Origin of the sequence: Actibacterium mucosum KCTC 23349 (genome assembly GCF_000647975.1) — a bacterium.
Classification (GTDB): domain Bacteria; phylum Pseudomonadota; class Alphaproteobacteria; order Rhodobacterales; family Rhodobacteraceae; genus Actibacterium; species Actibacterium mucosum.
In genome coordinates this window covers 1-57,671 of the sequence record NZ_JFKE01000002.1, presented here as the reverse complement: position 1 = coordinate 57,671, position 57,671 = coordinate 1, and the positions used below count along the sequence as shown (strand labels likewise).

The 57,671-nt window shown below is 57.7% G+C and carries 48 protein-coding genes (1 of these 48 running past the window's edge); 20 read left to right on the top strand and 28 right to left on the bottom strand.

Annotation, left to right across the window (positions count from 1 at the left end; translation table 11 throughout):
* The 18 genes from ACMU_RS03560 to ACMU_RS03475 all read right to left on the bottom strand — a co-directional run.
* On the bottom strand, positions 1 to 101 hold the 5' end (the start) of the coding sequence (locus ACMU_RS03560) for an OsmC family protein (RefSeq protein ID WP_035256288.1). It extends 397 nt beyond the left edge of the window; only the first 101 of its 498 coding nucleotides appear in the window; the start codon lies at positions 99 to 101; its stop codon lies off the left edge, out of view.
* Positions 101 to 1,033 carry a BKACE family enzyme gene (locus tag ACMU_RS03555; RefSeq protein WP_035256287.1) on the bottom strand — a complete coding sequence of 311 codons (933 nt, stop codon included), beginning with the start codon at positions 1,031 to 1,033 and terminating at the stop codon, positions 101 to 103. Before ACMU_RS03555 ends, ACMU_RS03560 begins: the two co-directional genes overlap by 1 nt.
* A 4-nt stretch (positions 1,034 to 1,037) precedes the next feature.
* Positions 1,038 to 1,814, bottom strand: coding sequence for a cyclase family protein (locus tag ACMU_RS03550; RefSeq protein ID WP_035256285.1), 777 nt, complete (start codon positions 1,812 to 1,814; stop codon positions 1,038 to 1,040).
* A gap of 11 nt (positions 1,815 to 1,825) precedes the next feature.
* Positions 1,826 to 3,136 (bottom strand): TRAP transporter large permease, encoded by a 1,311-nt coding sequence (locus tag ACMU_RS03545; protein ID WP_035256284.1) that lies wholly within the window; start codon positions 3,134 to 3,136, stop codon positions 1,826 to 1,828.
* Complete coding sequence (locus ACMU_RS03540; protein ID WP_035257375.1) at positions 3,133 to 3,630, bottom strand: TRAP transporter small permease subunit; 498 nt, start codon at positions 3,628 to 3,630, stop codon at positions 3,133 to 3,135. The genes ACMU_RS03545 and ACMU_RS03540 overlap by 4 nt, the downstream gene beginning before the upstream one ends.
* A gap of 26 nt (positions 3,631 to 3,656) precedes the next feature.
* The gene (locus tag ACMU_RS03535; protein ID WP_035256283.1) at positions 3,657 to 4,715 is read right to left on the bottom strand and encodes a C4-dicarboxylate TRAP transporter substrate-binding protein; all 1,059 of its coding nucleotides are present in this window, start codon (positions 4,713 to 4,715) and stop codon (positions 3,657 to 3,659) included.
* Between the two features lie 19 nt (positions 4,716 to 4,734).
* Positions 4,735 to 5,268, bottom strand: a complete 534-nt coding sequence (locus ACMU_RS19960; RefSeq protein WP_407636990.1) for a TetR family transcriptional regulator — start codon at positions 5,266 to 5,268, stop codon at positions 4,735 to 4,737.
* A gap of 187 nt (positions 5,269 to 5,455) precedes the next feature.
* The gene (locus ACMU_RS03525; protein WP_035256282.1) at positions 5,456 to 7,081 is read right to left on the bottom strand and encodes a GMC family oxidoreductase; all 1,626 of its coding nucleotides are present in this window, start codon (positions 7,079 to 7,081) and stop codon (positions 5,456 to 5,458) included.
* A 14-nt stretch (positions 7,082 to 7,095) separates the two neighbouring features.
* Positions 7,096 to 8,106 carry a zinc-binding alcohol dehydrogenase family protein gene (locus ACMU_RS03520; RefSeq protein WP_035256281.1) on the bottom strand — a complete coding sequence of 337 codons (1,011 nt, stop codon included), beginning with the start codon at positions 8,104 to 8,106 and terminating at the stop codon, positions 7,096 to 7,098.
* Between the two features lie 9 nt (positions 8,107 to 8,115).
* Positions 8,116 to 9,615, bottom strand: coding sequence for an FGGY-family carbohydrate kinase (locus tag ACMU_RS03515; RefSeq protein WP_035256279.1), 1,500 nt, complete (start codon positions 9,613 to 9,615; stop codon positions 8,116 to 8,118).
* The gene (locus ACMU_RS03510) at positions 9,608 to 10,450 is read right to left on the bottom strand and encodes a class I fructose-bisphosphate aldolase (RefSeq protein ID WP_035256278.1); all 843 of its coding nucleotides are present in this window, start codon (positions 10,448 to 10,450) and stop codon (positions 9,608 to 9,610) included. The genes ACMU_RS03515 and ACMU_RS03510 overlap by 8 nt, the downstream gene beginning before the upstream one ends.
* Complete coding sequence (locus ACMU_RS03505; RefSeq protein WP_035256277.1) at positions 10,441 to 12,150, bottom strand: glycerol-3-phosphate dehydrogenase/oxidase; 1,710 nt, start codon at positions 12,148 to 12,150, stop codon at positions 10,441 to 10,443. Before ACMU_RS03505 ends, ACMU_RS03510 begins: the two co-directional genes overlap by 10 nt.
* Before the next feature lie 63 nt (positions 12,151 to 12,213).
* Positions 12,214 to 13,209, bottom strand: coding sequence for an aldo/keto reductase (locus ACMU_RS03500; RefSeq protein WP_035256276.1), 996 nt, complete (start codon positions 13,207 to 13,209; stop codon positions 12,214 to 12,216).
* Positions 13,199 to 14,176, bottom strand: a complete 978-nt coding sequence (locus ACMU_RS03495; protein WP_236626186.1) for a sugar-binding transcriptional regulator — start codon at positions 14,174 to 14,176, stop codon at positions 13,199 to 13,201. The genes ACMU_RS03500 and ACMU_RS03495 overlap by 11 nt, the downstream gene beginning before the upstream one ends.
* 6 nt (positions 14,177 to 14,182) lie before the next feature.
* A complete protein-coding gene (locus tag ACMU_RS03490; RefSeq protein ID WP_035257370.1) occupies positions 14,183 to 15,181 on the bottom strand; it encodes an ABC transporter permease in 999 nt (332 codons plus the stop codon).
* Between the two features lie 13 nt (positions 15,182 to 15,194).
* Entirely contained in the window at positions 15,195 to 16,706 is a 1,512-nt protein-coding gene (locus tag ACMU_RS03485) for a sugar ABC transporter ATP-binding protein (protein ID WP_152544500.1), read from the bottom strand.
* 62 nt (positions 16,707 to 16,768) lie between these two features.
* Entirely contained in the window at positions 16,769 to 17,785 is a 1,017-nt protein-coding gene (locus ACMU_RS03480) for a substrate-binding domain-containing protein (RefSeq protein ID WP_051587894.1), read from the bottom strand.
* Between the two features lie 315 nt (positions 17,786 to 18,100).
* Positions 18,101 to 18,454 (bottom strand): ArsR/SmtB family transcription factor, encoded by a 354-nt coding sequence (locus tag ACMU_RS03475; protein ID WP_236626185.1) that lies wholly within the window; start codon positions 18,452 to 18,454, stop codon positions 18,101 to 18,103.
* Positions 18,455 to 18,581: 127 nt separating this feature from the next.
* On the opposite strand from ACMU_RS03475, the gene ACMU_RS03470 reads away from it, so the two are divergent.
* The 4 genes from ACMU_RS03470 to ACMU_RS03455 are packed head-to-tail and all read left to right on the top strand — an operon-like array spanning position 18,582 to position 22,069.
* Complete coding sequence (locus ACMU_RS03470) at positions 18,582 to 19,445, top strand: MBL fold metallo-hydrolase (RefSeq protein ID WP_035256272.1); 864 nt, start codon at positions 18,582 to 18,584, stop codon at positions 19,443 to 19,445.
* Positions 19,446 to 19,452: 7 nt separating this feature from the next.
* Complete coding sequence (locus tag ACMU_RS03465; protein WP_035257362.1) at positions 19,453 to 19,881, top strand: YeeE/YedE family protein; 429 nt, start codon at positions 19,453 to 19,455, stop codon at positions 19,879 to 19,881.
* Positions 19,881 to 20,312 carry a DUF6691 family protein gene (locus ACMU_RS03460; RefSeq protein ID WP_035256262.1) on the top strand — a complete coding sequence of 144 codons (432 nt, stop codon included), beginning with the start codon at positions 19,881 to 19,883 and terminating at the stop codon, positions 20,310 to 20,312. The genes ACMU_RS03465 and ACMU_RS03460 overlap by 1 nt, the downstream gene beginning before the upstream one ends.
* 5 nt (positions 20,313 to 20,317) lie before the next feature.
* On the top strand, positions 20,318 to 22,069 hold the full coding sequence (locus ACMU_RS03455) for a SulP family inorganic anion transporter (protein WP_035256260.1): 1,752 nt from the start codon (positions 20,318 to 20,320) through the stop codon (positions 22,067 to 22,069).
* Between the two features lie 16 nt (positions 22,070 to 22,085).
* On the opposite strand, the gene ACMU_RS03450 is transcribed toward ACMU_RS03455, so the two are convergent.
* The gene (locus ACMU_RS03450) at positions 22,086 to 23,105 is read right to left on the bottom strand and encodes a LacI family DNA-binding transcriptional regulator (protein ID WP_035256257.1); all 1,020 of its coding nucleotides are present in this window, start codon (positions 23,103 to 23,105) and stop codon (positions 22,086 to 22,088) included.
* A 120-nt stretch (positions 23,106 to 23,225) separates the two neighbouring features.
* Here ACMU_RS03450 and ACMU_RS03445 point away from each other — a divergent pair, with 120 nt between their 5' ends.
* The 4 genes from ACMU_RS03445 to ACMU_RS03430 all read left to right on the top strand — a co-directional run bounded on the left by ACMU_RS03445 (position 23,226) and on the right by ACMU_RS03430 (position 26,426).
* The gene (locus ACMU_RS03445) at positions 23,226 to 23,732 is read left to right on the top strand and encodes a TRAP transporter small permease (RefSeq protein ID WP_035256256.1); all 507 of its coding nucleotides are present in this window, start codon (positions 23,226 to 23,228) and stop codon (positions 23,730 to 23,732) included.
* Positions 23,732 to 25,015 carry a TRAP transporter large permease subunit gene (locus ACMU_RS03440; RefSeq protein WP_035256254.1) on the top strand — a complete coding sequence of 428 codons (1,284 nt, stop codon included), beginning with the start codon at positions 23,732 to 23,734 and terminating at the stop codon, positions 25,013 to 25,015. Before ACMU_RS03445 ends, ACMU_RS03440 begins: the two co-directional genes overlap by 1 nt.
* A 20-nt stretch (positions 25,016 to 25,035) precedes the next feature.
* On the top strand, positions 25,036 to 26,010 hold the full coding sequence (locus ACMU_RS03435; RefSeq protein WP_035256251.1) for a DctP family TRAP transporter solute-binding subunit: 975 nt from the start codon (positions 25,036 to 25,038) through the stop codon (positions 26,008 to 26,010).
* Positions 26,011 to 26,093: 83 nt separating this feature from the next.
* Positions 26,094 to 26,426 (top strand): EthD domain-containing protein, encoded by a 333-nt coding sequence (locus tag ACMU_RS03430; RefSeq protein ID WP_035256249.1) that lies wholly within the window; start codon positions 26,094 to 26,096, stop codon positions 26,424 to 26,426.
* Positions 26,427 to 26,442: 16 nt separating this feature from the next.
* Here ACMU_RS03430 and ACMU_RS03425 read toward each other — a convergent pair whose 3' ends face one another.
* Positions 26,443 to 27,459 carry a LacI family DNA-binding transcriptional regulator gene (locus tag ACMU_RS03425; protein WP_035256246.1) on the bottom strand — a complete coding sequence of 339 codons (1,017 nt, stop codon included), beginning with the start codon at positions 27,457 to 27,459 and terminating at the stop codon, positions 26,443 to 26,445.
* A gap of 106 nt (positions 27,460 to 27,565) precedes the next feature.
* Between ACMU_RS03425 and ACMU_RS03420 the strand changes: the two genes are divergently transcribed.
* The 6 genes from ACMU_RS03420 to ACMU_RS03395 all read left to right on the top strand — a co-directional run bounded on the left by ACMU_RS03420 (position 27,566) and on the right by ACMU_RS03395 (position 33,247).
* Positions 27,566 to 28,402 (top strand): sulfite exporter TauE/SafE family protein, encoded by an 837-nt coding sequence (locus tag ACMU_RS03420; protein ID WP_035256243.1) that lies wholly within the window; start codon positions 27,566 to 27,568, stop codon positions 28,400 to 28,402.
* Positions 28,403 to 28,481: 79 nt separating this feature from the next.
* On the top strand, positions 28,482 to 29,576 hold the full coding sequence (locus tag ACMU_RS03415) for a TRAP transporter substrate-binding protein (protein ID WP_035256240.1): 1,095 nt from the start codon (positions 28,482 to 28,484) through the stop codon (positions 29,574 to 29,576).
* A gap of 56 nt (positions 29,577 to 29,632) precedes the next feature.
* Positions 29,633 to 30,142: a TRAP transporter small permease subunit gene (locus ACMU_RS03410; RefSeq protein ID WP_035256230.1), complete on the top strand. Its 510-nt coding sequence runs from the start codon at positions 29,633 to 29,635 to the stop codon at positions 30,140 to 30,142.
* Entirely contained in the window at positions 30,132 to 31,715 is a 1,584-nt protein-coding gene (locus ACMU_RS03405) for a TRAP transporter large permease (RefSeq protein ID WP_035256229.1), read from the top strand. The genes ACMU_RS03410 and ACMU_RS03405 overlap by 11 nt, the downstream gene beginning before the upstream one ends.
* Before the next feature lie 7 nt (positions 31,716 to 31,722).
* The gene (locus ACMU_RS03400) at positions 31,723 to 32,445 is read left to right on the top strand and encodes a dienelactone hydrolase family protein (protein ID WP_035256226.1); all 723 of its coding nucleotides are present in this window, start codon (positions 31,723 to 31,725) and stop codon (positions 32,443 to 32,445) included.
* Positions 32,435 to 33,247: an alpha/beta fold hydrolase gene (locus ACMU_RS03395; RefSeq protein WP_051587891.1), complete on the top strand. Its 813-nt coding sequence runs from the start codon at positions 32,435 to 32,437 to the stop codon at positions 33,245 to 33,247. Before ACMU_RS03400 ends, ACMU_RS03395 begins: the two co-directional genes overlap by 11 nt.
* On the opposite strand, the gene ACMU_RS03390 is transcribed toward ACMU_RS03395, so the two are convergent.
* The 4 genes from ACMU_RS03390 to ltnD are packed head-to-tail and all read right to left on the bottom strand — an operon-like array spanning position 33,244 to position 36,807.
* Positions 33,244 to 34,002 (bottom strand): hydroxypyruvate isomerase family protein, encoded by a 759-nt coding sequence (locus ACMU_RS03390; RefSeq protein ID WP_035256224.1) that lies wholly within the window; start codon positions 34,000 to 34,002, stop codon positions 33,244 to 33,246. The genes ACMU_RS03395 and ACMU_RS03390 overlap by 4 nt on opposite strands.
* Complete coding sequence (gene otnC / locus ACMU_RS03385; protein WP_035256222.1) at positions 33,999 to 34,649, bottom strand: 3-oxo-tetronate 4-phosphate decarboxylase; 651 nt, start codon at positions 34,647 to 34,649, stop codon at positions 33,999 to 34,001. The genes ACMU_RS03390 and otnC overlap by 4 nt, the downstream gene beginning before the upstream one ends.
* Positions 34,646 to 35,908, bottom strand: a complete 1,263-nt coding sequence (otnK, locus tag ACMU_RS03380) for a 3-oxo-tetronate kinase (protein ID WP_035256219.1) — start codon at positions 35,906 to 35,908, stop codon at positions 34,646 to 34,648. Before otnK ends, otnC begins: the two co-directional genes overlap by 4 nt.
* Entirely contained in the window at positions 35,905 to 36,807 is a 903-nt protein-coding gene (ltnD, locus tag ACMU_RS03375) for an L-threonate dehydrogenase (protein WP_035257357.1), read from the bottom strand. Before ltnD ends, otnK begins: the two co-directional genes overlap by 4 nt.
* 534 nt (positions 36,808 to 37,341) lie before the next feature.
* Between ltnD and ACMU_RS03370 the strand changes: the two genes are divergently transcribed.
* From ACMU_RS03370 to ACMU_RS03360, 4 genes are all read left to right on the top strand, one after another.
* Positions 37,342 to 40,002, top strand: a complete 2,661-nt coding sequence (locus ACMU_RS03370) for an ATP-binding domain-containing protein (protein ID WP_035256217.1) — start codon at positions 37,342 to 37,344, stop codon at positions 40,000 to 40,002.
* A 554-nt stretch (positions 40,003 to 40,556) separates the two neighbouring features.
* Entirely contained in the window at positions 40,557 to 41,747 is a 1,191-nt protein-coding gene (locus ACMU_RS03365) for a tyrosine-type recombinase/integrase (RefSeq protein ID WP_035257354.1), read from the top strand.
* Positions 41,748 to 42,007: 260 nt separating this feature from the next.
* Positions 42,008 to 42,229, top strand: coding sequence for a helix-turn-helix transcriptional regulator (locus ACMU_RS19955; protein WP_407636986.1), 222 nt, complete (start codon positions 42,008 to 42,010; stop codon positions 42,227 to 42,229).
* On the top strand, positions 42,222 to 44,588 hold the full coding sequence (locus ACMU_RS03360; protein WP_035256214.1) for a PriCT-2 domain-containing protein: 2,367 nt from the start codon (positions 42,222 to 42,224) through the stop codon (positions 44,586 to 44,588). The genes ACMU_RS19955 and ACMU_RS03360 overlap by 8 nt, the downstream gene beginning before the upstream one ends.
* Positions 44,589 to 44,908: 320 nt before the next feature.
* On the opposite strand, the gene ACMU_RS03355 is transcribed toward ACMU_RS03360, so the two are convergent.
* Positions 44,909 to 45,622, bottom strand: a complete 714-nt coding sequence (locus ACMU_RS03355; protein WP_051588041.1) for an HhH-GPD family protein — start codon at positions 45,620 to 45,622, stop codon at positions 44,909 to 44,911.
* 253 nt (positions 45,623 to 45,875) lie between these two features.
* Here ACMU_RS03355 and ACMU_RS03350 point away from each other — a divergent pair, with 253 nt between their 5' ends.
* A complete protein-coding gene (locus ACMU_RS03350; RefSeq protein ID WP_051587887.1) occupies positions 45,876 to 47,354 on the top strand; it encodes a DNA cytosine methyltransferase in 1,479 nt (492 codons plus the stop codon).
* A gap of 25 nt (positions 47,355 to 47,379) precedes the next feature.
* On the opposite strand, the gene ACMU_RS03345 is transcribed toward ACMU_RS03350, so the two are convergent.
* The 3 genes from ACMU_RS03345 to ACMU_RS03335 all read right to left on the bottom strand — a co-directional run bounded on the left by ACMU_RS03345 (position 47,380) and on the right by ACMU_RS03335 (position 56,073).
* A complete protein-coding gene (locus tag ACMU_RS03345; RefSeq protein ID WP_152544499.1) occupies positions 47,380 to 52,566 on the bottom strand; it encodes an ATP-binding protein in 5,187 nt (1,728 codons plus the stop codon).
* A 441-nt stretch (positions 52,567 to 53,007) separates the two neighbouring features.
* Entirely contained in the window at positions 53,008 to 54,486 is a 1,479-nt protein-coding gene (locus ACMU_RS03340; RefSeq protein WP_152544498.1) for a hypothetical protein, read from the bottom strand.
* A gap of 12 nt (positions 54,487 to 54,498) precedes the next feature.
* Positions 54,499 to 56,073 carry a hypothetical protein gene (locus ACMU_RS03335; RefSeq protein ID WP_161635616.1) on the bottom strand — a complete coding sequence of 525 codons (1,575 nt, stop codon included), beginning with the start codon at positions 56,071 to 56,073 and terminating at the stop codon, positions 54,499 to 54,501.
* 661 nt (positions 56,074 to 56,734) lie between these two features.
* Here ACMU_RS03335 and ACMU_RS03330 point away from each other — a divergent pair.
* Positions 56,735 to 57,671: HNH endonuclease (locus ACMU_RS03330; RefSeq protein ID WP_201769864.1), on the top strand; the 937-nt coding region annotated here is incomplete at its 3' end.

Genomic DNA, 57,671 nt, shown 5'->3' with positions numbered 1-57,671 from the left:
TCGGTCATCGTGACGTCAAGCTCGTTACGCATTTTGCCAACGGCCTGCCCGTCGCAGGTGAATGTCACGGTCAGCGGGTCTTTAGGTTGTTCAACAGTCATCAGAAATTCACCTTGTCAGCACCCTTTAAACCAAGAATTTGCCGAGCTTCGTCAGGTGTGGCGGGTTCATTGCCCTGTTCGCGCAGGATCCGGACAATCTTTTCAACCTGCTGAGCGTTCGACGTGGCCAGTTCTCCACGCGAAATATAAAGGGAATCCTCCAATCCGACCCGCACGTGCCCGCCCATTTGGGCGCCAACCGCTGCCATCCGCATCTGCTGTGCCCCTGCGCCGATAACGGACCATTCGTATCCCTGACCCAACAACTTGTCTGCCGTCTGTTTCAGGAACATCAGATTGTCCAGCTCGGCCGCAATGCCCCCCAGAACCCCCATGACGAATTGCAGGAAGATCGGGCCGTCGAAATACCCCTGATCCTTGCAGAATTTCAGGTTGTAGATGTGGCCCACATCATAGCATTCATGTTCAAACTTCATGTTGTGTGGTGCCCCGCCCAATTTCTCAGCAATCATCCGGATGTCGGCAAAGGTGTTCCGGAAGATGTTGCCTTCGGAGGCGCGCAAATAGTCCTCTTCCCACGGCTCTTTCCACTCTGAATAGCGATCAGCCAACGGATGTAGGGCAAAGTTCAGCGACCCCATGTTCATGCTGCACATCTCGGGGCTGTAGGTTAGCGCAGGTGGCAGTCGCTGAGCCACGGTCATCGTCGGGCTGCCGCCGGTTGTGATGTTGACGACCGCACTTGTCGCGGCCCTTATCCGCGGCAGGATGTCTTCGAAATGTACCGGGTCAACGGACGGCGCGCCGTTGTCCGGGTTGCGGGCATGCAGGTGCAAAATGGCCGCCCCCGCATTGGCCGCATCGATGGCCTGCTGTGCAATCGTGTCAGGATGGACCGGCAGATAAGGCGACATGGTGGGGGTGTGAATTGCCCCGGTGATCGCACAAGAGATGATCGTCTTTTTCGGCATTGGATCAGTCCTCGATAATGGCAACGGCACGGGTGAATCCCGCAGAGGCGTTTTTGATCTTGAAAGGAAAGCAGGACACCATGAAACCGGTCGCAGGAAGCTGGTCCAGATTGGCCAGTTTCTCGAGATGGCAATACCCGATGTCCATACTGGCGCGATGACCTTCCCAGATCAGACTGGCATCGCCGGTTTCCGCGTATCGTTTTGCAGTGACGGAAAACGGAGCGTCCCAGCTCCAGGCATCCGTTCCGGTCAGCCGCACACCCTGCCGCAACAGGTGCAGCGTCGCGTCGCGCCCCATGCCGCATCCTTTGACCAGATAGTCGGGCTGACCGTAACTGGCCCCGGCGGACGTGTTAATCAGCACGATATCAAGAGGTTGCAGAATATGACCGACCCGCTCCAACTCGGCATCGATATCATCCGGCGTCACAAGATAGCCGTCCGCGAGATGTCGGAAATCCAATTTGACGCCCGGGTTGAAACACCATTCCAACGGGACTTCGTCGATGGTAATCGCGCGTTTGCCACCATCCATCGTCGAATGATGGTGATAGGGTGCATCCAGATGCGTGCCGTTATGGGTGGATATCGTCAAGCGCTCAACAGCCCACCCCTCGCCGCCCGGCAACGCATCCCGCGACAATCCAGGGAAAAAGTCCATCACCTGCTGCGCCGTATCCGCGTGGTTGAAATACTCGATCTCGGGCAACATGATGGGCGGGTCCGATGCAATCTCGGCCTCTAACGCCACGGAAATATCTATAAATCGGCGGGGCATTTCCGATCCTCCTAACGGCCAAGCAGACCGGTTGCGATGACGGGGAAAAAGACGACGGCCGCAAGGCAAACCAGCATCATGACAGCGAAAGGTGCGGCTCCGATGAAAATGTCGGACAGCTTGATATACGGGTCATCCAGCGTTGATTTGATGACATAGACTGATATCCCGAAGGGCGGCGTCAACAGGCCAACTTCTACGGCGATAACGGTGATAATGCCGAACCAAACCAGATCGACACCCATCGGCACCACCACCGGCAGCATCAGCGGCACAAGGATCAACATGATGGACGAGCTGTCCAGAATCATGCCGAACAGAATAACAACCAGTACATAGATCAGGATCAGGCCGTAGAGGCCAAGCTCGGCCGAGGCAACAATTTCGCCAAATGCGCCCGGCAGACCGGAAAATGACAGCATCCGCGAATACATCTGTGCGGCAACAATCAAGAAACAGACAGCAGCCGTCACCAACCCTGTTTCAACCAACACGCGCCACAGGCTTTTGGCGTTCAACGTGCCCTTGGCAAGACCAATCAGCAATGCCCCGACCGTGCCGATCGCGCCGGCCTCCACCGGGGTGAAGAAGCCCACGTAAATGCCGCCCAAAACCAAGGCGATAAGCAAGGTGATCGGCAGCCCTTTCGCCAGCAATTGCCTGGCCGAAAGGGGGGCCTCGACCTGACCCAGGTTTTGCCCGACAATTCCGGGCACAAAAAGCGCCATCAAAACAGTGCCCATGCCGAACAGAATTGCCAGCAACAAGCCCGGGCCCACACCGGCAAGGAACAGATCACCAATGCTCTGCTCGGTCAAAAGTCCATAGAGGATCAACAGCAGGCTGGGCGGGATCAACATTCCCAGCACCGACGAGCCCGCCACCAGTCCAACCGAAAAACGCGGTGTATAGCCGTGCCGGCGCAGCTCTGGCACAGCGATCTTGGTGAAAACGGCAGCTGATGCGATCGAAATACCCGTTATGGCCGCAAAAATCGTGTTGGCGGCGATGGTCCCGATGCCCAGCCCCCCCTTAATCCGGCGGAACATGGCGTTGGCCACGTCGAATGAATCACGCCCCATACCGCTTTCGCTGACCAGAAAACCCATCAGAACAAACAACGGTACAACGCCAAAAAAGTAAGACGAAATCGCGTCGTTGGCCGCAAGGCCCAGCATTTTTGACGCCAAAAGCGGTGACCCTTTGATGGCCCATACACCAAGGAATGAGCACGCGATCAGGGCAATCGGGACATGCATGCCCAAAAGCACCAAAAACCCCATCAAGGCCAACGCGATCAGCCCGATCTCGAACGGCGTCACGACAGGTACCTCCGCAAGATCCGCGCCACGAATTGCAGTGCCAAAAGCGCGGCACCCACCGCAAGCATCGCCTTGACGGGCCAAGTTGGGGCCGTGAAATCGCCGACGGCACCGACAAAGTCATTGCGTTCCCATGCGCGGGTCATAATCGGCCAATGCGCGTACAGGATTGCGCCCAGAACCGCGATCCCGACCAGATCAAAAACTGTCTCCAAGGCGTCTGCCAAACGTGGTTTGCGGGACTTGATTGCGTCCAGAACGCCGTCTGAACGTGTCAAGCGACCCGCCCTAAGTGCCTGCGGTGCTTGCAGAAAAACAATCGCAACGATTGACAGCGAGACAAGCTCCGGCACACCCGAGACCGGGGCACCCAACGCTTCGCGCCCGATGACGTCGGCCGTGATCAAGATCACAAGCCCAACGATCAGACAGGAGCCGGCCACATTGGCAACAAGCGTTACCGCGTCCAGCACACGCAGAAAACGGCCGGGCATAGTCGCCCGACCGATGGTTTCAGATGTCATTCCTGATCCCAATTCCGAAGCGGTGTGGCCCCCTCGCCGCGCATGGTGTCCATGTACAATGACAACACTTCGCTGCCGGGAATCCCCTGACCGTCCAGCCCCTCGGCCCAGGTTTTGGCAGCGTTGTCCATACCGGCGGCCCATGCCGCGCGCATCTCGTCGCTGGCATCTGTGATGGTTGCGCCGTTTTCACCCATGACCTTGAACGAGGTTTCAACAGCGCCTTCCAGCGCGGCCAGATACCACTCTTTTGCAGCATCCGCCCCGGTGTGCAACGCTTGCTTGGCCTCATCTGGCAGATCGTCATACCAGTCAGCATTAGCGCAGAGTGCCCCGGCATATTGCGCGCCAAGACCCGCCCGCGTGACATAGGGCGCCACTTCGTACAGCTTGCCCGGCAGCGCTGCCGAGGCAAAGACAATCACGCCATCATACACACCGGCCTGAAGCTCGTTGTAGTAGGTGGTCAGATTACCTGACACGCCCACCGCGCCGGTTCCCGACAACCAGTTGATGGCAGGTCCGGGTGCAGCAATCTTCTTGCCGTCCAAATCGCCAAGATCCGCAATTGGGAACTTGGTCATCAGCAGGTAATCGTCGATACCCACCGGTGCCCCCAGGTACACCACGCCGTTTTGCGTATAGGCCTCGGTCATTCGAGGGTCGCTTTTGTGCAGTTCATCCATCAAATCGGATACCGCGCGCGGGTCGTCGTTAACAAATGGCGTGTAGTACGTGACGTTCTGCACCGCCAGCTTGGCAGGGTCAAAAAGGCTTTGGCAGATCCCGATCTCGGCCAGCCCGGCCTCAACCGTTTCCAGCTCGTCGCCAACCTTCGCAATGGAGCCGCCGTATTGGCCGTCAAAGGACATGGTGTGCCCCGAGCCTTCGAGCGCAGCATTCACGCCGGGCACGAAAGCTTCGTCGACCATTTTTACCCAACGAAACACACCCGGATGTCCAGCGACAACGGTTGCATTGAAACTGTCGGCAAGAGCCAACCCGGGCAGCGCGCACGAGACCGCAAGCATACCCGCAGTGATTGAATTTCTCATATTCTCCTCCCTAAAATTCTCAACCGTTTTGTATCGCCACTGCTCCTCCAACAGCGAAACGAATGAGAGACTCTACAAACTCGTCTTGGTTATTTTCGAGGTGCTCCCCGCCGGCCAGCCGCCCTGCCCTTCCATCGCGCGGCAGCGCAGCCGTCAGCACGCCAAGGGCTGCCAGGTAAATCTGGGCGGCCTGCGTTACCGTGCTGTTTGGAAAGCAATCATGGATGGCCGCAACAAACAGCCGCGCCGTGTCATCATAATTTTTGCGAACCAGGATTTCGTCGCGGGCATTGCCAACGATCAAACCGGCGAAAATGCGGGCATAAGCGCGCCCCCCGCCGGACGGGCCAAGTGCAGGCAAGAACAACGCTCGGAAAACCTGCGCAAGACGGTCAGCGGCGGTTGGTTCGATTGCCTGCAAAAGCTTCTGACGCTCTTGGTTGATCAAAGACGAACGATGTTCAATCACCGCGGCATAAAGGCGATCTTTCGAGCCAAAATGGTAATGCAGCAACGATTGGCTTACACCGGCACTGGCTGCAAGCGCCTTCATCCCCAGCCCGTCAAAACCCTTTTCGGCGAACCCAAGTTCGGCCGCAACAAGGATACGTTCCAACGCATCCAGTTTTGCATCGTGGTTTGGTTTTCTGACGGCCCCCATAAGGTGACCTTAGATTCTGACTGATCGATCAGTCAAGAAATTTGCAGGATTTCTTCGCGCACCAAGTCCCCGTTTGCGATCAGGGCGCCGCGGTGCCCGAACGGGCGTCCTGTCTTATCAAGTCTGCTGCTTTCTCGGCGATCATAACAACAGGTGAAGCCGTGTTGCCCGACGGGATGGTTGGCATGATCGATGCATCGACGACACGCAACCCGGACACGCCGTGCACGCGCAGCCTGGGGTCCACGACCGCGTCTTTGTCGTCACCCATCTTGCAGGTCCCGACAGGGTGAAAGATCGTGGTGGCAATATCGCCAACGGCTTTGACGATCTCTGCCTCGGTCGCAACTTCGGGTCCTGGCAACACCTCTTCGGGCTGGTAAGGCTTCAGCGACATTGCAGACATGATTTGGCGCGCCTGACCGACAGATGTTACAGCAACCTGCCTGTCCCGATGCGTCGAAAGGTAGTTCAGCCTAATGTCCGGCTGCATGTCGCGATCGGGCGAAGAGATGTGGCACTCCCCCCGGCTTTCGGGCCGCAAGTTGCACACCGAAACTGTAATGGCGGGGAATGGATGCAGGGGATCGCCCAGCTTGTCGGTCGACAACGGTTGCACGTGATACTCCAGATCCGGTGTTGCAAGCGAGGGGTCAGATTTGGTGAATATTCCGAACTGGCTGGGCGCCATTGACATGGGCCCGGTTTGCGACAACCCGTATTGAAGCGCAATACGCGCCTTGCCCCAAAGACTGTTGGCCATTGTGTTCAATGTCTGTGCGTTTTGCACTTTGAAGACCGTACGAATTTGCAGGTGATCCTGCAGGTTTTGACCCACGCCCAAACTGATGTGCCGTGGCGCGATACCGAAACGGTCCAATATGTCGGCAGGGCCAATCCCGGACAACTCCAGCAACTTCGGTGAATTGATCGCCCCGGCGGCCATGATCACCTCGGCCTGCGCTCTGGCGGCCATCTGTTGGCCTTTCCAACGGAACTGAACACCAACCACGCGCTTACCATCCAGAACAAGCTTGTCTGTTGTCGCTTGTGTGAGCACACGCAGGTTCGGCCGTTTCAAAGCTGGACGCAAAAACCCTTTTGCAGTATTCCACCGCACGCCATTTTTCTGATTGACCTCGAAAAAGCCCGAGCCCTCGTTGTTGCCATCGTTAAAATCTTCGCGCGGGTGAATACCAAACTCTTTAGCACCGTTCTGCACCGCGCGCAGGATGTCCCATTTCAGACGCTGTTTTTGTACTTTCCACGCTCCGCCGGCCCGATGCATTTCACTGTTGCCGGCATGGTGATCTTCGGACTTCAGAAAGTAGGGAAGAACGTCGTCCCATCCCCAGCCTACATTCCCCAATTGCCGCCAGTGGTCATAATCCGCGGCCTGTCCCCGCATATAGATCATGCCATTGATCGACGTACACCCACCCAGGACCTTGCCACGTGGATAAACCAGCGACCGCCCATTCAATCCCGGTTCGGCAGCTGTCTTCATCATCCAGTCGGTGCGCGGGTTGCCGATGCAATAGAGATACCCCACCGGGATATGCACCCAGTGATAATTGTCTTTCTTGCCTGCCTCCAGAAGCAAAACGCGTGTGTTCGGGTCCTCGCTCAGCCGGTTGGCCAAAACGCATCCCGCCGTGCCCGCGCCAATGATGATATAGTCATATCGACCTTCAAGATCGGCCATCCGGTTATCTCCTGTCAGTATTCCACAACCAGCTTGCCAATCATGCGACCGGTTTCGATCAGCGCGTGCGCTTCTTTGAGTGTCTGGGCCCCAAGGCCCTGCAATGTCCGGGTTTCGGTGGTGCGGATGGACCCGTCATCCACAAGGCGCGCCATGTGCGACAGGATTTGCCCCTGCCTTGCCATGTCGGCGGTGGCAAACATCGGCCGCGTGAACATCAGTTCCCACATCAACGCCGCCGACTTGCCTTGCAGCGCGGAAATATCCAGCTTTTCCGGCGTCTCGACGATGGTGCCAATCCGGCCCTGCGGTGCGATCAGCGCGCACATCGCGTCCCAGTGCATCGCCGTGTCGGCGTATTGGCAAATGAAATCCGCGTATTCGCGCCCAGACGCGCGGTAGGCCGCAACAAGGTCACGGTGATCCACGACATCATGCGCGCCCATCTGAAGGCACCAGCTTTTTGTTTCAGGGCGCGAGGCGGTGGCGGTGATGTCAAGCGCTGTGAGGTGCCGCGCCAGTTGCAGGGTGACCGAACCAACACCGCCTGCACCGCCGATCACCAGAAGTGATGCGGTGTCGGGGGGCTGTGGCACCTGCAGCCGGTCAAACAGCATCTCGAACGCGGTGAGCGAGACCAACGGCATGGCCGCCGCGGCCACCGGCGCAACCGAGCTTGGCGCAAGGGCGGCAATCCGGAAATCGACAAGCTGCATCTCGGCATAGGAACCCGGGCGCGAGGGGTCACCCGCGTACCACACGCGGTCGCCCTTGCGAAAACCGGTCACATCCTTGCCGACAGCCTCGACCACCCCAACCGCGTCAAAGCCCAGGATGTAGGGTGCGTCATGCGGGTGGTCGACCGCCGTGCGTATGCGCACCTTTGCATCCGCCGGATTAACCGAAATGGCTTCGATCGCAACCAGCAGGTCGCAGTCCCCCGGGGTGGGCACGGACATATCCGTTTCAAACAGGGACTCTGGTTCCGTAATCGGAAGCGACTTCAAAAATCCAACAGCGCGCATGATCTCTCCTTACGTGGTTAGCCCTTGCCAGAACCCTTGCATCCTGTCCCCCAGATCGAGATACATGGCATAGCGCCGGTCATAATGGGCGGACATGCGTTGTTGCGGTGTGTGGTTGGCCTTGGCGCGGGTCATGCGCTGAATGGCCTCTTCGTACGATCCGACATGCCCGGTTGCCAGCGCCGCCCCGATGGCCGCGCCCAGCGCCCCGGTCTCCCGTGCCTCGGCCACGCTGATCGGCACGCCCAGCCCGTCGGCAAACATCTGTGGCCAATGCGGCGACCGCGCGCCGCCGCCCGACAGAACCGCCCGGTCAAACGCCACCCCTGCGTCGCGCAAGGTTTCGATATGTCGGCGGTGCTCGAACATCACGCCCTCGAACAGGGCGCGCAGCAGGTGACCTTCGCCATGCCAGCCGGCAAGGCCGTAGAACCCGGCGCGACTTTGCGCGCTTTGGCCCGAGCCATAAAGAAACGGGTGGAAAAACGGGTCGTCAGGCTGTGGCGATACCTCGGCAACCCGGTCGTTGCACAGGCCGAACGGGTCATCGTGGTGGGCGCCTCGTTCGACAAGCGCGCGCACATACCATTCCAGGTTCGCAGCCGACGTGGCGCTGGCCTCGATGTTGATAAATCGGTCTGATGCAAAAGCCGAAACCATGAACACGTGCTCGTCGCGCACCGCTGCATTGGAAAACACCTGGTTGATGCTCCATGTGCCTGCGATGATTGACGCGTCACCTGCGTTCACAACACCAGATCCCAGCGCGCTGGACACAACATCGAAATACCCGCCGATCACCGGTGTACCGGCCGCAAGGCCCGTGGCGGCAGCGGCCTTTTCCGTCACGGTCCCGGCAACCTCGATCGGGTCGATGAGGCGGGGCAACATCTGACGGGCATCACCCAGCCCATAGAGCCGCAGCAACGCTTCGTCATATGTCCCCCCGGGCATGCGCAACAATCCGCAACCCGACATGTCCGACAGATCGCTGACGCGTTCCCCGGTCAGATGGTAGGTGATGACATCTTTGCACAGCAAAACCGTGCCAATCTTTTCGTAGGTCTCGGGCCGGTGCCGCTTGATCCATGCCAGCAAGGTCGGAGTTTGCGCGGGCCAAGGCTTTTGCAAGCAAAGCGCGTGGAAGTCCGCACCGTTGTTGCCAAGTTCCGCGGCCAAATCCGCAGCCCGCGTATCCAGGGATTGAATACCCAGCATCGGATCGCCGGCACGGTCCAGCAAGTACAAGCCGTTTCCGTGACCGGCACAGCCGATGCCAACGATCTGATCTGCAGCAATACCTGCTTTGCCGATGCAGCCGCGTATGGCCTGACCCGCATTGGCGCAAAGTTCCGGGATGTCTCGTTCGACAAATCCCGGTGCCGGGGTAGAAGACTGCCCGTCCAGCGCATGCATGGCAACCTGTCTGCCGTCCAGATCGAACAAGACCGCCTTGATGACCGTATTCCCGGCGTCCAGCCCAAGTATGTATTTGCCGAGCTTACCCACGGTTATAGATATCCCAAGCTTCGTCGCCGCTGGCGCCGTTGTGGATCATGGCCATCAGGGCCGCTACAACGGCGCGTGGATTGTCGTGTTGATAGATGTTGCGGCCATAGACCATGCCCTTGGCACCTTGCGCTATGATCGCGGCGGACTTCTTGAAAACGGTTTTCAAGTCTTCCTTGCCGCCGCCACGCACCAATACGGGGACACGGGCGGCTTCGATCACACGGTGATAGATTTCGGGATCGGTGGTAGGGTCCGCCTTGATAATGTCGGCCCCCATCTCAGACGCCAGCCGGACCAATGTCACGATTTTTTCCGCGTCTCCGTCGACCTGATAACCGCCGCGGAGGTCATTGGGCAACATCACCAGGGGTTCGATCATCAGGGGCATGCCATACTTGCGGCAAGCCTCGCGAACGCGGCTGATGTTTTCGACGCATTGACGGAACAGCTCTGGTTCGTCGGGCAGCATGAAGAGGTTCACAACCACGGCAGCCGCGTCCATCTCCAGTGCACCAAGGATCGGCTCATCGGCATTTTGCAGTTGCGACCACATCACCCTATGCCGCTGATCATTGTAAGGGTTGCCCATGTCGATCCGCATGACCAAGGCAGGTTTATCCTTTTCCGGGCGCGACTGCAGAAGATCTGCCTGACCATAGGCGCATTGGATCGCATCCGGCCCCGCCTTGATCAGCGTGTCCATTACGGCTGGCATGTCCTCCAAACCCGCCAAAAAGCTTGGTTCGTTGCAGACACCATGATCAATCGCCACATCCAGACATCCACCGTTGCTGAACAGGCGGTTCATTCGGGCTTTGGGGCTTATACGCATTCTCGTCTCCGTTCGGTATTGCGTGCGGTCAAAGCTTCGGCTGTAACGCCATGAAACTCTGCCAATTCATTGATAAGTTGTTCTTTTTGAGCGCCGATACATTCGGTGCTCAGGCCGCGCGCAGCCGCGAAAACCTCGCAAATTCGATCAATCACATCCATCGAAATCTGCCCGGTGATCGCCAAAGATGTGCGGCGCAACACGATATCTGAAACCGTTTGAACAAATTCCCGTCCAACCAGCCATCTGATTTCACCAACCGTATATGGGCAGCACGTCGCCAGCGGCATGTCCGGATGAGATCGCAAAAACCGTGCCACGTCCTCGGCATGACTGCCGTAGTGATCCAAAAGATGCACCGCGCGCGTTTCAGGTATTCCAAGATTCTTGGCCAAACGCTTGGCATCATCGGAAAATCCCTTGCCACCGCCAATGGGCAGGTTCCGGGTCGATATCCGGCGTTGCACGCCAAGTTCCTCCAGAACCTGATCGGCGGTCTGTTCCGCAAATGCACGAAACGTCGTCCATTTGCCACCGATCATGCAAAACTGCGGAATTTTGCCGGGCAAACGGCGTACATCATGTCCCCGAGAGATCCTGCCGGTAAATTCATGATTGCTCTTGGGCAACGGACGAATGCCACTATAGCTGAACACGATGTCCTGCGCTGCAATCTCAATTTGCGGAAAGATCAGCCGCAGAGACGTCAGGATATAATCGCGCTCGTCATCCTCGCAGCGCACGCGCCCAGGGGTTTCAACGCGAATGTCGGTGGAGCCTGCAAGAACCTGCCCCTGGTAAGGAAAGACAATGCACACCCGGCCATCGGTATTTTCGAAATAGACCATGTGTCCATTCAAAGCATCACGCAGTTGGTCATGTTTCAGGATCAGGTGCGAGCCCTTGGTGCCCGACACCATGCGGCTGCTACCCTCGGCGCCGAGACCACGCGCCGTGTCGTCAACCCACGCGCCTGTGGCATTTACGATCACCTTCGGTTCTATGTCGATATGGCCCTGCCCCTCATTGTCATGCAAAACGACCCCCCGTCCATTTGCGTGCAGCTCGGCATAGTTCAGTGCAACACAGACCGGAGCCGCATTCAACGTGTCCTGCAACAATTCGATACACAGACGTTCGGGGTGACTGATCCACGCGTCATTATACACGGCCGACAGCCGCGCATTTGGCATCAGATCGGGCCAGTTCGCGCGTGTTGACGCGCGCCCGTGAAAACGATGCGCCGGCAAAAGGCGACGTTTGCGCGTAACCCAATCGTACAGCGCAAGACCAACTTTGATCGGAATTGCGCCACGGGCGGCAGGTTTGCCGGTTCGTCCAAGAAAGCTGGCGGCGGAATTGAACAATCCCGATGCCCACGAGGTAATTGGGATCATCGTGGGCAGTGCACGCACCATGTGTGGTGCGTTGCGCAACAGGGCATCACGCTCGTGCAAGGACTCGCGGACAAGGCTGAACTCGCCATTTTCCAGGTAGCGCAATCCCCCGTGAATCATGCGCGAGGGCGCGGCGCTGCAACCGGAACAAAAGTCGTTGCGCTCGACCAGAAGCACGCGCAGCCCTTGCAGTGCAAGGTCACGAAATACGCCGATCCCATTCACCCCGCCGCCAACAACCACAACGTCAAACGAGCTGTTTGCGCGAAGCTTGGCCAGATTTTGAGCGCGTTGATCAGACATGGTTTTCCCGTTCGCTGAAACGACATTTCAGCGTTGTTGAAGATTGGATGTGTGATGGCCGCCCTAGGCTGCCAGGTCGCTTAGATGTTGCTTGGCACTTTGATCGATGGACGAGACGTCATCAGCCGACAGACGTAAAAAACCTGCCCTCGCGTTCTCTTCGGCCTGCGCCACGTTGCGCGCCCCACAAAGCGAAAACGTGATGCCCGGCTGCTGCAACGTCCATGCGATCACGGTCTGGGCCAACGTGGCGCCGTGTTCTTCAGCAATCGGTTGGACATCCTGCATCAGGCGCGCAACGCGTTGCCGATTGGCTTGGCTGAACCAGGGGTTTTCCTTGCGCTGGTCATCCCCTTCAAACTGCCGGTCCGGGCCGATTTTGCCGCTAAGCAGGCCGAGGGCCAATGACGAGTAGCTGAGGATGGACACACCGTTCGCCTTGCACAGGTCCACATGACTGCCCTCCACGTCACGTTTCATCATTGAGTATTCTTCCTGCACAGCGTCCAGTTGCCCCGCGGCCAAATACGCCTGAACGTCAGCCGTGGTGGTGTTGCTGGCACCGATCGAACCAATCTTGCCCTGCGTTTTCAATTGCGTCAGCGCTTCCATGGTCTCGTCAACAGGTGTCGTAGGATCCTGCCAATGTGTGATGTAGTGGTCGATATGGTCCGTTCCCAACCGCGTCAAACTCTGCTCGACCTCGTACACAATCGCGTCTCGCGCCAAGTAGCGGTGCACGGGTGCCCCATTGTAGTCAAAGAAATGGTTGCCTTTTTGCGTGTGCCAAACCAACCCGCACTTGGTGGCCAGCACAACCTTTTCACGACGCCCCTTAATGGCCCGTCCCACGATCTCTTCCGCGACCCCCTGACCATAGGCCGGCGCCGTGTCGATCAGGCTGATACCTTCGTCGATGGACGCCTGAATAGCCGCAATCGAGCGGTCTTCGTCCGTGCCGCCCCACATCCAGCCACCGATGGCCCATGTGCCCAATCCGATGGCCGAGGCCTTGATCCCGGATTTCCCGATCTCACGTGTCAACATCTCATGCGACATGGATCGCTCCCTTCATCTGGTTCATAACCGCCGCTACCGTGTCCTCGTCAGCAATCAGCGCGTTCAGGAAATTTCCGGCCAACGTGGCCTTGATCGGAAGCACCTTTTCAGGGCCTGCTGCCACCCCGATGATCCGATCACATTGTTTCAGGTCCGACGGCTCCAGCGCCACGATCCTGGAATTCAGAGCATAGTTTGATACGGACCCGTTCGAATGGATGAGGTGGGCCAGAAACTCGCCAACGACCCCCATGCCAACCAGCATCTTGCGGTCACCTTCGGGTACGGGATGAAGGTCATAATAGCTGGACTCTTCGGGTTCGATCGATCCAACGCCGACCAGCGCAATGTTGGCACGACGCGCAAGATCCAGAACCTCGCGGATGGACGATACTTCCATCAGCATGTCGCGCTGTTCCTGCGTTTCGGCAAAGAGTGGTGCGTGCAATAGCATGGTTTTACCGCCCAGCCGGTCGGCCATGCGATTGGCAAGATGGTTTACATCCGTAAAGAACTTGCCTTGCACCGCCCCGGTCAAAGGCACGACAGTGACGTCGAAATCGCGTTCCGGTGCAAGGTTTTCGACAACCGCGCTGACCGCTTTGCCACCGGTAATGGCGATCACATCCCCATCGCGCAGTGTTTCAACCAAATGGTTTGCTGCTGCGCGGCCCACCTGTTGAAGGGTTGCGGTGGTGCTGCCGGGAACAGACGGCGTGACGATCGCGTTTTTCAAACCGGTCTCTGCCACCAACTCCTGCTCTAGGTCCATCAGGGTTTGGAACGGACTTTCGATGTCGATCTTGATCATGCCCAACTTGCGCCCCTGGGTAATCAATCGGTTCACCTTAGACGTTGACAGGTTCAGTGCCTTGGCGATGTCAGATTGCTTTTGCCCTTCGAGGAAATGAAGGATCAGCACATTGTGGATCTGCCGAACCAGTTCGAAATCTTTGCTCTTGTCCATCATCGTTCAGCCCCGGCGCTTGTTCAGGTAGTGGTCGATTGTGACCGCCGCCAACAGGATCGAACCCCGGATGATGTCCTGCCAGTAGACGGACACATCCAGCAAAGCCAACGAGCTTGAGACCAGCGAAAGAAGGATCACGCCCAGGATCGCCCCAAGAATGGAGCCAGAGCCGCCATTCAGGCTGGCCCCGCCAATCACGGCGGCCGCGATGATCGTCAGTTCCAGCCCAAGACCGAATGTCGGCTGCGCCGAACCGAACCGGGCCATGTAGATGATGCCGGCAATGCCACACAGCGTCGAGCACAGCGTTGTGGTCAGAAAGATCACCTTCTTGGTGCGGATGCCGGAATAGGCAGCGGCCTTTTCGTTGCTGCCGGTGTAGAATACTTTGCGAAACATCGTCGTGCGCCGCAGCATAAAGTCGAAGGCAACCACGAATACCAGGAAGATGATGATGACCACCGGCACGGGTCCAATCGCGCCCTGACCAATAAACTTGAACTCTGGTGGCAGCGTGAACAGGCCCAGCGGGCGCCCGCCGGTAAACAACAGGCATGCGCCGCGCGCTATCACCATCACAGCCAGCGAAACGATGAAGTGATGCAGTCCCACGCGGGTAACAAAGAACCCCATGAATGCCCCGATACCGGTACAAAGCGCGATAGACATTGCCGATGCAACCCACGGGTCAATCCCGCTCAGGAACAACCACCCCGCAACCACCATCGCCAGTGCCGTGACCGAGCCAACCGACAGGTCGATCCCGCCCGAAATCAGTAAGATGGTCATACCAATCACAAGCAGACCGTCGACCGCGAAAGCCATGGACATGGCCCGCATGTTGGCCCAGGTCAGAAAATATGGCGAAGCGAATGTCATGATGACAAAAAGCGCCAGAATGATAATGACCAGCCCGGTTTCCCGCATGCGCAAGAGCCGCTGAAGAAATGAAACGTCGCGCTTCGGTCGCGCTTGGCTTGTCATGTTTGCTGAATAGTCCATGTTGGTTCCCCGTTCACGCGACTGCATGCGCGTCCAGCACCGATGCAAGGTGCATGATATTCTCTTCGGTCATTTCGCTGCCCGAAACTTCGCCGCTTATTTGGCCTTCACGAACCACCAGAACGCGGTCGCAAACGCCAATCAGCTCGGGCAATTCGGAAGATATGACCACGATGCCCACACCCTCTTCGGCAAGGTCGCGCAGAATTCGGTGGATTTCCGATTTTGCACCGACATCAACCCCCCGCGTGGGTTCGTCCAAAAAGATCAGTCGGGGGTTCACTGACAACATCTTGGCGATCGCCACTTTTTGCTGGTTCCCCCCGGAAAGCGACGATACCGGGTCGCGCATCGTGCCATATTTCAGGTTCAGTTTGCGCGCCAAGGCTTCGGCCTGCTGCAACTCGGAATCTGCCTGGATCAGGCCCGACCGGTTGGCCACCTGTTCGACCTTCAATGCCGAAATGTTGTCGGCGATCGGCAGGTCCAGAAACAGCCCGTCACCTTTACGGTCCTCGGACAGGTAGACCATTCCTTTGGCAATGCTGTCGGGATAATCCCGCAAGGAAAGCGTTTCACCTTCCAGCCGTACTTCGCCCTTAACGTCGCCCTCTAATGCGCAGATACCTTTGACAATTTCACTGCGGCCCGCACCGATCAAACCCGCAAAGCCGAGGATTTCTCCACGTTTCAGGGTGAACGAAACATCGCGAAAACTGCGCGTTTCGGTCAAGTTTTGAACGTCGAGGATGATGTCTTCGGTCGGCGTCTCCTGCTTGTGCGGATACAGGTTGTCGATCACGCGACCGACCATGGCATTCACAACATCGCTGGGTTCTATATCCGCGACATCCTGCGTCACGATATGCTGCCCATCGCGGAATACAGAAACGCGGTCGCAATTGTCGAAAATCTCGACCATGCGATGCGAGATATAGATGATCGAAATCCCACGATCCGCAAGCTCTCGCATGATCCCAAACAATGTCTGTGCTTCTGCTTCGGTCAGGGCGGCGGTTGGTTCATCCAGGATCAGGATACGGCAATCCAGCGTCAGCGCCTTGGCGATTTCGACCAGTTGCTGGTGCGAAATCGACAGGTCGCGCACAAGGACCGAGGGATCAATATCGCAAAGCTGTGCAAAGATCTCGCGGGCATCGTGTTCCAGCTTGCGATAGTCCATCATCAGCGAAGTGCTGACATTGGTCGCAGCCATAAAGATGTTTTCGGCAACCGACACGTCGGGGCACAAAGCAATCTCTTGATGAACAAAGCCGATCCCCAGTTTCTGCGCCATGGTCGGCGAGCTGATTTTTGTTGGCTCTCCATCCAGCAAAATCTGTCCGCTGTTGGGCTGCAATATCCCGTCGATGATGTTCATGAGCGTCGATTTTCCCGCCCCGTTTTCCCCAGCGATGGCGTGGATCTCGCCCCTGCGCAGTTCAAAGTTGACACCACGCAACGCCTGGACCGGGCCAAAGGATTTGCTGAGGTTCGAGATTTTGAGGATTACATCCTGCATCATGGTACGTTCCGCTGCATATTGACGTTGCCCGGGGCTTGACCCGGACAACGCAAGGGAGGTCGTCAAGCCGGGTCGCGGCCTTCCATGTAGACATTCAGGTCAAAGCTGTCGGCGTTGTCCTGCGTGATGACAGCAAACCCATTGTCCATGAACGGAATCTGCACCGGGTTGAAACCGCTGGTTTTCCAATCGTTGAAAGGATCAAACACGTCCGAGCGGTTGGCAAGGTGTACGGCCATGAAGCCCATGAAACCCTGCACACCCTGGTTCGGGTTCAGCGCCATGTGGATGTTGCCCGCGCGGATATGTTCCAGCGTAGTGGGTGTCACGTCGGCATGCATGATCAACAGGTCCGAGCTTGCCTCCATCTTGGCAGCCACAGCGCCTTCGGCTGAACCCGCTTCGGGGATCCACATCGCGGCAACGTTAGGGTTCGCCTGAATGATCGACGCGGTGGCGCGGTAGGCGGCGTTGCTGTCCTGATTGGTGGCCTGGCGACCAACCAGCTTCATGTTCGGATAGTTCTCTTCCATGTACGCGATCAATGCCGTCACGCGCAGATCGTGGTTGGACTGGCCCGGGTTTTCCAAAACCGCATACTCGGCGCTGTCGCCAACTTGCGACACAATCTCCTCGGCGGCGAACTTGGCCTCGGCCAGGTTGTCCGACGTGATATAGGCCGTACGGTTCGATTTCGGGCTGTCCGCCGCAAACGTCACGATCTCGGTGCCGTTTGTGATCGCCCGATTGATCGGCTCGATGAATGGGTCGGACTGCATCGGATGCAACAAAACGCCTGCGGGGGTCTTGATCAGGTCCTGCTCGAACGAGGCGATCTGTTTGGTGATGTCATAGTCGGGCGTGCCAGAGAAAACGGTTTCGCAGCCAAACGCCGCAGCTGCTTGTTTGAACCCCTGATACACCGGCACCCAATACGGGTGGCCCGAGACCATGACGTTCATGACATAGGTTTCGCCCGGTTCGCACATAATACCCTCGGCCTGAGCCGGTGCCGACACAGACAATCCTGCCGCAAGGGCCGTTGTTGCGAAAATTGCTTTAAACTTCAGATGCTTCATGGTTCTCCTCCCAAATTCGATCTGCTTGTTTGTCCCAACCCAAACAGCCTCTACGAGCCGTGAGTGCAAGAAAATTCAAGACGCGCTTTTTGTTGCGCAGTCTCATTGGATAGACCGAAAAACCCTCAACTCAACACTATTTGAAAAAATTGTTGAATGTTGAAAAAAATTTCAGGGCGACCTTAAGACGGGCTTCTCCGCGCAGGACCAACCCAAACTCGGTCTCGGGAATTCCCGATCCACGCGAGGGTGGATCGCGCCACGGGAATAGCCAAAATTTCCGGGACCTGTGCCGAGAACTGAACGTTTTCTGGCTTACGTCTTAGGCGCGCAGAATTTGCGGTAAAGAAGTTCGATGACACCGAAGACCGTTGGGTCGGCAATCGAATAATAGACCTGGCGCCCGTCACGCCGTGCCTGCAGAAGGCCTTCCGACCTTAGCCGTGACAGATGTTGAGAAACGGCAGATTGGCTGGCGCCAACCTGCGCTTCGATGGATGCAACGGATTGTTCGCCGCCAACAAGACTGCACAACACCTTCAATCGATCAGGATGGCCAAGCGATTTCAGGAACTTGGCCGCCTGCTCTGGCGCATCGGGTGCCGCCCGCGCAAACGCAAAAACGGCGTCGTCAGTTGCTTCGAATTGCGCATCCATCGTTTCGTTCACATCCTCTTTCGTTGTTAGAAAATAGCCTTGAGGCGAAAATATTCAACTTTTTTAATATTTTTCCTTGAACGAATTGACACATTAGGATTTTATAATATGTATGCCACAGATCATCTGGAGGTCACCGATGAAACCCCAAGTCTCACCTTTCTTCGACGAGGCCACATTCACCGCCTCGTTTGTTGTGACAGACCCGCAAACCAATCATTGCGCAATTATCGATTCCGTTTTGGATTTTGACTATGCGTCCGGTCGGACCGACCTTCGCTCGGCAGACCAAATCATCGAATTCGTAAAGAAGAACGCGCTGACCGTTGACTGGATTCTGGAAACCCACGTCCACGCCGACCACCTGAGCGCTGCCCCGTACCTGCAGGAAAAACTGGGTGGCAAAATTGGCATCGGCGAGAAGATCACCGTCGTGCAGGACACATTCGGCAAGGTTTTCAATGCGGGAACCGAGTTTCAGCGCGACGGCAGTCAATTCGACAAGCTGTTTGTCGAAGGAGACACATTCTCGGTCGGCATCTTGCGGGCAACTGTCCTGCACACACCGGGTCACACGCCCGCCTGCCTGACTTATGTCATCGAAGACGCAGCCTTTGTGGGCGACACTCTGTTTATGCCGGACTTTGGCACCGCGCGCGCGGATTTTCCCGGTGGATCGGCTGAAACCCTATACGCATCGATCCAGAAACTGTTCACCCTGCCCGACGAGACGCGTGTGTTCGTCGGCCATGACTACAAGGCTCCGGGCCGGGATGAATATGCCTGGGAAACCACAATCGGTGCACAAAAGGCATTGAACAAACACGTCGGACAGGGACGCGGGCAGGAAGAGTTCGTGGCCATGCGCAACCAGCGCGACGCCGAGTTGGACATGCCAAGACTGATCGTTCCGTCGCTTCAAGTGAACATGCGGGCGGGCCAAATGCCCCCGGCAGAAGACGACGGAAATGTATACTTCAAAGTTCCCGTAAACAGGCTCTGAACACATGATAGAACAAAGTTACATCTACGGGCTGATTGGTGGCCTGATCATCGGATTGGGCGCTGCCCTCTACTTGCTGGGCAATGGCCGCATCATGGGGGCCAGCGGCATCATCGGCGGGTTGGTTGATGGCTCTGACTGGGGTGACTGGCTGGGCCGCACCCTGTTTCTGGTTGGCCTGATTGGCGCGCCCTGGTTGGCGCTGACCCTGACGGGGACCCAGGGGACGACCAATATCACCTCTAACCCCGTGGTCATCGTGGCGGCCGGCGTTCTGGTTGGCTTTGGCGCACGTTTGGCCAATGGCTGTACCAGCGGGCACGGCGTCTGCGGGATCTCGCGATTTTCGCTGCGCGGGATTGGAGCCACTGCGTTTTACCTGTTTGCCGGTGGCGTAACCGTTTTGCTGTTCAAACACATACTGGGAGTCATCTGATGCGCGGTATTCTTTCTTTGGCATCTGGATCCTTGTTTGGTCTTGGCCTTTTGATTTCGGGCATGGTGGATACCAAGCGCGTGCAAGGGTGGCTGGACATCTTTGGTGACTGGGATGCCACGTTGGCCTTTGTTCTGGGCGGTGCGATCCTGCCCATGCTTGTAGCGTGGCGGATGACGGAAAAGCTCAAATCGCCAATGGCTGGTGGCACGTTTCCGGCACCGGTTGAGCAAAAGATCTCTGCCGATCTGGCCGTCGGGTCGATGATTTTCGGAGCAGGCTGGGGTTTGGCAGGGCTGTGCCCCGGTCCCTCCTTTGCCTCGCTCAGCTTCGGCGGCTGGCAAGGTTTGCTGTTCGTAGGAGCCATGATCGTTGGCATGCTTCTGGCCGTGCCTGCGAAACGCATGCGCCTTGTGGCAAGCAGCGCGTAACCGGAATGTCGAACAGGCCAACGTTGCTGTACCGCTACCTACCCGTAACAAGATGGGCAGCGGCCTATAACCGCGACAGTTTAGCAGCAGACACGATTGCGGCGGTCATCGTGACGATCATGTTGATCCCGCAATCGTTGGCCTATGCCCTGCTGGCGGGATTGCCGCCGGAAATCGGCCTCTATGCCTCGATCGCACCTTTGGTCATCTACGCGGTGTTTGGCACGTCGATGACCTTGGCGGTTGGGCCTGTCGCCGTTGCCTCGTTGATGACCGCATCTGCCATCGGCGAGCTTACGGCGCGCGGGACACCCGAATACCTGGGAGCCGCGATTGCGCTGGCCCTGATCTCGGGCTTGGTACTGGTTGCGATGGGGATCGCGCGGCTGGGATTCCTGGCCAACTTTCTAAGCCATCCGGTGATTTCCGGATTTGTGACCGCCAGCGCTCTTATCATTGCTGTTGGACAGCTCAAGCATATCCTTGGATATGACATCCATGGGCACAATCTGATCGAACAGGTGACCAGCCTTGTGTCGGGTATCGGCGGCACAAACTTCTGGACCATCATATTCGGCAGCGGCGTGGTGGCGTTTCTGATGTGGACACGGCAATCGTTGGCACCCGTTTTGAAGCGTTTAGGTCTGTCGAAACATCTTGCGGGCAGCCTGTCCAAAGCCGCCCCGGTTCTGGCGGTTGTGGTGACAACTGTTGCGGTCTGGGCTTTTGATCTGCAGGGTGCAGGCGTTTCGGTTGTTGGCGACATCCCCCGTGGCCTTCCCACACCGGCGCTTCCCGCCTTCGATGCCGCACTCTGGTCTACCCTGTTCGTGCCTGCCCTGCTTATTGGCGTTGTGGGCTATGTCGAGACGATTTCGGTGGCACAGACACTGGCCGCCAAACGGCGGCAACGCATCGACCCGGATCAAGAACTGGTGGCACTTGGTGCTTCGAATGTCGGATCGGCCATGTTTGGCGGCTTTCCGGTCACCGGCGGTTTCTCTCGTTCGGTTGTGAATTTTGACGCCGGCGCGCAGACCCCGGCGGCGGGGGCATTCACCGCCGTTGGCATCGCTCTGGCAACGGTGTTTCTGACGCCGCTTTTGTTCTTTTTGCCCAAGGCCACCCTTGCCGCAACAATCATTGTAGCAGTGCTGTCGCTGGTTGATCTTGGCGCAATCACACGCACCTTTGCCTATTCGAAATCAGATTTCACCGCGATGGTTGGCACGATCTTGGGGACGTTGCTGCTGGGTGTCGAAATTGGCATCGCTGTTGGCGTGCTGTCGTCGCTGGTCTTGTTCCTTGCACGCACGTCACGGCCGCATTCGGCCATTGTTGGCCGCGTACCCGGCACCGAACATTACCGCAATGTCGACCGCCACGAGGTCGAGACCACGCCACAAATCCTGTCGCTGCGTGTCGATGAAAGCCTGTATTTCCCCAATGCCCGCTTTCTGGAGGACACGATCAACGACGCCGTATCGAAGAACCCGGAAATCCGCGACGTTGTCTTGATGTGTTCGGCAGTCAACTTCATTGATGCCTCGGCGTTGGAAAGTCTCGAACAGATTGACCACCGCCTGCAAGACGCCGGGCTAAAGCTTCACCTGAGCGAGGTGAAAGGCCCGGTTCAGGATCGGTTACAGAAAACCGATTTCTTCAAGCATCTGTCCGGCAATCTGTTTCTCAGCCAATTCGAGGCGGACCAGGAGTTGAGGTGTTCCACGAACAGGGATCCTGTGCGCACCTCTTAATGTGGCTTGTGGCACATCAGGTTGTGTTGCCCTGCACCAACTGGGTATCCAGCACGGTTTGTTCGGCAATGTCTTCACCGTTCAACAGCGAAACCACGGCTTTCGCTGCCACCTGGCCAAGGCGCTCGCGGTTTACATCAACTGTGGTCAGCCGGGTTCGCACAACCTGCAACAGCGACGTGCCATTGAACCCTGCCACGGCCACCTGATTGGGCACATCATAGCCATTGTCATGCAGCCACGACAAAGCCCCCAACGCTATGGCGTCGTTCAGACAATATATGGCGTCGGTCTCGGGGCGGGTTTCCATCAACCTTGCAACCAGCGTCTGGCCAGTTTCCCCCCGTCTGGGCAAAGCTTCGTCCGTGACCTCGAACGGGACGACACCAAACGCTTGCAGCTTTGACTTGAAAGAGTCGAACCGTCGCGCGGCGCAAAGATCTTTGGACAGTTCAGCCCCGATATAGGCCGGTGCTTTGAAACCGCGATCAACGAAATGCTGCGCCACGAGGGCCCCGCCGGCCTCATGGCTGGGCGAGACACTGCCATCGAAACCGGACTTGGAATCATCCCAGATTTGCACAATCGGACATTGCCAGTTTTTCAGCATCCGAAACGCGGCCTCGGACCGGTTGATTCCCCCCGTCAGGATGATGGCAGCGGGCTGCAACGACAAAACCGAACGAATTATGTCCTCTTCCAATTCCGTGTCGAACTGGTTCTCACCGATGAACGTCATATACCCGTGCGGGCGCAAAACCTCGTTTATTCCGCGCACAACATCGCCGTAAATCGTGTCGTTAATCGATGGTAAGATTACAGCGACGATATCACTGTTCTGCGAGCTCAGAGATCCGGCCAACCTATTGGGAACATAGCCCAAATCCCGCGCAGCAGCGGTGACGCGATCCCGCGTTGCCTCAGAGATACTGCCCGTATTCCGCATCACCTTTGACGCCGTCATCTGGCTGACGCCAGCCTGTTTGGCCACGTCGGCAAGGGTGACCCGTTTCTTTGCGCGCGCTTCGTTGTTCATCCCTTTGACTTAACACAAGTTGCCTGTCTGCCAACTCTTGACAGTCGCAAAAGTTATCGATAACTCAACACTTAGGTTATCGATAACTTTAGCCTGTGGAACACCCGGGGAGGAGCAGCCGTGCAGAGATTTCTGCGAATTTTGTGGTCGTGCGTTGATGCATTCATGGTGGCGATTTTGCTGGCCATGATCGGCATGGTCTTTCTGAACGTTGTGCTGCGTTACGGGTTTTCATCGGGTCTGCGCGAAGCGATCGAGTTGTCGCGGCTCAGTCTGGTTTGGCTGGTCATGGTGGGGGCCGCGGTGGTGATGCGCCGGAACGAACACCTGGCCGTGCGCGAGATCCTGAACCTGTTCCCCCGCCCCGTCGTGATGTTCCTGCGCCGCCTGGCTTACGTAATCATCCTGGCCGCTGTCCTGATGATGTTCTGGGGCACCTTCCGGCAGACCACGGCGAACTGGCAGAATATTTCGCCTCTGACCGGGCTGCCAACGGGGCTTTTCTATCTGGCTGGCATCGTCTCTTCGATCCTGATGACCGCGATATCCCTTGCGCGGATTTATAACCCCGACGCCAAGCTTGACGGTGGTCTGGATGCGGATCTTGGCACCGAGGGCCACATCTAATGACTTTGTTCATCTTCCTCTCTGTCCTGCTGGTTGCCATCATTCTTGGCCTGCCGGTTGCCTTTTCGCTGCTGTTGGCCGCGATGGCGCTGATGGTGCATCTGGACATGGTCAGCGTCGACATCATGGGACAATCCCTGATCAACGGCGTAAACAGTTTCCCCCTGCTGGCCATTCCCTTCTTCCTCGTTGCAGGCGAAGTCATGTCGGTCGGCGGGCTGTCACAACGCATCGTGCGCCTTGCCACGGCACTGCTGGGCCATCGCCGGGGCGGCCTGGGCTACGTGGGCATCTTCACCGCCGTTCTGATCGCGGGCTTGTCAGGCTCCGCCGTTGCGGATGCCGCGGCGCTGGTCTCGATCATCTATCCAATGATGCAAAAGGCCGGCTACCCCGAGGGGCGGTCCATCGGTCTGCTTGCCTCGGGCGGGATCATCGCGCCGGTCATTCCCCCGTCGCTGCCTCTGATCCTGATCGGCGTGGCGGGCAGCATCTCGATCAAGGACCTGTTTCTGGGCGGCATCGCACCCGGCCTGATGATGGGTGCAACTTTGGTTCTGCTTTGGGGTTTTCTCATGCGGAACGAAGACCTCGACGTGCTGCCTAAGGCCAGCCGTGCCGAGAAGTTGGCCGCATTTCGCGACGGGTTCTGGGCCTTGCTTTTGCCCCTGATCATCATTGGCGGCATCCGCTTCGGTGTGTTCACACCAACCGAGGCCGCTGTGGTCGCTGCCGTTTATGCCATCGTGATCTCAACCCTCGTCTATCGCGAGCTCTCGCTGAAACAGTTCTATCATGTGCTGGTCACCGCGGGCCGGTCCACGGCGATGGTCATGTTCCTTGTCGGCTGCGCCATGGTGGCGGCCTGGCTGATCACCATCGCGCAATTGCCGCAGCAGCTGGTCGAGCTTTTGGGCCCGCTGATCGACAACCCGCGCCTGCTGATGCTGGTCATCATGCTGTTCGTGTTGGCCATCGGCATGGTGATGGATCTGGCCCCCACCGTCCTGATCCTTGTACCGCTGCTTATGCCCATCGTCCGCGAGGCCGGCATCAACGAAGTCTATTTCGGGCTGATGTTCGTGATCAACACGTCCATCGGGCTGATTACCCCACCGGTTGGGAATGTTTTGAACGTGGTGTGCGGCGTCAGCCGTGTGCCCCTGTCACAGGCTGTTCGGGGCACTGGCCCCTTCATCCTGGCTTACATGGTGCTTTTGGGCCTGTTTATCGCCGTTCCCAGCATCATCATCGTTCCGATGGAATTCTTCATTGGAAAATAAACCCTTAGGGAGGATCTACCATGACCATTAAAACCACTTTTGCAGCGCTTTGCGCGGCTGCCGTGCTGGCTGCGCCAGCGGTCGCCGAGACCAAGCTGCGCTTTGCGCACCCCACGCCCGAGGCTGACATTCAGCATCAGATGGCCGAGTTCTTTGCCGACAAACTGGCGGAACGCACCAATGGCGATCTGTCGGTGCAAATCTTCCCCGGTGGGCAGCTGGGTTCGGACGCTCAGGCCATCGACGGCGCGCGCTCCGGCACGATCGACATCACCATTGCCGGCCTGAACAACTTCACCGGCCTGATCCCCGAGGCCGCGGCCTTCACCTTGCCCTTCATGTTCCCCACCCGCGAGACCGCCTATAAGGTGCTGGACGGCAATGTCGGCCAGACCGTTGGCGCCGATCTGGAACAGTTTGGCCTGATCCTGCTGGGCTACCCGGAAAACGGGTTCCGCAATATGACCAACAACGAAGGTCCGATCCGTGTTCCTGCCGACGTTGAAGGCCTGCAGATGCGCGTGAACAACTCGCAGGCACTGTCGGATATGTTCCAGGCGCTGGGTGCAAACCCGATCCAGCTGGACGTCAACGAACTGTACACCTCGTTGGAAACCGGTGTTGTGAATGCACAGGATCACCCGATCCCTGTCACCCTGTCGTTCCGTTTCTACGAGGTTCAGGATTACCTGTCCCTGACCCGCCACGCCTACTCTCCGTTGGGCTGGGTGATGAACAAGGCCAAGTTCGACAAACTGTCCGCTGAAACCCAGGCCGTGTTGATGGAAGTGGCCGCGGAATCGGTGGCCTTTCAGCGCAACCTGGCCATCGAGGGCGAAGAGGCCATGCTGGCCACCCTCAGCGAGTCGCTCGAGATCAATGATGACGTCGATGGAGCCGCTTTCCAGGCGGCCGTGCGCCCTGCATGGGACGGCTTTATCGCCACGCATGGTGATGGCCTGATCAACGACATCCTGGAAGCATCGGCCAACTGATCGGCTTGCAAGTCAACGGTTCAGGCGCACCACTGTGCCTGAACCCCTCGCCCCTGAACGGGGCTGTTTCACGGGCACCGCACATGATCACCCGATACGCCATTTTCGAAGGCGAGATCTCCGACGACCAACGGCACAATTTCGAGGCCGCAGTCCTGCAGCGGCTTTTGCCAGCGGTTCGCAAATTGCCGGGATTGAACTCGGCCGCAGTCAGCTTTGCGCGCCGGCGCGATCCGGGGGCGCCGGGTATCGTGATGTTTCTGGTGACCACCTACCCCGATCTGGCGTCGGTTGATGTCGCCACACAAGCGCCCCAACGCAAGGCGGCCCAGCAGGTGACCGATGCGATCTTTGCTGAGTTTGCGACCTGTACAATCCACCACCACGTCACGGAAACGCGCGAGCTGCGCCGGTGACAACAACGATGCGAGGTCAGACGCGCTGGTTTCCCGTACTGCCCCGGATCACCAATTCAGACCGATAGCGCCGCGTTTCGGTTTGGCCGCGCCGCCCGGCAATGCGGTCCATCAACATCGTCGCGGCATCCTTCGCCATCAACTCGATCGGTTGCTGCACCGTTGTCAGGTCAACGATATCCCAGCCCGACATCTCAATCCCGTCGAAACCGACCACCCAGATATCCTCGGGCACGCGGCACCCCACGGCCTTCAACCCGTTCAAGACCTGGATGGCAATCAGATCATTCCCGCAGGCAATTGCCTGCGGCCGGTTCTCGGACGAGCCGATATCCATTCCCAGCTGCCGGAACACGTTCTCTTGAAAGGCCCGTTGGAAATAGAACTCGGGCAACAGCGACAATCCCGCCTTTTCCAACCCCTTGCGGAACCCGGCCTCGCGGTCGACAAGCGTCGTTCTGTCCAACGATCCATTCACGAAGGCGACCCGGGTCTTGCCGCATTTCACAAAATAATTGGCAACCTCTTCGCCGCCGCGCTCGTTGGTCGAAACCACCTGATCATAGTCGACACCGTCGACTGTGCGGTTGATCGATACAATCGGAATCTGCGCGTCCAACGCCGCCTGAACGGCGCGGGTCTGATGGCTGGCAGCCGTAAACACCACCCCGTCAACCATGCCCGATTCGACCGAGCCAATCAGGCTCTCCTCGCCGCTTTCATCGGTATTCCAGACGACAACGCGGCGATTGTTGGCCGCAAACTGGCGCGAAAGTTCCTCCAGGATTTCGGGCACAATCGGATTGGTGATTCGCGAGACGGCCACGCCAACCGTCGAAGACAGGCTGGTACGCATCGCCTGCGCAAAGGCGTTTGGCCGGTAACCTTGCTGTTTTACAACGGCCATTACCTTTTCGCGCGTGGCCGGCTTCACCCCGTCCACACCCGACAAAACCCGCGACACCGTCGCCTGCGAGACCCCCGCAAGCCGAGCGATGTCCGTACTGCTAAGTCGCTTTGTTTTCGTATTCATAGAGTGAACATATAGACAAGTTCGAGCCTTTTGGAAAAAGAAAATTACTATTGTATACGTATTCATTTCTGCTATGAAAAAATTGAGACGACCAAAAGGACGGGCGATGGAATACGAGATTCAGTTATTGGTGGCGCTGGCTGTCGGGCTATTGATCACCGGCGGTATTGCCGGTGTTTTGGCGGGATTGCTGGGCGTAGGTGGCGGCATCGTTATCGTGCCGGTCCTGTTTTGGCTGTTTGACCTTCTGAACGTTTCCCCGGCCGTGGCCATGCACCTTGCCGTCGGCACGTCGCTTTGCACGATCATCCCCACTTCGATCTCCTCGGCCCGCTCGCATCACAAGCGCGGCGCCATCGACGTGGACATGCTGAAATCATGGGCCCCCCTGATTTTCCTGGGCGCGTTGACCGGCGGCATTCTTTCCAAGGTTCTGGATTCCAGCCACCTGACCCTGATCTTCGGCATCATCGCGTTGTTGGTGTCGATCAACATGGCCACGCCAAAGACGCTGGTGATCGGGCAGTCCGTGCCCGGCGGCCCCGTTGGCAAGGGCGCGATCCCGTTCAGCATTGGCGGTTTTTCGGCGCTGATGGGCATTGGCGGCGGTACGCTGTCGGTCCCGGTCCTCAGCGCGTTTTCGTTTCCGGTGCACCGCGCTGTGGGCACTGCCTCGGCCTTTGGGCTGGTGATCGCCGTTCCGGCCGTATGCGGGTTCATTTGGTCCGGCCTTGGCGTCGCCGATCGCCCGCCCTATTCGCTGGGATTTGTCAGCGTTCCGGCCGCTGTCTTGATTTTTTCGGTCAGTGTCCTGACCGCTCCGCTGGGGTCAAAGCTGGCACACAGCCTGAACCCAAAGCGTTTGAAACTGGTTTTTGCCCTGTTCCTGTTCCTGACCGCCATCAAGATGCTGTGGTCAGTGTTCATGGCCGCAAGCGCGTGACGGGCACCAAGAGAATACGGGCGAACGCCCCAAATAACGACGTAATCGCAATGCTGTCATTTTAAGGGAGGATACCAAGATGACATCGAAGACAAGCCGCCGCGCTTTCCTGACCGCAACCGCCGCAGGGGGTGCAGCCACACTTGCCGCGCCGGTCTACGCACAAGGCAAACGCACACTGAAAATGGCCACCGGCTGGCCCAAGAAATTCCCCGGCCTGGGCGTTGCTTCGCAGCGGATTGGTGACGCGATCACCGCCGCCTCGGATGGCCGCCTGACGGTTCAGGTGTTCGGCGCGGGTGAACTTGTCCCGCCGTTCGAGGCCTTCGACGCCGTCGCCTCGGGCGCGGCTGACCTGTATCACGCTGCCGAATACTACTGGCAGGGCAAATCAACTGCTTTCAACTTCTTTGCCGGTGTACCCTTTGGCATGACCACGGCCGAACACAACGCCTGGATCTATCACCGTGGCGGGCAAGAATTGTGGGAAGAAGTGTCGGCGTCGTTCGGTGTCATCGCTTTCATGGCAGGCAATTCGTCGGCGCAGGCAGGCGGCTGGTTCAACAAGGAAATCAACTCGGTTGATGACCTGAAGGGCCTGAAAATGCGCATCCCCGGTTTCGGCGGCAAGGTGATTGACGAGGTTGGCGGTACCGCCGTGACCCTGCCGGGTGGCGAGATCTTCTCGGCGCTGCAATCGGGTGCAATTGACGCCGGCGAGATGGCCGGCCCGTGGATCGATCTGGGCTTTGGCTTCTACAAGGCGGCCAAGTATTTCTACAACCCCGGCTTCCAGGAACCAACTTCGGCCGAAAGCCTGGGCGTGAACCTTGACCTGTGGAACGACATGTCCGCCGCCGATCAACAGATCATCAAGTTGGCTGCAGCGCAGGAAAACGTGATGAACCCTGCAGATTTCATCGCCAACCACTCGCGGTCGCTGGACATCCTTCTGAAAGAACACGGGGTAGAGCTGCGCTCGTTCCCGGATGAAGTGATGATCGAACTGGGCAAAGCGACTAAGAAGGTACTGGACGAAGCGGCCGCCGCCGATCCGATGACCGGCAAGGTTGCCGCCAGCTATATGGCGTTCCTCGACGAGGCCGCAGGCTGGACCGAGCAATCCGAGCAGGCCTATCTGCGCGCACGGTCGCTGGCCCGCGCCGCTGGCTAAAACTGGTTGGGGAGGGGCACCCCCCTTCCCACACCCAATACCAAGGGAGGGAGCGAATGGTCATTCGGACCATCGAACAGGTGAACCGTGTTCTGGGGCGCATTGCGGCCTATTGCGCGTTGGTGATGATGCTGGCGCAGGTCTTTTCGGTCGTTGCGCGCTATGTATTCAGCTATGGCATCATTTCGGTTCAGGAAACCGTGGTTTATGGCCACGCGCTGATCTTCCTTCTGGGTTCGGCCTTTGTACTGCAGGAAAACGCCCATGTGCGGGTCGACGTCTTTTACGGGGCGGTCAAGGCCCGCACGCGGCGAATGATCGACATCGTCGGTCTGGCCTTTTTTGCGCTGCCCGTCGCCCTTCTGATCCTTTGGTACGCCTATCCTTACGTTGCCCGGTCGTGGTCAACACTCGAGGGCTCACGTCAGGCGGGCGGGCTGCCCGCTGTATATCTACTGAAATCGGCAATCCTGATTTTTGCGGCCTCGATCGCGCTGCAGGTCATTGCCACGCTGGCCCGTATCTTTGGCGGTAAAAACTGGGGTGAAAACACCGATGTCGTCTGAAGTTCTTCTGGTCAGCTTTCTGTTCCTCGCCGCCTTTGGCACGGTACTGGGGGGCATCCCGGTGGCCTTTGCCTTGGGCGGCGCAGGGATCTGGATGGCCTTTGTCGCGCAATTCTTTGGTCTATTCGACTTTTCCACCTTCGCCGCCGTCCCCTCGCGGATTTTCGGCACAGCCATGTTCAACGAGGTGCTGACCGCCGTGCCGCTGTTCATCCTGATGGGCGTCATCATGGAGCGCAGCCGGGTCGCCGAGGATCTGCTGACCAATATGGGCCGGGTCGCCAAACGTCTGCCCGCGGGTTTGGGCATCTCGGTCACGTTGGTGGGCGCGCTGCTGGCGGCCTCCACCGGCATTGTCGGCGCAACGGTTGTGGCCATGGGCCTTCTCAGCCTGCCAACAATGTTGAAACAGGGGTACAGCCCCTCCTTGGCGTCGGGCTCCATCTGTGCGGCCGGGACGCTGGGTCAGATCATCCCACCCTCCATCGTGCTTGTATTTCTGGGCGACCAGCTGTCGGGCGCCTATATGGAAGCGCAACGCGAGATCGGGAATTTCTCGCCTGATCCCGTGTCAGTCGGCGACCTTTTTGCCGGGGCCATGATCCCGGGGATCGGGTTGGCCTGCCTTTACATGCTGTATCAATTTGTCATCGGCCTTCTGCGCCCGCAGGACTGCCCACCTGTCAAAGACGACGATGACGACATTATCACCGCCGGGCAGATCATGTTTGCCCTGATCCCGCCCATCACGCTGATCATCGCGGTTCTGGGGTCGATCCTTGCCGGCATCGCCACCCCAACCGAAGCCGCAGGTGTGGGTGCGACCGGCGCCCTGTTGCTGGCCGGGTTGCGCCTGTCCGCGGATCAAGGCAGGCCGGTCATCCGCCTGCTTATCGGGGTCAGCATCGTTGCCGCCTTTACCCTTCCGCTGCTGCGCAGCGTTGCCGACCTGCGCATGACCGTAGAGGTCGTCACCACGTGGAACATCATCTGCTTCGTTCTGGCGCTGGCCGCCAGCACAGTTCTGGCACTGGGGATCATCGCCTCGCTGCTTGTGCTGCTGCGCGCAAAGTTTCTGGACCAGATCGTGATGAACACCATGCGTGTCTCAACCCTGGCATTCGCGATCCTGATCGGTGCCACGATCTTTTCGCTGATCTTCCGCAGCTTTGGCGGTGACGAGGTGGTCACCCACGCGATGGAGCAAATTCCCGGTGGCACTTATGGCGCGCTGATCGCGGTGTCCCTGCTGGTCTTTGTACTGGGCTTCTTCCTGGATTTCATCGAGATCGTTTTCATCATCATGCCCATCGTGGCGCCGGTGATCCTGCAATCGGACATCAACCCGGTCTGGTTCGGCGTCCTGATCGCGATGAACCTGCAGACATCGTTCCTGACACCACCTTTCGGTTTTGCCCTGTTCTATCTGCGCGGCGTTGCCCCACCCGAGGTGAAAACCATCGATATCTATCGCGGCGTGCTGCCCTTCATCGCCATCCAAATCGCGGCTTTCATATTGGTCTTCAGCTTTCCCGCGCTGGCCACGTGGCTGCCATCGGTCATCTATCGCTAGAGGTTCCATGACATATCTCACACCCAACGTGAAAATCCCGGCCACAGGCGGTCAGATGGATGGTTTTCTCGCGCGCCCGGACGGATCGGTGAAGGGTGCCGTGATCATGCAGGTCGAACTGTGGGGGATGACGGCGCATATGCAAGAGGTGGCCGAGCGTCTGGCCGACGCGGGCTATGCCGCCGTCGCCATTGACCTGTTCCGCGGTGCGCGCCCGCCGGTGCCCACCGACCCGGTCGAAAAGTGGTCGGACACGTTCCAGGGGTTCGACGATATCCGTGCAACCCTGGACAGCCGCCATACACTTGATTGGCTCTTGCGCGGTGATGCCGGGTTCGACGCCGGTGCGGTATTTGCATGGGGGTTCTGCATGGGCGGGCGTTTCGCGCATAACCTTGCCGCCTGCGACCCGCGCCTTGCGGGGGCGATCAACTTCTATGGCCGGGTGAATTTCCCGCGCATGGAGACCAAGCCATTTCTTCCGATCGAAATCACCCGTCTGATCGAATGCCCGTACCTTGGTGCCTTTGCCGAGGTCGACGACCTGATCCCCGATGCCGATATCGCACGTATGCGCGCCGATCTGGCCGGGAACTCCAATGCGCTGATCGAAGTGTACGAGGGCACCGAGCACGCCTTTTTCAACGACCACCGCGACGCCTATCACGCCCAGGCCGCGGAACGTGCCTGGCGACAGGTGATTGCCTTCCTTGGCCGCCATGCCGGTTGACCTGCACGATGTTCCCTGCGGTGATATCACGATCCGCCTGGGCCTTGCCGGCAGTGGACCGCCTTTGCTGTTTCTTGGCGGCACCGGGTGGGATCTGCGCCTGACGCCAACGCCGCTGCAATCACCATTGACCAAGCATTTTACAGTTGCCCTGTTTGACCAGCGCGGTCAGGGGCAATCCGACAAACCGCCCGGCCCCTACTCGATGCAGGGTTATGCCCAAGACGCGCTGGCGGTTGTTGACCATCTGGGGTGGCGGGCCCCTGCTGTCGTCGGATACTCGTTCGGCGGCATGGTCGCGCAGGAATATGCCATTCGTTTTCCAGACCGCCTGAGCAAACTTGTGCTGGCGGCAACCGCCCCCGGTGGCGCCGGCGGGTCCTCTTTCCCCGTGCACGAATTGTTGGGCCTGCCCAAGTACGAGCGCGCACGTCAGGGCTTTCTGGCGTCAGACAGCCGGTTCAAGGCGCTGGAACAGGACGATCCCCAACGCGCTGCCGACATGATCCGCAAACGTGCGCAAACCCAGACGCAATTCATAGACGAGCCGGGCGCATTTACCGGCCTGCGGGCTCAATTGGCGGCGCGCAAGCTGCACAACTGCTATGACCGCATGGACCAGATCACCGTTCCGACCTTGATCCTTGCAGGGGAAAGCGACCTGCAGGCGCCCATGTCCGCGCAGCACAAAATGCTGACCAAGCTGCCGCGCGCCGTGTTGAAAACAGTGGCGGGCGCGCATGGGTTCTTGTTTGAATCCAGCGACGGCTACGATGCGATCACCAAGTTCCTGAAAGCCTAGACCAGCCCGCCTTTCAACCAGCCCAACGTGGCGTCTGTCGCACCGTCTGGCTTGTACTCGGCACCCAACGGATGGGCCCAGTCGCACGCTGCGATTTCCGCGAAAACATGGGCGTAGTTCACCTCGCCATGATCGGGTGCGCCGCGATCGGGGACCGACGCGAACTGAATATGCCCCACCAGCGGCAACAAGGTATTCAGGCGGGTGACTATGTCGCCTTCGGTCCGTCCCACGTGATAGCAGTCAAACATCAGTTTCAGGTTGGGCGCAGCAAGCTCGGCGATGATCGCCGCCGCCTGATCCGTGTGGGTCAGGAAATAGCCCGGCGCGTCGTGGCGGTTCAGCGGTTCGATCAGTATGGTGATGCCGTGCGGTGTTGCGGCCTGCGTGGCATAACGCAGATTGTCCAGAAACGCGGCATGGGCAGATGCGCCGTCGGCGAACCCAGCCATCACGTGAACCGCACCTGCGCCGATTGCCACCGCATAATCCACGGCCTGGTCTATCGCCACCTTGGCCTCGGCCTCGCGGCCCGGCAACGCTGACAGGCCGTTTTCCCCCGGCGCACCACGCACCGTGTTCAGGCCCAACATCGGCAAACCCGTCTCGTCCAACGCGGCCCTGACATCGGCGGCGGGCACGTCATACGGCCAATGGCACTCGACCGCATCAAATCCGGCAGCCTTGGCCGCACGGATCGCATCGGGCAAAGGGCGGTCATTCCAAAGAAAGCCCAGATTGGCCGAGAACCTCATACATCCCACTCCACGTTGAATTTTTTGACCAGCGCCTGCACGTCTTCTGGTGTCAGGGCCGTTGGGTTCATCCCGCGGGTCATCATGGCCAGGCGCGCGGTCTCTTCGAACTCTTCGATTCCATTGCACGCAGCATCCAGATCACCGGCCGAAACAACCGGCCCGTGATTGGCCAGCATGACCGCCGCATGTTTGCCCTCCAGGGCCCGCACCGCCGCACCCATCGCGTCGTCTCCGGGCAAAAAGAAGGGCAACAGCTTCACCTTGCCCAGCTTCATGATTCCATATGGTGTCAGCGGCGGCAGGAAGTTGTCAGGGTCCACACCCGGCAGCATCGACAAAGCGACCGAATGGGTCGAATGCAGATGCACCACCGCGCCCACATTGGCTCGCGTGTCATAGAACGCGGTATGCAGCGGCATCTCTTTGGTGGGCTTATCACCATCGATCAGATTGCCCGCCGCGTCAAACCGGCTCAGCCGCGCGGGATCGAGCCGCCCAAAGCTGGACCCGGTGGGCGAGACCAGCAACCCGCCATCAGGCGTGCGGGCCGAGATATTTCCGGTGGTCCCACCACTAAGCCCCCGGTCAAACAGGGATTTCGCGTGCCAGCACATGGCCTCGCGCAGCTTGGCTTCGTCGCTCATAGGGCCTCCAACGCGTCGGTGAAAAAGGTTTCGGCACCAAAATTCCCGGATTTCAATGTCAGGGCAATGTCATGCCCCGCGCTTTGGCAATAAGTCCACGGAACACCCGGTGCGATCTCGACCCCGATGTTCAGGCGCGCCGCCCCCAGCGCCTTGGTCACCGCGCCCGAGGTTTCGCCCCCCGCCACCACGATGCGCCTTGCACCGGCGTCACGGGCCGCCACGGCGCAGGTCGACAACGTGTCTTCGATCAGGGCGCCGGCCTCGGCCACGCCCAGCTTCTCTTGCGCCGCGCGCACACTGTCGGGGTTGGCCGTGGCATAAATCAGCGGTGCGGCGCCAAGGTCCTGCGCGGCAAGCCAGCTCAGCACCGCGTCACTGCCTTGCTCGGCCAAGGCCAGGGGGTCCAGTTGATAAGACGGCGCGCCGCGACTTGTGTATTCAGCGACCTGCTTGTTCGTCATGGCCGAGCAGCTGCCCGACAGCAGGATCGCCCCCAGCCCCAATTCCGGTGCCGTGGCCCGAGGTGCATCGGCCGCCAGTGTTCCATCGGCCAGGTAAAGCCCCGGCAAGGGCATGGCCACGGCGCTGCCGCCGGTCATCAGCGGCATGTCGCGACAGGCGCTGGCGATGATGGCCAGATCGTCATCGGCCACCGCATCCACAACCACATGGGCCACGCCCTCATCCGCCAGTGCCGACAGTTTGGTCGCCAAGGCGTCCGCCCCCTGCGCCACGGTCAGCCGGTCGGCCAGCCCCACGGGCCGCGTCACCTGCGGTGCCAGAAGGCGCATCAGATTGCTGTCGCGCATCGGCGTCAGGGGGTGATCCTTCATCGGGCTTTCGGCCAGCGGCTGCTGCCCCACAAAAAGGTTGCCCATAAAGATCGACCGTCCGTTTTCCGGGAAAGCCGGGCAATAAATCGTCTGATCGGTACCCAGATCCGCCATCAACGCCTCGGACACAGGGCCGATATTGCCCTCGGCCGTGCTGTCGAAGGTCGAGCAATACTTCCAGAAAAACCGTTGCGCGCCAGCGGCTTGCAGCCATTTCAGCGCGGCGCGCGTCTCGTCCACCGCCGCCGCAACCGGTGCGGTGCGCGACTTCAGCGCGATCACCTCGAACGGCGCGGTATTCTGGGGCGGGCTGTCGGGCACGCCGATGCGCAGCGACACCTGCACACCCGACCGCGCCAGCAGCCCGGCCAGATCCGTCGCCCCGGTGAAATCATCCGCGATACAGCCCAGAAGCGTGGTCATCCCTGTTCTCCCGGCAACGTCAGCCCGGCATTGCGGGCGTAAACCTTGGCCACGGCGGCATCGTCTTCCCAGCCATGGCCCATGCCTGCGGCTGCCACGAACTGCTGCAACGCGGCGGCAGTGATCGGTGCGCTGAACTGCGCCGATTTGGCGATGTCCAACACGATCCCCAGATCCTTGGGCCAGATATTGACCGAGCTATGGGGCGTATAATCGCCCGCCACGATATGCGGCGCGCGGTTTTCCAACATCCAGCTGGTGCCCGCGCATTTGCTGATCACCTCGACGAATTTTTCCGGCGTCACGCCCTGGGTCATGCCGAAGGTCAACGCCTCGGCCATGGTGGCGATATGCACACCGGCCAGCAGTTGGTTCACTGCCTTCATTGCACTGCCGGCACCAGCGGCATCGCCCAGTTCGAACACGGTTTCGGCCGTGGCATCCAGCACCGGCGCGGCGGCCGCGAATGCGTCAGCCGTGCCCGAAGCCATGATCGACAACTGTCCACTGGCCGCCTTGGCGGAACCGCCCGAAATTGGCGCGTCAAGGTAATGCACGCCCTGTTCGGCACAGCGATCCGCCATGTTACGGGCAAACGCAGGTGGCACCGTGGCGCAGGCCAACACAACCGCGCCGCTTTTCAGGTTCGCCACCACACCGCTTTCACCAAAAAGCACCGCCTCGGTCTGCGCTGCATTCAGGACAACCACCACAACGGCATCCAAATCGCCCGCCACAACGCCCAGGTCCCCCGCGGCCCCGCCCTCGGCCCGAAACCGCGCAACGGCATCCTCGTTTATGTCGAACCCGTATGTCTCATGCCCGGCCCTCAGGATCGACGACGCAATCCCGTAACCCATTGAGCCCAAACCAATTACGGCCGCCTTGATTTTCGCCATTTGCCTTCGCCCTTCATCGCCGCGCAGGGCGGTTTGGCCGCGCTGCATCAAATATGTTTACGTAAACATCTTGGGCCGTGTCTATGTGATTGCAAGCACTCCGTCAAGCAAAAGGGCAAGGACATCGGCCAACCGCACCAACCTTCCCGGGCGCAATTCCAAGCCGGAAAACGAGAATGAACCCGCTCACGACAAGCAATGGCAGCCTTATCTTTTTTGGACTTTCGGATTGTTTGGTGCCGCTGAAGGGACTCGAACCCCCGACCCCATCATTACGAATTTTGCCGTCTTTGTGTTGGACTTACCCGGACCAAACCCTCCGAAACCACATAACTCTTTCCGTTTAAACTACTTTTTTGGATAGTGGTCTTGGATGGTGCCAGACAGCACAGGAGAACGTTTGACGTACATTCCCTACTAATCCCCTACTAATCGAGCACAGTCCGCCCCATGCACGGCGGTCCGCAGCTAACAAAATGTCCAGATGTGCCTATGATGGGCTAAGAAAAATGGGGCAATAGGAGACCGTGAAGCGTGTCGAGTGAGAATGAGCATCTAAGAGACATAGCAGCATCCACTTTGGAAAGCCTTGCACGAATTTCTGAAAAGGCACGCGTTGCGCTAACGGATGCGCGCCGAAATCCTGCCTCTGCACTTGCACAGATCAATACACTCAACGACGGACAAGCAATTGGAGCCGGGGCTGGAATATCTCAGGACCTAGCAGAGGGCTACCAAAGGCTCGTCATCGAACCTGCCTTGGCTCGCGTCTCGGTTGTTGATGAAGATGGGAACGAAAAAACCTTCTACTTTGCACGTCAGTCCACTGTATCGGGCATTTCCAATTTTGCGAGCTACAAAGCACCAATCGGAAGACTGGCATCGCAGGACATTGGAGACACATACTCTCTGCCGAATGGCGTAGAAGTTGAGGTGACCGAAAAGCTAATATTGCATCCTCTGCAAGTCGATGGAGACTGGGACTCCGAGCGGACAAGAGCTTTCTTTGAAGACGCGCCTGCTTCTCTCATCGCGTCGCTCCGAGACCTGCTTACGAAGTCCCCGAAAGATAAAGACGACTACGATCCTTTTGCCGACTGGGATTCGGAACACAGCGGCATCAGTGATGACCTCCATCGCGAGGTTTTGCGCGGAATAAGCCTTCGGGATCAGGCCATCCTGGACAAAACTCAAGACGAGTTGTTCCGCATGCCTTTGCAAGCTCGTTTGATGCTGAAGGGTCCGCCAGGCACTGGTAAGACGACCACGCTGATCCGAAGGCTGGGCCAGAAGCTGCAACTGCCTGAAGAGATGGCCGAAGACATTGGGACTGTCCGCCAGGCTCGGTCGCTGAACGAAATCGAACACAAAGACAGTTGGTTGATGTTCACGCCAACCCGACTGCTTGAACTCTACCTTCGCGAAGCATTCGGAAAGGAAGGCGTTCCTTCTGATAACTCAAAGATCGTCACTTGGGAGGCCTTCCGAGAGCCAGTATCCAAGAATCACTTTCGATTACTCCGTAGTGGAAGTAGCGGAGGTGGCTTTGTACTAAGACCATCCGTTCGCCATGAAACCGATCAGGCTCGAAATGACATGATCGGCTGGTATGAAGACTTTGACGCCTGGCAAAAGAAAACGTTCTTTACGCAGTTGGTTGAAGCGAGCAAATCGGTAGCTCTGAGCGAGCAAGAGCATCTACAAACTATTGCAAACAGCGCATTCCAAGCATTGGGTGGCAAAGAAGAAGGTAGCTTGTTGCCCGTCTTTGTGGACCTTCAGGAAATAGCAGAAAGTCTTCAATTGTGGATTGGCGAACGTCGGTCGGCGATAAGAGGTCGCTTGGATAGGCACCTGAGAGGACAGATCAATAGAGATCGTTCGTTTGCTGGCCAATTTCTTCATCAGATCGAAAGCCTTGAACGGGAAGTCGAGAATGATCCGGATGAAGAAGATTTGCTGCCTGATGAGGACATCGCTCGGCCGACTTCTCGAGGGGAGCAGATCGCATTCTCGACTTTTCGAAGAGCCATGCAGGCCTTTTCAAGGAGTGTTGCGCAAAGCCGCACGCTGCCCAAGGGTTCACGGAATGCTCACCTACTGGAGTGGCTGGGCGAACGAGCGCTTCCGCGCGACGAAGCTCGTCAAATAGGGCAAGAACTTCTTTTAATGTCTCAAGTCAGTCTTCTTGCCGATCCTGTTAACCGATATTTCCGAGGATTTTCGCAAAGATATCGAGCATTTCGGCGAGAAAACTTGGAGGGGTGGTACGCACCGGAAGGCCTTGAGGCTTCCGCATTGTCATCGCATGAACTTGACCTGCTCTTCCTCGCCTACCTTAAAAGTGCCAACAACCTCTTGGCTCGCCAAGCCGTTTCCCGTGGAATTGAAAGCCGCTACTGGACACGTCTTAGAGACGTTGCGGAGCTCTTTCGCAATCAGATTGTCGTGGATGAAGTCACCGACTTTTCGCCTTTGCAGCTCGCGTCTATGTACGAGCTGGCACATCCGGACATTCACTCCTTCTTCGCTTGCGGGGACTTTAATCAGAGACTAACTCGCTTCGGTGCATCGTCAGAAGATCAGCTCCGTTGGGCTATACCCCAAATTGAACTTAAAGCAGTCAATGTCGGGTACCGGCAATCACAACGGCTTGCCGAGTTCTCTCACGACTTGTTGTTGGCTATGTCTGGTGAAGAAACCGAAGTCCATGCACCTCAGTTTGGTTCGCACACAGGAGTTCAGCCGGTACTCTTTGAAGGAGGATCAGACACAGATGAAACCTCCAAATGGCTATCCGCTCGAATCCTAGAAATTGAACGGTCGATTGAAACGCTGCCTTCCTGCGCGGTTTTTGTTCCGGACGAGTCAAATGTTCAACCTGTTGCAGAAAGCCTCAACATGCTTCTGGAGCCAGTAAATATTAGAGCCAAAGCCTGCCCCAATGGTGAGGTCATCGGCAGAGAAACAGAGGTCCGAGTGTTTGCGATTGAGCACATCAAAGGGCTTGAGTTTGAATCTGCGTTCTTCGTGGGGTTGGACGTTCTTGCGTACAATGAGCCAGACTTATTCGACAAATACCTCTATGTGGGCGCAACGCGGGCAGCAACCTACCTGGGTTTGACTTGTGAGCGCCACTTGCCGGAACGCTTGGCACCGCTGAGGGATCGATTTGTAGAGCAGTGGGCTTCTTGACTCGTGAGCATCGTCAAGGGCTAATCTGTCTCGGCCATGGACCAACAACGTGATGTGTGTTGTTGCCCGGCTTGACTGCAGCCGATGTGATGCAATTGGCAAAAGCGCTTTATGTGTTTAGCGATCCCGCATCGCCTAAACAAAAAGCTTCGGCGGGAGAACAGGATTGCCCAATCGACCTGCAGTTGTTGCACGACATGTCGGCCAGTCATGGCGGACGCCAAACAAGCTGCGTAACCCTGAAAAATGGACCACCTCCCCCTATCAACGGGTTTATATCTAGAGCGTGGGGTGCAGGTCCCGCGCGCCGAGTGCATGGGCGGAAGGATGGCCGTCGAACGAGATTCGAAGACCGGCCATTCGACGGGGTTACTCTAACACCACCATCCATGAAACCCGGCCCCACGCGCGCGCGCGCCCGAGGACACCTCAGACAACTCCAGACTACCTTGGACAGGCTTGGATTGAGTGACCTCATGTCATCTATCTATCTGATTTTCATTGTATATTTCTGACTTTGCCCCATATTGAGGGTAGAGAGTCAGGAGGTCACGATGCCCGCTTTTCACTTCACCAAACGCTCTGTGGATGCGCTGGAAAAGCCGACGAACGGCCAGATTCTTTATCGCGACACAACGCTCAAAGGGTTTGGTGTGCGGGTAGGTTCAGCGTCAAAGGTCTTCGTTGCCGAAGGACAAGTGAACCACCGGACACGACGCGTGACCATTGGGCGTGCAGACGTGATCAGTGTGGAGGAGGCTCGAAAGCGCGCATTGGGTATTTTGAGCGATATGGCGGCCGGTTTAGACCCTAATGCAGAAAAGCGTCGCCTCGCGCAGGAAAGCCTGACCCTCAGCCAAGCCTTTGACCGATTTTTCGAAACCCGCAGCAGCCTTGCGAACAGTACCCGCGAAAGCTACCAACGTACTGCAAATCTCTACCTGAAAGACTGGAAGCGGACGTTAGTCACTAGCATCACCCGGCAGATGGTGCTCAAACGCCACCAGCGCATCGCAAAGGAGCATGGTGAAGTTACTGCCAACAATGCAATGCGGCACCTGCGCTCGGTATACAATGTGACAGCGGCGGCCTATGATGATTTCCCGGCCAATCCAGTTAGCATCCTAACGCAGGCGCGCACTTGGTACCCAGAGCGGCGGCGGCGCGGAGTAGTATCGGCCCAAGACTTGCCGGACTGGTGGGCGGCCGTAATGGAAGAGCCCGACTACGCGCGTGACTTTCTCCTCATCGCAATGTTTACCGGTATGCGCCGCAATGAGATCGCCGCGCTCCGTTGGGAACAAGTGAGTTTAGAAGAGCGCGCTTTGCACATCCCAAAGACAAAAAACGGAGACCCGTTAGACCTACCGCTGGCTGACTTTCTGGTGACCCTACTGCGAAATCGGAAAGAACAGGCGAATAGATCGCCCTGGGTGTTCCCGAGTTTTGGTAAGACAGGTCATATCGTTGAGACCAAAAAGTTCACGGCCCGTGTGGCGGAAAGGAGTGGAGTCAGCTTCACGCTTCATGACCTCCGTCGAACCTTTATCACTATTGCGGAGAGCTTGGACATCCCGCACTACGCTTTGAAACGGTTGTTGAACCACCGCCTTTCGGGCGACGTGACCGCCGGCTACATTGTCAGCGATCTCGAGCGGCTGCGCGGGCCTGTATCGCTGGTGGCGGCTAAGATTCTGCAGAATGTCGAGGGGCGCTTAGAACAACCAGCGCGCATAGCCAGCTGACCTCGGAGTTGGCTTTTGTCAAATAAAACAGATGGTTGATATAGAGGCTTCTATTGCGTATAATAAGAGTGCGAAAAGAATCTACCCATAAGCGGTTTCGCATCCGTGGGGCGGTTTAAGTCCGTAGTCGCGACGGGGAAGTCAAATGGCCGGTCCTTGTAGATCGAGCTAAACTTCCGGGGCGTAGCATCGATCGCCTTACAATTCCATCCTAATGGGCGGGGCTTTTGAGTTGTGGCACACTCAATCCCCGCAGTTCGATGCAAAAGGACTGTGCCATGCACTCCCAAATTCAATCCGGCTCAGTAGATCCGCTACTGACCACAAAAGAAGCAGCCCAATTCCTCAATGTTAGTACCTATACGCTCGAAAAGTGGCGGTACCAGGGCCGAGGACCACGATACATTCGTTATCTGAACAAAGCGATCCGCTATCGTCGGTCCGCTCTCCACGCATTTGTTGTGGAGGGTGAAAATGGCTGACTTAAAGTATCTGAAGCAGCGCAGGTTCGACCTTGTCGCAGGTATCGCCTCGAAAATCCGACAAGACGCTTATGCCGCGTTCCAGAAGACTGGCAAGCAGAAGTATCGTCGTGTCGATGACCTTTTAACATCAGAAGTAATTGTTGGGCACCTCAGCGGGGCCCAACCAATCGCCGGCTATGCTGTGTTCGACGATCAAACATATACTGCTGTTCTTGACCTCGACGATCACGACAAGACGCTCAGCTGGGATGTCTTGGTCGCTGCTGCCCGGCCCATTTGCGATGAGCTCCGGCGCCTGGGATTCAAGCCGCTGTGTTGTCGCTCTGGCGGCGGTTCAGGTCTGCATATTTGGTTGGTCTGGCAAGCTTCTCAGCCTGCCAAACTGGTCAAGCAATTCCTGCGTCATGTTCTGGAGACTCAAGGTTTCAGGCATGGCACTGGCGGTGTCCAACTGAAGGAAATCGAGGTTTTTCCCAAGAATGATCGCGTAAAAGAGGGCAGCTACGGCAACGCAGTGGCTCTACCATACAGCCGGTCTTCGGTTCCTCTCAGCGATGATCTTCAACCTATTGATTGGTTGGAATTTGATCCCCCGGCGCTGGAAGATTTGCTGTCTCCGAACGTTTCAGAAGTCTACAAAGCTCCGCCGACCCAGCGAACCACTCAGACAAAGGCCCGTCAAACAGGCGTGGGTTCGGGTTTCGGCCACGATACCCTGCCTGGAGATGAGGAAGAAGTCAGAGCGGCGCTAAAGGTTGTCGAGGCAGATGACTACGACACTTGGATCAGGTTCGGTCTGGCCTTGAAGCATAGCCTTGCCGATGACGGATTTGATATCTGGAATGAATGGTCCGGCAAGTCAAACAAGTATGAGGGTAGTGCTGCATGCCGTGAAGTGTGGGACAACTTCGAACCAGATGGCGACGTGGCCATCGGGACAATCTTTCACATGGCGAAACAGCGAGGCTGGAACGGACCGAGCCATCCCCATATCCGACGCATGAACGCACAATTCGCGATCTACACTAGCGGTAAATCCACAATGATCATCGAAAAGAACCTCGCGCCGGATGATCTCGAGGTCGTCCGAATGGTGGGGAAGGGAGCGTTCGCAGACCGCTTCGCCTGGGATCGGCTGGAAGTGCATGATGCCAACGGTGGGATTTCACGCCCTAGGGTTGTCGACATTTGGATGAATCATCCTCTGGCAGCGCATGTGCACCGGTTGGACTTCGACCCTGACGGCCGACCTGGACAAAACGGAAAGACTTGGAACGTCTGGAGCGGCTTCGACGTTGAGCCTCGACCTGGAGACTGGAGCTTGATGGAAGCACACATCCGCGATGTTGTCGCAGACGGTGACCCCGAACTCAACGAATGGCTCCTCAACTGGATGGCTCTGGGCGTGCAACAACCAGGTCTGGTAGTCGGCACTGCCCCAGTTCTCATGGGATCACCGGGTGTCGGAAAGGGTATCGTGGCCAACGCCTATGGCCGTCTTTGGGGACGCCACTTCTTAACGGTCACGCATGCGACCCATGTTCAGGGAAACTTCAGTGGTCACTTCTTCGGGAAACGCTTTGTGTTTGTCGATGAAGGCATGTTTGGAGGCGATCGTTCGTCAGCCGGTATTATCAAGACACGCATGACAGAACCCTACACCCTCTTCGAGCGAAAAGGGGTCGATGCCGAATTGGTGCGCAACCACCTTCTCTTTATGGTCGCCTCTAATGAGGACTCGGTAGTGCCCGCCGACCTCGCAGACCGTCGCTGGCAGGTGCTCCGCGTGAATGATGCACGCAAAGAAGACCGGCCATATTTCCAGGCAATCGTGGAACAGATGGAAAATGGTGGGTACGAAGCGATGCTTTGTGACCTATTGCACCGCGACATTTCCAAGGGTCCAGATCCGGGGCGCACTATCAAAAACGAAGGGATTTTTGAGCAAGCTCTCCGCGCGGCTGGGCCTGAGGTTCGTTATTTGTTTGCCCTCCTCGACGAAGGCGAGCTACCTCAGCCAGCCGCCCCCGGAAATGGCCCCGGAAAGACGACGATCCGGGCGCTCTACGCCGACATGAGCGAACGTGATCACCGGGCGCGATACGTTCCGCAAAGTGCGTTTGGCCAGAAAGTGTCGCGAATCTTTCCGACCGTATCGAAGGTTCAGAGCGGCGTGTTCATGGAACGAGGGCCGTCTGGCTACGAACGGCGACGCTCGACCCGTTACGAGTTCCCGGAGCTAAAAGTGTGTCGCCACCAGTTCGAGACGTTCGTTGGACTACCGGTTCCGTGGACCTTTCAGGAGCTAGAGTGGCAGGAAATGGAGGAAAGAGCCGAATCGAGCAGCCATTTTTGATGGCTGATTGATATGGGAGAGCTGGGCCGTATTAGCGTAAAAGTTGTTCTGCACGCTATTTCCTGGCTCTCCCTGGCTCTACCCCCCATACAACCCATAGAGCCCATACCAAAACTATCTAGCTGATTCTTTTTCCCTCCAACCAAACCTTAATGGCGGTGGTGGCCTCGTCAGAAGCTTCAGCAGTGTCTATAGCCTACGTTGCGCATGTTCGTGCAAAGGCTTGGGATGCAGTTTGAAACAGCATCGAATACGAGCCGTTGGAAGGTGCGGATGGCGTGATTATCTAGTGGGCGACATGTTGAGGCAATTCTTTTAAGTTACGTCCGCGCTGCGCCCCCTTTCAGCATGGTGTTCGAATCGAGTGTTTTGGAGTAACTGCAAGTTCGGCGAAAGATACAGGCTCCACAGAACGGCTTGCGCGCACGGCACGTGATTGCAGCGTGATCTAGTACGGCCCAGTTGACGCTTATCGGGTCAGTACCATCGACAAGCCAATGACAAGCCGCCTGCAACCATGGGTCGTGTCGAATGTCCGCCAAGCGCCTCGGTCGCAGATACCTCTCAAGGAATCTCGCCATGTTGACGTCGACCAGTGGCTTGCGCCTGTTGTGCTGGAACAGTTGAATGGCGTTGGCCACGTATTGCCCCACAGCCGGCACCTCGGCCAATTCGCGTTCCGACGAGGGGAATTCACCCCGGTGCGTGCTTGCGTAGTTTGCAAGTGCGCTAATTGAACTGGCGCGACGGCGCCAAAGGCCAATTGGCTTCAGCACCTCCTCGAGCTCTTCAGTAGATGCCGACGCCAGATTCAGCCAATCGGGATAGCGTTCAAAAAACGCGTCATAGATCCCGGCCACGGTTTCCGCTCGCGTCCGCTGGAGCAAGACCTCGACGCAAATGCGCTCATATTGGGATGCACCTGGCCTTCTCCAAGGGAAATCACGTCCATACAGCTTGAACCACGCCAACAGCTTCCCACGGGCCCTAGTAATCCGGGACTTGTCGCTCCTGGTCAGTTGATCCGGTGACATTAGCGCCATGACCTAGTGAGATGAATTTAGTAAAGGTAGTCTGGCTTTGAGCCCTTGGCTATTTGGGGCACGCTTATTGGAATTGAGGACCAATCGTATAAGATCATTCAATAGATCGTTCAACTGCACCTCGCATACACTCAATGTTGTGCAGACAGTAGGGTTAAATGTTGCCTCAGCGGCCCTTGCATGATCGAATAGACGGACGACAAAAGGCATAGACAGCCTTCGAGCAGGAAGCATCGCACCAAACATGACCAAGAACACCGCCATGACTTGTGTTGACTTGTTCGCGGGCTGCGGCGGCCTTTCGCTCGGGCTGAAGCAAGCCGGCTTCAAGGTTGAATTGGCTGTCGAAAAGTCCCCAATGGCTGCAGAGACGTACTACCATAACTTCATTCGGCCAGTTGATGATCCCGAGGAATGGCACGCATTCCACGAAGACCTCTCTGTCGAGGAACAGGCTGATGCAGGACTGGTCGTGCGTGAGCTGGAAGCGGTGCTTGGATCGGAGCGGATAATATCTCGACTCCGAGAGGCCGACATCGACCTCGTTGCAGGTGGTCCGCCATGCCAAGGCTTCTCGCTCGCTGGACGCCGCGATCCCCACGACAAAAGAAATCAGCTGCCCTGGCAGTTCCTATCCTTCGTCGCGTCGACCAATCCGAAGGCCGTGATCATCGAGAACGTTTCAGGCTTCAGGAACGATTTCCGGAAGCACGGTGCAAGGTCACCTTTCGAAGAGCTTCGTATCGCGCTCGCAGAGACAGGGCACGGCTATGCAGTGCAACCCATGCTGCTCAACGCAGTTCACTTTGGCATTCCGCAGCACCGCCCGCGGGTCTTCCTCGTTGGGCTGCGTTCTGACCTTGCGACTAAGGCTAACATTTCTGTCACGGCAGAGACTTGGGACTCTTCATTGGATTCACCCGATGTCTCGTTGATTGGACAGCGTCCAGCCCTCGCACCCCAACGGTCTCATTTCGAAGATGAACTGGCACATAGGCACTTGACGGTTGCTGACGCGATTGCGGATTTGGTGGAAAATGGCTGCGACACCAAAGGCTCTCCGTCGCAGTACGCGATGGAAATGAAGTCCGATTCAAGGTTCCTTGTCGGGATTGAACGTCGAGTCGATCGCCCTAATGATTTGAGCAACCATGTTCGCCGCCAGCACTCCGACCTCGTCGAGAGGCGCTTTCGGCTCTACCAATATTTCCGGGATGCCGGAATGCGCCCGGGTGTCCTAGCACTCCCCCTCCGCGAGGACAAATCAACTTATTGGGTTCGTCAATCTTTGCTGGACGCGATTTCCAATGTTCAGTACCCCGTACGAAGTGGAGACGGTACCGTCGTTGCAAGAAATCAACGCGCGCTCATGCGACTGATTGGCAGGCTGGCGACCAAGAAACACAGCCAGCGTGCCTTGGCGTGGGAGAAGCCCGCGCCAACTATTGTGAGCCTTCCCGACGACTATGTGCATCCATCATCACCCCGTGTTCCGACGGTTCGCGAACTTGCTCGCTTCCAATCGTTCCCTGACGCGTTCGAATTCCGCTCCAAGGAGACAACCGGAGCGCACAGAAGGAAATTCGAGGTCCCACAATATACACAGGTCGGAAACGCTGTACCTCCAAGGCTCGGATGCGCGCTAGGCTCACAGCTAATCGACATTCTCAATTCGAGTATCAAGGTGGCGCGGCGCAATCAGAAAGCAACGGCAGTGGCATAGGGCACAAAAGGGAGCGTTTTGCGAATTACCTTGGCAAAGAGAAGAAAGGCTGTCCTTTCATCAGGATACCTTCGTTGTAGCCATTGACGCATCGATAATACGCCCAGTGCGTTTCAAGGCCCGTGACCTCTTGCACCATTCGAGAAACATCGTGTCGGAATCCAATGCGCTCGAATTGCCTCGCGCTTGCGTTTCGTACATTGTGGACGACCCAAGTAGACAATGCTTCGCCCCAGTCATTTTTCCCCGCATCGAAATGAGACAGGAATTGCGAGGACAAGACGACACCCATCCCGAATTCTCGACCCTCTAGCATGAGCTTCATCAGGACGTCGAAATCGCGGTTCATGGCATGGTGAGCTTCATCGATTAGAACGAATGAATCGACCTTGCGCCGCGAGATACCATCCGGGCCTTCCAAGAAAGGTTCCTTGGGCAACATCTTCATGTAGTCGGTGTAGAGGTTGTCCAGAAACATTGTCGCCACTATGTCCACGATGTCCTGTCCCGCGCCACTCAAACCAGACAGGTTCAGAACCGTACTCCTGTCAAATAGGTCCACGAACGTGGTGGTATTCTCGGGATCGGTTTCGAAGATCATCAGGTCGCGAAGCAGGGTCAAAACCGAGACAACGCTGTCGTTCTTACCTAGCGCCGAATAAACGTCGAAGACGTCATTTATTGAAGGCGCGTGACCATGGGCGCAGGATTGGTACGCCTGCATGACGCTTGAATAGAGATCGTTTCTTTGTACTTGGCCAATGCCGGAGATTCGCCGCAGCAGGTCGCAGAAGAAGTTCGCGCGTCGCACGCGTTCGATCTGCACGGCCACGCGGTCATCGGCGTCAACGCCTAGGGCAAAGAAGTTAATCGGAAGGGGCGATTTCGAGGGGTCCAGGATCTTGGCGCCCAACGCCTCGGGAAACTCTCCTTCGGAATAGTCACGCTTGTAGTCAAAGATGAACACCTTGGGAGAATGCCCACGGTTCGACTGCGCCGATCGCGAAAGCTGGAATACCAAGGACTTGAGGAACTGCGTCTTACCGGTGCCGAGGTCACCCACCACCCCGACGTTTAGCTGGTTGAGAGCGGTTTCGCTTGGCCGGAAACTCACCGACTCCATCGTGGCCCCGCGTGGACGGTGACCGACGAGCACGTCGATACCCAGAGGTGCATGTTCACCTTCTTCCGCTTCGTCACAAGGTGACTCTTCTTCACCCTTGTCCACATCTTCTAGGCTGACATCCGCGTCCTTTTCTTCGGCTGTGTCCTCATCGCCGAAGTGTGATGGGTCATCCTTCTGCCCATCGTTGACATTATCGGGAGATTCCTCGCCACCGCCTGTCTCACCATCACCGAGGTCCAAGGCTGATTGCTCGTCCTCCGTGTTTAGATCGTCGTCGGAGGGCTTGACGATCTTTAGGGCAACTGCCTGCTCAACGATTTCTGCGACTTGCACACCAACTTGAGAGAGGCGTTCAGCATCGTCAAAACACCTGGGATTGGCAAAAAACTGGCCAGCTTCGCCAGATGCTCCGGCGCGTTGCTCGTAGAGGCCACCACCTGCACCGACCGCATCCACTTGGAACCAGAGCAGCGTTCCTGCAGACACGGCAATGCTTGCTTTACCTGCGGCAACGCGGCTGAGGATTCCAGTTTCAAGTTGCACGTGCCCCGGCAGTCGCTCTGGGCGAAGCGAGAACGCCGACTCGACCAAGGTGGCCAGCGCGGCATTCACAAGGGCAAGTCTCCCATCCTCACCCGCCATATTTTTTCCGAGCGTCTCCAAGACACGCTTGGTCGAATCCAGCTGGTCCTTCGGGTCAGCCAGTAGTTGGGAGCCCCGCGCTGGGAACGAGGTCCTATCGGCTGACCTCATTTTTACCTCGACAGGATGAAGCTCAATCGAACAGGTGCCGCCGTCCGCCAAACGAATTGTCACAAGCAGCAGATCAGCACGCCTTTGTTCATCTACTGCTCGCGCCCCTTCCCCGAGAATGGCGATCAAGGGGAAAACAGCATCCATGGGAACAATACAGCGGATTTCAGCGCCACCCGCGCGTTTTTCCCATTCCCTGAGGGTCTTGAAGGCAAGAGAAAAGCCCATCGCTCCAAGACTTTGCGTATGCCCCATGGTCAGCAAAGAGGACAGGCCCACGCCACGCACGCCCAGACTCGCTATGACGTTGCGTACATCGCTTGGCGTACTCGCCATACCGCAGTCTCGCAAAATCTTGGCCACTTCTTCGTTCAAGGCATTCGAAGGACGCGCCAAGACGGTGTAGGGATGCGTCGATGCGATTGAACCGGACGACGCCTTCTGTTTGTCGCGCGACAGGAAGGCTGGTCGCCATTCCCAAAGCGCCAATTCACCGGTCGCGCGCCGAAGCTGAAGCGACAATACGGACGGGTCTAGGTGCCTGTTACCCGTGATCGTCCAACGGGCATGATCGCCAAGCAGGTTTTCTCCGAGGCGAAGCGCGGATGCGAGCTTGATGCCCGCACCCGAGGCTTTCAGTGTCTCCACCTTGGCCAGCGCATCTCGAAACGAGGGAAGCTCGCCAAAACTCTCTGCCTGCAAACCAAGCGCAAAACCCGAAACGTCGTCGGACATCTCGTCGGCGCGCCAAGAGCGGAAGCGGTTAAACGGCAACGAAGGCCCGGAAGTCCCCACTGGATCGTCTTCGCCGATGATTTCCTCCGCGCGCACGCGGACCACGGTATCCTCGATGAACTGGATGTCGACGTTCGATGCCGGTCCATACTCGGGATCAGTCGTCCACTCGAACGGGGCGTGCCCAGAGAACCTTCGTGCCTGCAACGCCTCTGGCAGGATTTTCTGTAGGACATTCACGGCACTCGGCAGGTTCCCCTTTCGGTTGCTCGCATCGAAGATGCGAACACCTCCCGGAAGTTCGTCACCGCGGCGCGCAAGTAAGTCTCCAGACGCCGCTATTATGGCTTCGTCGGTCTCGACGTATCTTTCTCCTCCACTTGGCGCCGCTAGGCCAATTCTTAGCTGTGGCGACGACGGGTAGACCCGCATGTAATCGCGCAAGGCCGAAGAAACGCCGCCTTGGTCGAGCCCCGACGGTGCCCCGAATGGCAACTCGAGGCCAAGCAAGCTTATAGACTTGCCCAAGTGGTTTTCTCTCAAAGCTGTTCCAGTTAAGAGTACCCAGCCCGCGAAAAGTTCCCGGGGACCCGGAGCAAGCCCCGCGCTGACCCAACGCTCACTCCCACGAGTTGCTGGTCCCGTTAAGGGGAGAAGCTCGCCGTCAACGAACCGCAGGAACGAAGATGCGACATTTCCGAAGGTCTTGCTGGCGACCAGTTCCCCGCCTGCCTTTTGAACGCTCCAAGACCACGCCATGCGCAAGGGGTGAAGCGGTGAAATTAGCACACCCTCGGGTTCACCTTTCTGTTGGTTAAAGAGCAGGGCAGAGAATGGGTATGCTATCCAGGAGTGGGCTCGAGGTTCGTCAGCTTCGTCTAGAAGTCTCGCGAATGCATCGAGATAAGCGTCGACTTTCTCCGGAGACATGTCCCTAAGGTCAAGCGCGCTGGGCCAGGCACTTACCTCTTGTGCTCCGCAGAACTGACCGAGGTCTAGGTCGTCAAACGCTTGCCAGAACGCCTTTGCACCACTCGACTGAGCCAGTTCAGCGGGAAACTCCAAGTGCACGCGCCCGCCCGTGTTTGAATAGGCTCTTATGCTGTCGGAGTAGGTCAATGCCTGTGCACCACGCCCGCTTGCCTCGAGCACGCAAGCGCCGAAGCAAGAGCGGAGCTCACTCGATGGTGACGCCGCAATGCATTGTTCCATATACCATTGCTCCAGCCAGCCCCGGGGGTCCGACATGAGGTCGTCGCGAAGAGCATCGTCTGCGGGAATGACCGGTTCACCGGTAATGGCGGCGACCAGTGGGTTTACGTATCCATGCTCAACTTCTGGCACCTCGACGGCTACTTGGTAACCATCGACCTCAACCACCGGGTTTTCTGGCAGGGTGGAAGTCGAATAGATCGCTGGAAAGACATCCCCGTCCTGCTCAGCCACGCGCTGGAGCGTCCGCCCACCCACCAATATGGGCTCGGAAGTGGCGCCAATGACTGCCAGCTTGATATTGCTCTGCCCATCGCTCAATTTCAGGGTGGTTGGCTCAATGTCTTCGTCGGCTTGCACGACGGCCCTCGCATCTGCATCAATTGCGTAGCGACCATCTGCCGCAAAGGATGTCAGGGGCTTCCCGGCGGCTCGCCGTTCCTCGAGAGCGATAAGCGTTGGCCTTGCCGGATGCGGGGCACATATCTTTAGGTTAAGTGGTGTCACGAAGTTGGAGCCGGCAACAACACGGACCGGAGAAATCGAAAGAGTGAAAGGTTTCTCTCGCCACTTACCTCCCGAATTCGCGGCGCGGCGCGACAACTCGAAGGTGACCTCGATGACACCCTCCTGCGTGTTGCATGACAGTAGGTCTACTTTCGCGGCACTTGCCGGTCTTACCTCGAACAGTGCGGGACAGTCCCCCCCGCTTTGCCCTGCGTCGACCATCAACCTAAGCAGCATGCGGCCCAGTATTATCTGCCCATCGCTCCCTAGCTCCGGTGAGTAGGGTGGCAGAACATGATCAACACCTTGCCAGCCGAGCTCATCGAGGCTCGTCGCACGTCCTTCGTCGTTTAGTGCAACGAGTTCATAGTTCGGTTCCTGCGAATCCTGTTCTTGGAAGAACGCGCGCTCCGAAGTACTGGCCCATCCATGCAACCAGGATTCCATGCTCCTTTCTTCTGAACCGTGGTAAGCAACCGAAAGAAGGGGATGTCCGCGTAGTGCGCGGGATGTCGCGATACTGTTCCAGTCGAGATCGGCAAGCGCGTGTTGACCGCTGCCTCCGTCATCAACCAAATCGATTGCAACGAGGGAACGTTCTATCGCTTCCTGGGAGCTCCAGTTCTCGGCGATGATCTTGGCGTACTTCTTGGCGCTGTTTTTTTCCGCGTAGAAACAGGCACCGGCCGGCCGAGGCAAGCCAGCTGACGCGAAAACGGCGTCTCGAGCGTGTCCGGGCGACCCAGTGGGTATGCTCTCGAGCGCCGCCGGCAAACGGTCGACGAGCATGTCGATGTGCAACCAGAAGGCATCGGTCCACCGCTTCTCATCGTTCCCGGCTTCCCGGTACGCACGAGATAGAAACGGGATCACGTCCATGAGCGAGTCTCGCAACAGGGGCTTGTCTAAAGGCAAGCCAACGGCCTGGTCGGAGAGTTCGGCAATCTCCCGCGCAAGTGCTTCCACGCCAACGATGGCAGAAGTCGACTCGTGTAAACCCCCTGGCATGCCTCCGGCCAAGGCATCCCGAAAAGTCTCGAGCGACTTTAGTTCACGCGATTGGCCGTCGACCGCAACGAGGACGATGGAACCATCGTGCGCGTTATCCTCGGGGGTACGAAACGCAATGGCCTCTCCAGCAGAGTACTCGCCGTCGTCGTTTCCGATCCGGACTGCTACCCCTCCAACCTCCTCGATGGACCTCGCAACCTCTTGCTTAAACTCGACTTCAAGAGACCTCGGCAAAACGAGCTTGTAGAGGCCGCTTTGTCGACCGCAGATTCTCCCGACCGCGGTTGCTAGCAATCTTTCGGACATGTTCTAGAACCCTGCTACTATCTCGAGCGCATCGTCAGCATCGTGGCTGCTGCGCGCGAGTCCGAAGCCCTCAAGGCGAGAGACGAGCGTTTGTTGCGATGCTTCCACGCCAATCGAGGAAAGCGCGTCTTGTACATCGTTCAAGCGACACAACGACTTGGGACCCGCAGAACAAAGACTTGCAATGGTCACGAGCCACTCCTGCCCAGGCTCCACCCAGGTGTAGCGCCCTGCGCTGCGCAACATGGCATAGAGGTCGCCCGCCCCAGATGGACTGCGATCCACCAACGAATATCGGATCGTCTCCCAGGTATTGTTCGCGCCCCCGGCTTTCGGCGCACCGAGCGCCTGCGATACTATCGGCGCGATGTCGACGCCACGAGCGGAGAGCCTTGCGCGTGATTCTTCAAGCCAGTTAGACAACCCGTCTGGGTCGTCGTCATATTCCGCCGGTGCCTCGATGCCTTCCCAGTCGCCGGGTTCGACCAAATCGGCAAGTAAGGACAGGCACTCGGTACCATCGGCAGCAAGCTTGTTAACAATTGGTACAACGTCGGCGGCAGAACGATCGAGTCGATCGTCCCAAGTGAAGAGACGCTTGGCGTCTTCCATTGCCTCTCGCACGGATTGCCTCGCATCAACGCTGGACGCCAAGGCCGACAGCATCCGTCTGGCGAGATGTAACTCGAACATGTATCCCGTTGCGATTCCCGTTCGGGCTACGCAGGCCGCCCAATCGGTCCAACGTCTACGGGGCATGCTATCGATCCAGTCATCGGAACAAAGCCTGGTCCAGGCGCTCGAGAACCACAGGTAGGGCGTAGCGGGCATGCACGAAAGCCAAGCTGGGCGTCGCACGCCCCTTGGTTCATGGGTTTCAATTCGATTGACCAGATCATCGACACTGTCTTGGAATGGCTCCGGGACCAATTCGGCGATGGCTTCGCTGGCCCATCTCGGCAGTCCGGCCGGGCTGGCATTCAATACTGCCTTTGCCCACAGGGCTGCCACCGAGGAATTCCCTCCTCCCAAGGCAAACATTTGCTCCAAGATAAGGGCGATGTTGGCCGGGTTGTTCTTGCCGGTAGCGCCGCGCCGGTCTTGCAGTAGGGCGGATTCGAGTGTGAGCGGGGTTACGACGGAGCGCGTCGCCTTTGCAGACGAGGGGGCCTCTAGTTCGTGCAGTAGAACGTTGGCAACTACGCGCGCCTCGGTTTTGCTATGTAGACGCAGGTTGTCTTTTAGTTTTGTGGCGATCGCGTTGAAGCGGTCATCGCCTTCCTTGGGGCGGGTAGTTTCAATCGCGGGGTTCTTTCGAGTGCCTCGATCGTTAAAGGCGATGCCTGCCGGCCCAAAATCCTTGTCTATTCGGCGCGGCGATCCCTGCGTCGTTAGTGACCAAGCCAGTTCCGACAGGAACAATTCCCTCGAGGGAATATACTCCGGTCGATTGAGCCCAAAGAATGAAGTGTCGCTTGCCATGCTCTCGCCCTCCTATCTCGTGAAGACCGGCTGGCCGCGGTTGCTAAACTTGAAGCGATGTCGGCTCTCGTCTTGTGACAGCTGGTAGCTCACGAGGCTCGCCCTGATCCTCTCGATACGTGGCTCGATCAACATTAGCGAGTCGGTGAACCCATGGCCGTTCTGGCGCGCCATGGCTTCGCGTAGCAGGTGGAAATCTAGTAGCGCAGTTGCAGCAGGGGGGGCTTCGCCATGCCGCCCCTGTTCGATTTGAAGTTCGACCCTTTCGCCCTCCGCTCTAGCGGTGACCTCGAACCGGTTCCTTTGCAAGCCAATCATTGCTCGCTCGATCGCGCTATCGCCTGCGTCCACACGGGCTTGCAGGAAGGTGAAGAAAGATTCTGCCCCCCGCTCGGTCGAAGGTGGCGCCACGATGTCTAGGATTGCTTCGGACAATTCGTGGGAAAGCCGTTGGCTTCGGTCAGCATCGATCCAAGCTTTCTGCCATTCGTTAACCACGGAACAGTGGGCCGACCAGCCATTTGCCACCCCAACCAGCCGAAACATGTAGCGCCCGTACCAACCCAAGAGCCAATTGCGTCTCACAAGGCTTGAATGCTCGTTACTTGGATCGACCTCGTCGCGGATCACACGCTCGATCTCCGCGTCGAGCGGGCTCCAGTAGCTGGCAACTGCCGAGTTTTCTTCTGCAATTCCTTGCCCCGGGAGTTTACCCTCCTCGATCTCGGCTAGCGCGTCCGCGAGTTCAGTGTTTTGGCGTCCATCGGCGGGCCCGAAATTCCTGAGTGGATCGGCAAGTCGAACCGCGCGCAGCGCATCGTTCTCAGTATCTGCCCAGGGGAACAAGCCACCCTTCTCCCGGTACTTGGAAACGTCGCCCGCATCGAACATGAGCATGTGAGTCCTAATGCTCCCTAGCGCAAGCAACGCCTGCAAGCGTGGCTCTCCTGACTGGTCGCGCACCTCGTGAATGCGTTCATCTACCCAGTCGCGAAGAGACCCCAAGTTATCGGGGCTCGCCGGACCAAGAACCGACTGGACGAAGAGTGCCCAAAGCTCGCGATAAGTAAAATGGGTCCCTGAAATCACTGCGGCCCCCCGCAGCAAGGAGCACCAGCCGCTTGCAACGTCGTCAGAAGACAGCGAGGCAACGTTTGCCTGCACGGGATCAAGTTCGTCGCGCTCAAGCGTATGCCGTATTGTAGTAGCGGCCTGGGTCACGCATTCGTGGAAGGCTACACGCCGTGCACACCGGTCGTCCGAGAGCACCGGCGTAACCTCGACAGATCCCGTCGGAAGGGGCGCGCGATAACCTTCGTACTGATCCTTGGGCGGTGTCCACTGCTCGAGGAGTGATGCTCCGTCCATGTAGACAACGTGGACCACCGCGGAAGGCTCTCCGTTCTTTTGCACTTCGCCGAACACGTAATGTGCTGATGACTTGTCATCGTCGACGAGCTCAATTGTCCAATCCCCCGTTCCCGCGTCGTGTATTTTGCCAGAAAGCAACCAGCCCGCGATAGCCGATGCCATTCGCTCGGCTTCGTCCGCGCCATTCTTTTCGGGTTTGCGCGTTTCACCGATCAACACGCCCCTGTTGATACATGCCAAGAGGTGATCGCCTGATCGCAGAACGTCGCCAAGATCCCGGACTAAGGGAGCTCGGTGCCGGTCAGCAGGAGGGATGGTGGCATCGTTGATGATTCGGAGCCGCTCACCAGTCTCCAAGGCATACTCGTAGGTCCGCTGCGCAAAGCGCGTCCTTTCGCCAAGCCTCTCGCCGTGTATGGCAGAGACCATTTCCGCGGCAAGTTTCGACTTACCGTTGCCGGCCCCTCCCACCAAGAAGACGAGGCACGTGGGGCCATTGGCGCCCTCCGCGCCATTGCACGCACGCGCCAAGGCATCGCATGCCTCGCGTGCCATGGGCGAAGAGGGACCATCGGGCCAGTTCGTTGCGGTGCTTTGGTACTCCGGAGATACTGCTGCACCTAGGCCCCCGAACGACCGCTCCAGAATCCAAGTTGGATAGCTGCTGCTCAATTCGTTTCTCTCTTTACTCTTTCGGACCGGTTATTGGTCGCTTGTGGCGATACTATGGTGCCGCCCTGAAAGTAAGGAGAGCGAAACTACTCATTGGGCTGCAACTTTCGTGACCCTACCAGCTGTAGTCAAACTTTCAACTGAAGCGGGCGCCTCGGGTTACGCCGTCGCAACTATCGACCAAATCCTAGGTCGCTTAATATTCATGTTCTTGGTCATGGCTATTTGCTGGACGCGACCTTGGTTCGAATGGAATGAACAGTGCTCGACGGCGTTCCAAATCGCGAATAGTGAAAAAATGGAGGAAATCCAACGTGTGGTTTTAGTGACCATCTTGAGTTGGGACGATGTGCAAACGACCAGGCAGGCAAGTAAAGTGGCCGTCAAGGAACTAAGAAACGCCAGACACGACTTGAAAATCAGCTATGGGAGTCGTCCTCTTGCAACTGGGATTGCCAAGGTAAATCGAATGCCAACGAAATGGACACAGGGCGAATTGGAAGCGTCGGTTGCTGCATATATGGAAATGCGGCGGAACGAGCTCAATGGCGTGGAATACTCTAAGCAAGCTTATTACCGAGACCTATCAAACAGGTTTGATCGAAGCGCAAAAGCCTTTGAATACCGCATGCAAAACATTTCCTACGTGTTTTCGATCATGGGCAGGCGATGGATAAACGGTTTACCACCCGCCAAGAACGTTGGGATCAACGTTGCACGCGACATTGAAAACATCATCAACCGACTTGAAAAGCGACGTGACGCGCCGGTCGCCTCGTTCGAAGTCGAAGTCGCCAATATCCGTAAAAAGAAGGATCGTCTCCCCCCGCGAGGAAATGAAAAGCCAAGCGCCATAGACGTAACCACTACGCGATTCATGCGCAGTGCCGAAGTCGTTGCTTGGGTTTTGGATTTAGCGAATGGTACCTGCGAGTGCTGTGGCAAGCAGGCTCCGTTCATGAGAGACCATGGCACTCCTTTCCTAGAAGTTCATCACTTGAAGCGACTAGCCGATGGCGGAAGTGACACGATCTCGAATGCAATCGCCATTTGTCCGAACTGCCATAGGGAACTTCACTACGGTGCCGACAAAGATCAACGAAGATTGGTAATGTACGATTTGCTCGAGAGATTGGTCGAAG

Coding starts and splice junctions, on each gene's coding strand:
- ACMU_RS03555 (WP_035256287.1), bottom strand. CDS start 1,033: ATGCCGAAAAAGACGATCATCTCTTGTGCGATCACCGGGGCAATTCAC.
- ACMU_RS03550 (WP_035256285.1), bottom strand. CDS start 1,814: ATGCCCCGCCGATTTATAGATATTTCCGTGGCGTTAGAGGCCGAGATT.
- ACMU_RS03540 (WP_035257375.1), bottom strand. CDS start 3,630: ATGCCCGGCCGTTTTCTGCGTGTGCTGGACGCGGTAACGCTTGTTGCC.
- ACMU_RS03535 (WP_035256283.1), bottom strand. CDS start 4,715: ATGAGAAATTCAATCACTGCGGGTATGCTTGCGGTCTCGTGCGCGCTG.
- ACMU_RS19960 (WP_407636990.1), bottom strand. CDS start 5,268: ATGAAGGCGCTTGCAGCCAGTGCCGGTGTAAGCCAATCGTTGCTGCAT.
- ACMU_RS03525 (WP_035256282.1), bottom strand. CDS start 7,081: ATGGCCGATCTTGAAGGTCGATATGACTATATCATCATTGGCGCGGGC.
- ACMU_RS03520 (WP_035256281.1), bottom strand. CDS start 8,106: ATGCGCGCTGTTGGATTTTTGAAGTCGCTTCCGATTACGGAACCAGAG.
- ACMU_RS03510 (WP_035256278.1), bottom strand. CDS start 10,450: ATGCGTATAAGCCCCAAAGCCCGAATGAACCGCCTGTTCAGCAACGGT.
- ACMU_RS03505 (WP_035256277.1), bottom strand. CDS start 12,150: ATGTCTGATCAACGCGCTCAAAATCTGGCCAAGCTTCGCGCAAACAGC.
- ACMU_RS03500 (WP_035256276.1), bottom strand. CDS start 13,209: ATGTCGCATGAGATGTTGACACGTGAGATCGGGAAATCCGGGATCAAG.
- ACMU_RS03495 (WP_236626186.1), bottom strand. CDS start 14,176: ATGGACAAGAGCAAAGATTTCGAACTGGTTCGGCAGATCCACAATGTG.
- ACMU_RS03490 (WP_035257370.1), bottom strand. CDS start 15,181: ATGGACTATTCAGCAAACATGACAAGCCAAGCGCGACCGAAGCGCGAC.
- ACMU_RS03485 (WP_152544500.1), bottom strand. CDS start 16,706: ATGATGCAGGATGTAATCCTCAAAATCTCGAACCTCAGCAAATCCTTT.
- ACMU_RS03480 (WP_051587894.1), bottom strand. CDS start 17,785: ATGAAGCATCTGAAGTTTAAAGCAATTTTCGCAACAACGGCCCTTGCG.
- ACMU_RS03470 (WP_035256272.1), top strand. CDS start 18,582: ATGAAACCCCAAGTCTCACCTTTCTTCGACGAGGCCACATTCACCGCC.
- ACMU_RS03460 (WP_035256262.1), top strand. CDS start 19,881: ATGCGCGGTATTCTTTCTTTGGCATCTGGATCCTTGTTTGGTCTTGGC.
- ACMU_RS03455 (WP_035256260.1), top strand. CDS start 20,318: ATGTCGAACAGGCCAACGTTGCTGTACCGCTACCTACCCGTAACAAGA.
- ACMU_RS03450 (WP_035256257.1), bottom strand. CDS start 23,105: ATGAACAACGAAGCGCGCGCAAAGAAACGGGTCACCCTTGCCGACGTG.
- ACMU_RS03440 (WP_035256254.1), top strand. CDS start 23,732: ATGACTTTGTTCATCTTCCTCTCTGTCCTGCTGGTTGCCATCATTCTT.
- ACMU_RS03435 (WP_035256251.1), top strand. CDS start 25,036: ATGACCATTAAAACCACTTTTGCAGCGCTTTGCGCGGCTGCCGTGCTG.
- ACMU_RS03430 (WP_035256249.1), top strand. CDS start 26,094: ATGATCACCCGATACGCCATTTTCGAAGGCGAGATCTCCGACGACCAA.
- ACMU_RS03425 (WP_035256246.1), bottom strand. CDS start 27,459: ATGAATACGAAAACAAAGCGACTTAGCAGTACGGACATCGCTCGGCTT.
- ACMU_RS03420 (WP_035256243.1), top strand. CDS start 27,566: ATGGAATACGAGATTCAGTTATTGGTGGCGCTGGCTGTCGGGCTATTG.
- ACMU_RS03415 (WP_035256240.1), top strand. CDS start 28,482: ATGACATCGAAGACAAGCCGCCGCGCTTTCCTGACCGCAACCGCCGCA.
- ACMU_RS03410 (WP_035256230.1), top strand. CDS start 29,633: ATGGTCATTCGGACCATCGAACAGGTGAACCGTGTTCTGGGGCGCATT.
- ACMU_RS03405 (WP_035256229.1), top strand. CDS start 30,132: ATGTCGTCTGAAGTTCTTCTGGTCAGCTTTCTGTTCCTCGCCGCCTTT.
- ACMU_RS03400 (WP_035256226.1), top strand. CDS start 31,723: ATGACATATCTCACACCCAACGTGAAAATCCCGGCCACAGGCGGTCAG.
- ACMU_RS03395 (WP_051587891.1), top strand. CDS start 32,435: ATGCCGGTTGACCTGCACGATGTTCCCTGCGGTGATATCACGATCCGC.
- ACMU_RS03390 (WP_035256224.1), bottom strand. CDS start 34,002: ATGAGGTTCTCGGCCAATCTGGGCTTTCTTTGGAATGACCGCCCTTTG.
- otnC (WP_035256222.1), bottom strand. CDS start 34,649: ATGAGCGACGAAGCCAAGCTGCGCGAGGCCATGTGCTGGCACGCGAAA.
- otnK (WP_035256219.1), bottom strand. CDS start 35,908: ATGACCACGCTTCTGGGCTGTATCGCGGATGATTTCACCGGGGCGACG.
- ltnD (WP_035257357.1), bottom strand. CDS start 36,807: ATGGCGAAAATCAAGGCGGCCGTAATTGGTTTGGGCTCAATGGGTTAC.
- ACMU_RS03365 (WP_035257354.1), top strand. CDS start 40,557: ATGCCCGCTTTTCACTTCACCAAACGCTCTGTGGATGCGCTGGAAAAG.
- ACMU_RS19955 (WP_407636986.1), top strand. CDS start 42,008: ATGCAAAAGGACTGTGCCATGCACTCCCAAATTCAATCCGGCTCAGTA.
- ACMU_RS03360 (WP_035256214.1), top strand. CDS start 42,222: ATGGCTGACTTAAAGTATCTGAAGCAGCGCAGGTTCGACCTTGTCGCA.
- ACMU_RS03355 (WP_051588041.1), bottom strand. CDS start 45,622: ATGTCACCGGATCAACTGACCAGGAGCGACAAGTCCCGGATTACTAGG.
- ACMU_RS03350 (WP_051587887.1), top strand. CDS start 45,876: ATGACCAAGAACACCGCCATGACTTGTGTTGACTTGTTCGCGGGCTGC.
- ACMU_RS03345 (WP_152544499.1), bottom strand. CDS start 52,566: ATGGACGTGATCCCGTTTCTATCTCGTGCGTACCGGGAAGCCGGGAAC.
- ACMU_RS03340 (WP_152544498.1), bottom strand. CDS start 54,486: ATGGCAAGCGACACTTCATTCTTTGGGCTCAATCGACCGGAGTATATT.